Below are 48,629 nucleotides of genomic sequence, written 5' to 3'. Positions count from 1 at the left end.
CCTACTGTCTCGGCGGCTGGCGGTAGTCGTGGGGCAGCCTGTCGGATCGACAGCTGGTCGCTGGTAGCTCGCGAGCCGGACAACTCGCGGGCTCGCTGGCCGTCCTAATAGCTCGTTTGCCAGCTGTCCGGAGGCTCGTCAGCCGGGCGCGTCGTTTCGTCAGCGTTCGCGGTGCGCGGCAATGACATACAACGCTTCGGCGAGGGCGTCGGCGAATCCGTCCTGTTCATCACCGCCGCGCACCAGTGCGTGGAAAGTGGTGGTTCCGGAGAGGATTTCGAACAGGACGTCCGGGTTCGCACGCTCGGTCAGCTCGCCGCTGGTGAACGCGTGCTCGAGCAGTTCGGCGAAGGCCGCACGCACCGGTGCGCCGATCGCCAGCAACCTGCGGCGCGCCTCCTCGGTCTGTGAATCCGCCAGCAGTCCGGGCACCCCGGCGCGCGCGGCCGGACTCGCCGCACGGGCTAGAAAGATCCGCACCCAGACCCCCAGGTCCGTACGCAAATTACCGGTGGGCGCAGGCAGCGGATGCCCGCCCGGGCCATGCACCGCTTCCTCCAGCAACGCCTCCCGGCTGGGCCAACGCCGATAAATCGCGGGCGCACTCACCCCGGCCCGCCGCGCGATCGCCACCACCGTCGTCTGTTGATACCCCACCTCCGCCAGCAACCGCCGCGCCGCCCCCAGCACAGCGAGATCTTTGTCGGCATCCCGAGGCCGCCCCGGCCGAGCCCGCGCATCCGAGGTCACCCCCGAATAATAGGCCGTCACCGCGCTTCACCGGCGCATCGAGGTGGCTGCCGATACCGGTAGCCGATCGGGCTACCCGCGTGGGGTGAGAGCGTCCACGGTGGGCCTGCGGGATCTGTGTTCCCCAGTGCACTGCTTACTGCAAGACCGGCAGCGAAGCAGGCGAACGATTCTGCCCGAACTGGGTCAATGACACGCTGGGCTGATGGCATATCACCCTGCCCCTCGCCCAGCTGGATAGTCGAAGTCGCTGAGGCTCTACAGGATTACCTGCGCCAGGCGTCGGCTCTGCCCGCCGCTGCGGTGAGCCGACCTGACGCCACGACAGGCCGGTATGCCCAACCGCCGACCACGCCGGTGACCGGCCGCACGCCATGGACACTCATGACCGAGATCTCCGTGGTGTGCGCCGGTGAAACCGTTGTTCTGACCTTCGGATGGAAACTCGATCAAGATCCGGCACAGAGGTACGTACTACCGATGACGACCCTCGAGGCCGATGCCACCACTGGATCCGACGCTCTGATCACACGCTTGGACCTGTTCCTCGACACCAGCAACCGGCGACAGCACACACACGATATCGGTAACTACACCGCTGTAGTCGTGATGCCATCGCGAACCTGAGGGGCAAGCGGGAAGCATCACGACGACCACACCGAGACCGGCCGCTACCCGCTGACAGGCGAGCGCTCAGGGCTGTCAGCACTGGCGGAACGAGGAAATCGCCTCTCGAGAAATCTGAAAGATGGTCCGGATTGCGGAAGCAAGTCTTCCGCAATGGGGCGAAGAGTGGTTCTCATGACGAACACAGCGATTCATCCCTTCCGTATCGAGATCTCGCAGGGCGAGTTGGATGACCTGCGGGCTCGGTTGAGCAGTGCGCGGGTGCCGGCGGTGGTGCCGGGGACCGAGGGGGATTGGGGGCGGGGGATCGCGCCGAACTACCTCGCGGAGTTGGCGGCGTACTGGCGCGACGAATTCGATTGGCGGGCACAGGAAGCGAAGCTGAATGCGTTCGACCAGTTCACTACGGAGATCGACGGGCAGACGATTCATTTCATCCATGTGCGATCGGCGGTGGAAGGCGCGGTGCCGCTGTTGATCACGCACGGGTATCCCGGGTCGGTGGTGGAGTTCGTCGATCTGATCGGACCGTTGACCGATCCGGCGGCGTACGGCGGCGACCCGGCGGACGCGTTCCATGTGGTGATTCCGTCGCTGCCGGGGTTCGGCTTCTCCACGCCGCTGGCCTCGACGGGATGGGAGCTGGCCCGCACTACCGAGGCGTTCGCCGAGCTGATGACCCGGCTCGGGTACGAGAAGTTCGTGGCGCAGGGCGGCGACGTCGGCGCGGGCGTGACCTCGCGGCTGGCCGCGGTGTATCCGGAACGGTTGATCGCGACCCACGTGAACAGTGATCAGGGCACGCTCGGCCTGGTCGGCGAGCAGTTGCCGATCCCGGATGGGCTCAGCGCGGAGGAGTTCGCGGCGATCGAGCAGGCGCGGGCGAGCTGGGCCGAGCAGAAGGGGTACCTGGTGCTGCAATCCACGCAGCCGAACGCGATCGCGGCGGCATTGACCGATTCGCCGATCGCGCAGCTGGCGTGGATCGCGGAGAAGTTCCAGGCGTGGACTGATCCGGGGCGGCCCGCCGGTGCACGGATCGACCGGGATGTGCTGCTGACGAACATCAGCATCTACTGGTTCACCCGCAGTGGCGCTTCGGCTGCTCAATTTCTTTGGGAGACCGCACATTCGGGCATGGCGTGGGCGGCCCCCTCGGGTGTCCCGCAGGGGTGGGCGATCTTCAACACCAGTCCGCTGATGCGTCGGGTGATGAACCCCGGCGGCTATCTGGAGCATTTCACCGAGTACACCTCGGGCGGGCATTTCGCGGCCTTGGAGCAACCGAAGCTGTTCCTCGACGATGTCCGCGCCTTTTTTCGCAAGCATCGCGGCTGAACCGGTCGGCGGGGCGCGCGGGTGCGCCCCGCCCCGCGTACGTCGCAGCGCGTACGTGTGGGCGAGTCGCGGAGCGGATGTTCGGCTGTGCCCGGCGACCTACGGTTTCCCTATGACTTGGAATGAGCTGGGCGCGAGCAAGTTCGCGCTACTGACCACCTATAAGAAGGACGGGACGCCCGTCGGCACGCCGGTGTGGGTCGCCCCGGACGGCGATCGGATCGTGGTGTGGACGAACCCGAAAACGTGGAAGGTCAAGCGTATTCGGCGCAATCCTGAAGTAACGCTGCAAATCTCGGATGCGCGGGGGCGGCCGAAGGGTGACGAGGTGTTCACCGGCACCGCCACGATCCTCGACGCCAGCGGCGCCCAGCGGGTACGCGAGCTCGTCGCCCGCGAGTACGGTCTCGTCGGCACCCTGGTCATCAAGTTGCACAAGCTGTTTCGTGGAGCAGACGGTTCCGTCGGCCTGGTCGTCGCGCAGACCCCGTGATTGCCGGGTCGCGGCGGTGTCCTCACCCCGGCATCCCGCCGCCGCCGATTGGTCGACTCAGGCCGACTCGGCGAGACCCGCCGCCCGCCAGGTGTCCGCGAGGTCTTGCAGGGGCAGGTCCAGGACCATGCTCAAGGCGACTACGGTGCCGAAGGCGGGGGAGGGGAGGCGGCCGGTCTCGATCTTGCGCAGGGTTTCCGGTGAAATGCCTGCTGCCCGAGCGACTTCGGTGAGGTCGCGCGCCGCGCGCGCGGCGCGCAGGGCGGCGCCGAGGCGGCGGCCTGCGTCGATCTGAGCCGGAGTCAACGGGAGACGGACCATGGGAAGCAGGCTAGTGTCGGTATTTAAATACCGCAAGTCCCGTGCTGTGTGGTATTAAAATACCGTTCATGGTTGGTATTTTAATACCGAAAGGGAAGCTCATGGTGGAGCTGAAGACGCCGGACGAGATCGCCCGGATGCGCGTGACGGGGCAGTTCGTCGCCGAGGTGCTCGCGGAGTTGCGCGTGCTGGCCGAGATCGGGGTGAACCTGCTCGAGCTGGAGGCCCACGTGCGCGAGCGGATCCGGCGGCGCGGCGCACAGTCCTGCTACTGGGACTACGCGCCCTCGTTCGGGCGCGGTCCGTTCCGGAACACCGTCTGCCTGTCGGTGAACGACGCTGTGCTGCACGGCCTTCCGTTCGACTACCGGCTGCGTGACGGGGACGTGCTGACCATGGACCTCGCGGTCGGCATCGACGGCTGGGTGGCCGACGCGGCCACGACGATCGTGGTGGGCACCGCGGACGAGGCGGACCTGCGGTTGATTCGCGCCACCGAGGACGCGCTCGCCGCGGCGATCGCGGTCGCGCTGCCCGGCAAACACGTCGGTGACATCTCCGCCGCCATCTCCGCGGTCGCGCGCGACTACGGCTATCCGGTGAACACGGAATTCGGTGGTCACGGGCTCGGCCGCACCATGCACGAGGATCCGCACGTGGCCAATCAGGGACGCGCGGGTCGCGGCTATCGGTTGCGGCCCGGCCTGGTCATCGCCATCGAACCCTGGTTCGCCCGCACCACCGACCGCATCGTCACCGATCCCGACGGCTGGACGCTGCGCTCGGCCGACGGTTCGCGCACCGCCCACTCCGAACACACCGTCGCGATCACCGAGTCCGGTCCGCAGGTGCTCACCGCCGCGTAGTTCGCGAAAGGTGTTTGCATGGCGAGTGGCGCAGGGCCACTCGCCCGTCTGCGGCTACTCCGGCGCGCCGAGCCACTCTTCGAGGTCGTCGGCGATCTTCAGGTGGGTCGCGATTTCCGCGCGTTCGTCGGGGGACAGGTCGAGTGCCGCTATCTCCTTGCGTAGTTCGTCGGCGCGAGCCGGATCTTCCATGGCCACCGCCAATTCGGTGAGTTCGGCCAGGGCGTGGGCCTTGTCGAGGATCGACGCTGTCGCGCCGAAGCGGCGCAGGCCGGCTTCGAGGGTCTTGCGCGCCGCCTCGTCGTCTTCCTTGGAGAAGCGCAGGATTCGGGCATTGTCCAGAATCCTTTGCAGCCCTTGGAGTTCGCGCGAACCGCCGTACTCGAAATCGGGCTCGTCCCGTTGTAGGTAGGTGACACTGTTGCCGCCGGGGTCGGTGACGGTGAACCGGGTCTGCCCCGGCCGGAACCGGCTGATCCGGGGCACACCGCGCGCGGGCACCCGGCCGTAGTGCTCGCGCAGGGCGGTGCTGAAGGTCGCGTGCAGGTCGGTCACCTCGTCCACCCAGACCAGGCAGCCCATCTCGGCTTCGCCGACCTCCCGCTTGTCCTTCTTGTCGCGGTAGAAGTGCAGCTCGTAGCCGTTGCGTTGCACCGAGCAGTAGACGTACGGGGTGTGTTGCTCCCAGGTGACCTGGTAGCCGAGCGTTCGATAGAACTCGAGCGTCTCGGCGGAGTTGCCGCCCCACATCACTGGCACAGCCGCGTCGCCCATCAGGCCTCCAAGCTTTGGTAATCAATTTTGACTACCCCAGGTTAGGGCCGTTTAGCGGCGGAAGTCAAACTTGACTACTATGGGAAATTCCTATCTGAAGGAGGTTCGCCATGTCGGCCGTGCGCCTGTTGGTGCTGGGGGTGATGCGGTTGCGTCAGCCCACCTACGGCTACGCCGTGCGCCGCGAATTACTGTCCTGGCGCGCCGAAACGTGGACGAACGTGAAACCCGGCTCGATCTATCACGCGCTGAAGCAGCTGACGCAGGAAGGCAAGCTGAGCGCATTCGGCACCGAGGGCAGCAGTGAAGGTCCGGGTCGCACGCTGTTCCAGCTGACCGAGGCGGGCGAGGCGGAATTCCGCAAACTGATGGACGAGGCGCTGGTCAGCGTCGACATGGAGGAACTCGGCGCGGGTATCGCGTTCATGGACGCGCTGCCGCGGGCGCACGTGCTGGCGAAGCTGCGCGAACAGCGCCGCCGCAGCGAAGAGGTCCGCACCGGCCTGCTCGCCATGATCCCCGACTTTCCCACCCGCTACGAACAGCCGCACTCGACCGACCTGCTGGAACTGTGGAGCGGCGTGTTCGGCAACCTGGCGCAGTGGACCGACGGCCTGGTGGAGAGGATCGAGGCGGGCGAGTACCGAATGTCCGATTGAGCCTGATCGGATTACGCTGCACCTCATGACGAACACGCTGGGGGCTGTCGGCAAGGCCGAATACGTACTGCTGACCACGTACCGCAAGGACGGCACGCCCGTCGGCACCGCGGTGTGGGCGGTCGCCGACGGGGACAAACTCTATGTGTGGACGGTGACCGACAGCTGGAAAGTGAAGCGGCTCCGGCGTAATCCGGACGTCACCGTGCAGCCGTGCAACGTCGCGGGGAAAACGCGAGGTGAGATCGTCAAAGGCACCGGACGCGTCCTCGACCCCGAGGGCACCGAGCGCGTCCGCAAACTCCTGATGCGCAAGTACTGGTTGATGGGCCCGATCACCATCCTCGGCAGCAACCTGCGCCGCGGCAAGAAGGGCACCGTCGGGATCGAGATCACGTTCCCCTGAACCCGGCGGTGCCCTACGTCGCCTGACTCACCGAGGACATGTGGAAATCGGGAATGCGCAAGGGCGGCATCGCCGTTCGGGTGAACCAGTCCTTCCACTCGCGGGGGAGGGTGATTTCGGTCCTGCCTGCCTCGGTGACTCGGCGGAGCAGGTCGAGTGGACTCTCGTTGAAGCGGAAGTTGTTGACCGCGGCGGTGACCTCGCCGTTCTCGACGAGGTAGACGCCGTCCCGGGTGAGGCCGGTGAGCAGCAGGCTCGCCGGATCGACCTCGCGGATGTACCACAGGGTGGTGAGCAGCAGCCCACGCTCGGTGCGCGCGATCATCTCGTCGAGGGTCGTGGCGGAACCGCCGGTGAGCAGCAGGTTCCCGCCGGGAATGGTTGCGGTGGTGCCGAATTCGGCGGCGGTGGCACGCGGATAGACCAGCGACTCGATGACGCCGTCCCGGATCCAGTCCACCCGTTCGGCGCTCAACCCGTTGTCGAACACCGACATCGCCTGCGACGACGCGGAAGTCGCGACGAACGGCCGATACTCCAGCCCTGCCGCACTCGGATCGGAGTACAGCGTCAGCGGAATATCGGTGAGCCGCTCGCCGATTCGCGTACCGCCGGCGCGGGAGAACGCGGTGTGTCCCTCGTGTGCGCCGCGCCCCTCCATCTGCCAGTGCAGATAGATCATCATGTCCGCGACCGTCGACGGCGGCATCAGCGTCTCGTAGCGCCCAGCGGGCAGCTCGACCTTGCGTCCGGCCCAGTCCAGTCGGCGCGACAATTCGGCCAGCAGGCCGGGGACGTCGACATCGGTGAAATCCGCGGTGCCGACACCGGCCCAGGCGCTGGCGAGATCTGTTCCCGCACCACGCTTTCCGTTGATCTCCACCGAACCCGTCGGCTGGGTGAACCGGCGGCGCAACCCCGTCGAGGTGCCCAACCAGGTGGTGTGCACCGTGTGGTGCGCGAATCCGTACAACCGATCGCTGCCGTCGAAACCAGCCGAGAGGCCCCGCGCCAGGTCCGTGAACACCTCGATGCCGGTGCTGCCCGCCGGATCGGCCCAGCCCTCGGCCGGTCGGTCCGAATCCAGCAGCGGCATAGCGTCTTCTGCGGGTGCGGCGGCCCGGGCCGCCTCCTCGCTGCGACGCACCACCGCTTCGATCTCCGCCGGGTCGACACTCGTCGACCCGATGGTGCCGACCCGTGCGGCGCGCGGACCGTCGCGGAAGATCGAAATCACCGCCCAGTCACGGTAATTCGACGATCCGTTGGTGGTCATCGAATTACCGGCCCAGCGCAGCGACGCGTCGTGCGCGTCGGTGACGATCACCATGGCCTCGTCGGCGCGGGACAGGGCGAGCACACGCTCGACGACCTCGCCCGCGGCGATGATGGTCTGCTGGCTCACTGGCCCGCCTCCGTCCGGGTGTTGAGAATGTTGATGCCGCGCACCAGCACCGACGGGCAGCCGTGGCTGACCGCGGCGACCTGCCCGGGTTGGGCCTTGCCGCAGTTGAACGCGCCGCCGAGCCGCCAGGTGGACGGCCCGCCGACCGCCTCCATCGCGCCCCAGAAGTCGGTGGTGGTGGCCTGGTAGGCGACGTCGCGGAGCTGGCCGTCCAGCTTGCCGTCGCGAATGCGGAAGAACCGCTGACCGGTGAACTGGAAGTTGTAGCGTTGCATGTCGATCGACCACGACTTGTCGCCGACGATGTAGATGCCGTCGCGCACCCGGGAGATGAGTTCCTCGGTGCTGGTGTCATGGTCGGGATCGGGCTGCAACGAGACGTTGGCCATGCGCTGGATCGGTACGTGATGCGCCGAATCCGCGTAGGAGCAGCCGTTGGACCGGTCCAGACCGAGGCGCGGCGCGAACACGCGGTCCAGTTGGTAGCCGACGAGCACGCCGTCGCGCACCAGATCCCAGCGCTGCCCGGCCACGCCCTCGTCGTCGTAGCCGATGCTGGCCAGTCCGTGCGGCTCGGTGCGATCACCGGTGACGTGCATGATCGGGGTGCCGTATTGCAGGGTGCCGAGCTTGTCCGGAGTGGCGAACGAGGTTCCGGCGTAAGCGGATTCGTAGCCGATGGCGCGGTCGTACTCGGTGGCGTGGCCGATGGATTCGTGGATGGTCAGCCACAGATTGGTCGGGTCGATCACCAGATCGGTCGGGCCGGGGGTGACGGTCGGCGCCTTCACCTTCTCGGCGAGCCAGGACGGGATCCGGGCCAGTTCGTCCGACCAGTCCCAGGCGCCGTCGGCGCCCGTGACGTACTCCCAGCCGCGCCCCACCGGCGGCGCCAGCGTGCGCATGGTCTCGAACACGCCCGCCGCCGAATCGACCGTGGTCGCCTCGAACTGCGGATGCAGCCGGACGCGCTGCTGGGTGATCTTCGAGCCCGCGGTGTCGGTGTAGAAGGTCTGCTCTTTCACCTGCAACACGTACGCCGTGACGTGGTCGACGCCGTCGGCGCCGGACAGGCGTTCCGAATAGTCCTGCAGCAGTGCGACCTTCTCGGTGGTCGGCACGGTGAACGGGTCCACGTCGTAGGCGGAGACCCAGTGCACGTCGTCGTAGATCGGTTCGTCCGCGAGTTCGACCCGTTCGCGGTTCAACGCGCGCAGCGTCGTCGCGACCGTCACCGCGGTGCGCGCCACCTCGGCGGCGGTCGCGGGGGTCAGCGCGGCGTGCGAGGCGAAACCCCACGTGCCGTCGACGATCACGCGGACCGCGAAACCGAGTTCGATGTTGTCGGTGATCGCCTCGACGCGCCCGTCGCGCAGCCGGATCGTCTGCGTCACCAGCCGGTGCACACGCAGGTCGGCATGCTCGGCGCCCGCTGCGCGCGCCGCCCCCAACGCGGCGTCGGCGAGCGCGGTCAGCGGCAGATCGAGAAACTCTGCGTCCACATCCTTGGAAGTCGCGATGCTCACCCAGCCCAACCTAGTCCCTCCCGCCCCACCACACCCCACGCCACTCCGCGCAAACATGCGCCGACTGCAACCATGCATCACGCGCAGTCCGCATCTCTTGAAACCCTCACCCGCACAGCACGACCGGCTCCCACTCTGGCGAATGCCCCATCACCCCACCCGAGCCGTGTCGCCTGCGACGTCCGAGCTCAGGACCAGCAGCGCCGCAAATCCCCCGCGCTGTCTGTGGCGGCTGAGTTCGGGCTGTCTGAGCTCAGGGACCAGCAGCGCCGCAAATCCTTCTGCGCTGTCGCGACGGCTGAGCTCGGGCTGTTTGCGACGGCTGAACCCCCGCGCTGCCCGAGACTGTCGGGCCCGTACTGTCTGCGCCGAACCAGTCCGGAGCCATCCGCGACGGCCGACGTCGCGCTACCACTTGCGCCGGTCGGACCCTTTGCTGCCGGAGCAGCTACCGCGGTGTGCGGTTTCGCACGAGTCGGCACGGCGCAGAACCGACCGCAGTTCCTGCCATGGGCGTGCCACGGGCCGGCGTCGTGCGTTCGCGGCGAACCGGGGCACTCGCGCCGCGGCACCAGACGGACCGACGGCCGCCAAGCGTCCCCCGAACGTGGGCTCCCACTGGTCAATTGATCACGAGGAACTGGGGGCGGCGGTCTCTCGCCCGATGCCGCCCCCAGTTCCTCGTGATCGCTCGTCCAGCTCGGGCCCCGGTAGGGGCGCGGTCAAAGGTGCAGGGGCGCAATGTCAAAGGTGGGGGAGTCGGAACGGCACGCGCGAAACCCGCACATACCACGTCTGTCTCGCGAAATGCCGTACTGTGCCCGCGTGCCGCCATCCGCCCTCCGTGACCGCAAACGCGAACGTACCCGCCGTGCCCTGCTCGAGGCAGCCGTAGACCTTTTCGAGTCCAGAGGCTACGACGAGACGACGGTGGCCGACATCGCGGCGGCGGCCGAGGTGGGTACGCGCACCTTCTTCAACTACTTCGCCAGCAAGGAAGAACTGCTCTTCCCGGAGACCGACGAGCGGGTGCGGGCCGCGGTGGCCGCGATCGGCAGCCGCCGGCCAGGGGAGCGCCCCGTCGAGGTGTTACTCCGGGCGTTACGCGCGGCCGGTGACAATCCCGGCGAACATCTCGTCGACGATCTCAGTGCCCGGATCGCCGCGTTGCGCGCGCAGGTGTCGCGCACCGTGCCGTCGGTGAGCGGCCGGGCCGCGCACGCGCAGTTGGTGGCGCAGCGCGAGATCGCGCGACAGTTGCATGCCGCGTTCCCCGCTGAACTGGACGAGGTGGGGGCCGCCGCGCTGGTCGGCGCCGTCGTCGGCGCGGTGTCCGGCGCGCTCACGGTGTTGTTCCAGCAGCCGATCAACGGCGCGGACGACGGCGAGCGACTGCACCGCCAGATCCACGAGACCACCTCGCGGGTGCTGAAGCCCTGGCTCGCCTCGCAGGTCGAGCCCGTCGGCTGATCAGCCGAACTGCTGCCAGCCCAAGCGGATCACCATCGCGACCACTACCACGAGCAGCACGACGCGGACGAATTTCGCGCCGTTGCGCAACGCCATGTGCGAGCCGACGATCGCGCCCGCCACGTTGCCGACCGCCATGGCCGCGCCGAGCAGGAACAGGATGTGACCGGTGAGGCCGAAGAAGATCAGCGCGCCCACATTGGATCCGCAGTTGATCACCTTGGCCATCGCGGCGGCCCGCACGAACTCGGTGCCGAGCAGCGTTGCGAACGTGATGATGAGGAAGGTGCCGGTGCCGGGGCCGAGCAGGCCGTCGTAGCAGCCGATGAGTCCCGCGGCGAGCGCGATGGTGAGGATCACCTTGCGCCGCGTGGGCGCGTGCGTGGCGAGCGTGACCCCGATCGAAGGTCGCAGCGTGACGAATACCGCGACGCCGACCAGCACCACCATGACGATCGGAATGAACAGGTCGCGGTCGATCAATGAGACCGCGGCAGCACCGATTCCGGCGGTCACCGCCGCGAGCCCGGCCGCGGGCACGAGCACCCGCCACTGCATCGGCACCTTCCTGGCGAAGGTCAGCACCGACGCCGCGGTGCCCGCGACGGCGGCGAGCTTGTTCGTGCCGAGCGCGGTCTGCGGCGCGATGGTCGGCGCGACGAGAAACAACGTCGGCAGAATGATGAGCCCGCCGCCGCCGACCACCGCGTCCACCCAGCCCGCGGCCGTCGCCGCGGTGATCAACACCGCCCAATCACCGATCTGCACGGGGCAAGCCAACCAGGTGGTCTGATGCGGGCCAGTCAGCAGTCCAGTTCGTCGCACTCGGCGCGCGGGTGCGCCCCGGCGAACCCGCCCGGACCTAGGGTGGACGGGTGCGCCGGTTCAGCCTGTGGCTTCGCGGGAAGCCCATCGTCTCGGATTCGATATTGGCGGCTGTCCTTTTACTGCTCGAGATCCTCAGTGTCGGGAACTCGGCGCACAAGGTCGCCTTTCTCGCGGTCGGGGTCTTTCTGCCGCTGCCGATCGTGTTGCGCCGGGTGTATCCGCGCGCGATGGCGGCGATCGCGCTGGTGTCGTCGCTGGTCGCGACGGCGGTCGCCTATGTGGTCGGTGACGATGCCGATCACATCACGCTGTTCAGTCTCGGGATCATGCTGTACACGCTCGTCGCCTACGTGGGCAGGCGGGAGGGGCTGTGGTTCGGGCTCGGCGTGGTGCTCGATTCGGTGCTCTCGAATCTGGCGCTGGACAAGCCCGCGGGCGGCGAGGCCGTCTTCACCGTCATGTTCTTCGCGTTGTGCTGGACGCTCGCGGAGTTCATCGGCGCGCGGCACGCCTATGACACCGAGGTCGCGGCCCGGCTCGCGGTCGCGGACTACGACAAGGAACGCCGCGCGCACGACGCGGTGTCGGCCGAACGCACCCGCATCGCCCGCGAACTGCACGACGTGGTCGCGCACGCGGTGAGCGTGATCATCGTGCAGGCCGACGGGGCGAAGTACGCGCTGCGGCGCGACCCCGACGCCGCCGAGCAGGCGCTCACCACCATCGCGGGGACCGGGCGCGAGGCGCTGCGTGAACTGCGCCGGACCGTCGCGCTGCTGCGGACCGAACACGCGCCCGACCAACTGCCCCAGCACGGCACCGCCGGACTCGCCCGGGTGGTGGACATGATGCGCGGCGCCGGCCTCGCCGTGGAACTCGAATTGACCGGGGAACTCGACGATGTCGCGCCCGAGGTCAGCCTCGGCGTGCACCGCATCGTGCAGGAGTCGCTGACGAACACGCTGCGCCACGCCGGACCGCATCCCAAGGCGTGGGTGCGGGTGCGCCGCCGCGACACCGACGTGACGATCGACATCTCCGACACCGGGGGCGTTCCGTTGGACGAACCCGCGGTCCGGATCAAAGGCGGCGGAATGGGTTTGGTCGGAATGCGCGAACGCATCGCGGTGCTCGGCGGCACGCTGGAGACCGGTCGCGCCGCGGACGGTGCGTGGCGGGTGCAGGCCACCATCCCGCTCGCGCCCGGCTTGCCGGAATAGGTTGGCAGGCCGTCGGCGGGCCCGTGCACGTTAGATTAGGTGCGTGCCGATCACCGTTCTCGTTGTCGACGACCAGGAACTCATGCGCATGGGGTTGAAGATGGTCCTCGGCGCGCACCCCGACATCGAGGTGATCGGGGAGGCGGCCAACGGGGCGGCGGCGGTGAGCCGGGCCGCGGAGCTGGTCCCCGATGTGGTGCTGATGGATGTGCGGATGCCCGTGGTCGACGGCGTCACCGCGACCGCGCGGATCGTCGAGGCGGGGCACGGCTGCCGGGTGCTGGTGATGACCACCTTCGATCTCGACGAGCACGCGCTGGGCGCGCTGCGCGCGGGCGCGAGCGGCTTCCTGCTCAAGGACACCCCGCCGGAGGACCTGATCTCCGCGATCCGCAGCGTCGCCGCCGGTGACGCGGTGGTCTCGCCCAAGGTGACAAAGCGCCTGCTCGATCGGCTCATCGCCGAGGACCCCGCGCGGATGCGCGACCCGGGCGTGCTCGAGGTGCTCACCGCCCGCGAGCGCGAGGTGCTCGAACAGATCGCGGCGGGCCGGTCCAACGCCGAGATCGCCGAACAGCTGTATCTCTCCGAGGCCACCGTGAAGACGCACGTCGGCCGCGTGCTCACCAAACTCGGTCTGCGCGACCGCGTGCAAGCGGTGGTGCTCGCCTACGAGACCGGCCTGGTCCGGCCGGGTGGTTGATCCCCGTCGCCGTCGAGCTGGCGGGCGACCGGGTCGGACAGTTCACCCCGGCTGGGTGACCGACAAACGGCTACGCAGCATCGGCAGTCCGGGCCCGGTCAGATCGTCGCAGTAGGCGGTCCGGCCTGCCATCGCCATGACCAGTGCGGTGGTCGTCCCGCGCACTTCGGGACCGGTGCCGATCTCGAACGGGCCGTCGGTCGCCGTCATCCGCAGTCCTTCGATCGCGCTGTGGCCGGACACGGTGAAATCCCGGCTCGCGTAGAACCGGGCCACGGCGGTCACGGCCGCGAGCGCGGGCTCGCGCGGCAATCCGAGCGGGCGCCGGATGTCCTGCGCGTGCACCACCACCTCGCCGAGCCAGGCCGCCGTATCGCCGAAGGTCGCGATGGTGCTGGTGCCGACCGCGCGGAACCGGTCCAGCGTTTCGGCGGGTGTCGCGCCGCGATGCTCAGCCAGCCGCCGATCGTTGTGCAGCGCGAAATCGAAGCGGGCGCCCAATGCGCTGAGTACCCAGCGGATCCGGCCGACGCTCGCCGCCGCAGTCAGATGGGCGACCACTTCCTCGACTGTCCACCGCCCGCACAGTGACGGGCTCGCCCATTGCGCCTCGTCCAATCCGGCCAGATCCTGCGCCAGCGCCGCCCGCTCGGCATGCGTCATCGCCCAGATCTCGGCACGCGACAGTTCGTTCGCCATCCGACCTCCTTGTCCGGCGTTGCTCGCCGGTCCGTCGTTCCACTGCTACTGACGGCCTGCATGCGGTGAACTCATCGGCCCGCGCGGGTCTCATGGGACTCTCAGGCGGATCCGGGAGAAAAATTCAGGGGCCGGGCGTTGGATTGGGTAGATCGTCCGAAAGGAACGCCATGCCCGCCCTGGTATTCGTGCTCTATGTGATCACCGAGATCGCCGCCCTGGTCGCCGTCGGCCAATGGCTCGGCGTGATACCGGCCATTCTGCTGCTCATCGCCGGCTCGGCGGCGGGCATGCTGCTGGTCGGCTCGCAGGGGCGGCGGGTGTTCGAACAGTTCCGCCGCGTCGGCCGCGGCGAGATCGCGCCGGGGACCGCGGTCGCCGACGGTGCGCTGGTCGCCGCGGGCGGGTTCCTGATGTTCGTGCCCGGTCTGGTCACCTCGTTGATCGGCCTGTTCCTGCTGCTGCCGCCGACCCGATTCCTGGTGCGGCCGATGGCCGCCGCGTTCGCCGCGCGCCGGGTCGCCAAATTCCAGGCCGCCATGCCGTATCGGGGCGTGGTGATCGACGGCGGCGAAGTCATCGACGGCACCGTCGTGCACCAGTACTACGACGACGGACAGGGCAACGCGCGCCGCGCCATCACCAACCCCTAGCCACCCCGAATTGCCAAAGGGTGGTAGCGCCATTACCAACGAGTAGTAAAGACACGCCAGCCCGCTAGGGATCCCGCGGAAAAGGGGCTACGGTGACGCGATGGCCACCGAGCAACTCACCATCACGGTGAGCGACGAGCTGGCCGCCGCGGTGAAACGCGCGGCGGCGGCTGCGGGACAATCGATTTCCGGGTTTGCGGCCGCCGCGTTGCGGCTGGAGCTGATCGCCGTCGAGGCGGGTTGCCCGCCGTGCGCTCCCGGCAGCGCGCCCCCACGTTTCGCCGACGTGATGACGGTGCTGGCCAATGCCGAGGACGTGCGGCAGCCCGTACTGAACGGCTGACCCGAAAGCCCGAATCGGGCATACGGCAGACTGGGATCTCGTGAGTGAGCGTAGCGAGCGAACCAGTGACACAGCGTGCGTGTGCACGACGGAACCGAGCGTCAGCGAGGTGCGGTCGTGAATACCCAGTTGCTCGTCGGCGGTCGTATCTACAGCTCCAGTTCTCCGGACGCGACGGCGATGGCGGTGGCCGACGGCACCGTGGTGTGGCTCGGTGCGGAACAGCCCGGGCGGGCACTGCATCCGGACGCCGAGATCATCGATCTGGACGGCGCGTTCGTCGCACCGGCGTTCGTGGACCCGCACGTACACGTCACCGCGCTGGGACTGAAGCTCACCGGCTTGGACCTGTCGGTCGCCCGTTCGCTGGAGCACTGCCTGACCTTGCTGCGCGATTTCGCCGCGGCCCGGCCCGAGGGCGCGATCCTCGGTGACGGCTGGGACGAGACCACCTGGCCGGAGGGCAGGCCGCCCACGGTCGAGGAGATCGACAAGGCCGCCGGAGCCCGCCACGTCTACCTCTCCCGGGTGGACGCGCACTCGGCGGTGGTGTCGTCCGCGCTGCTGGACGCGCTGCCGCAGGTGCGCGCGGCCGACGGGTTCACCCGCGGCGAGCCGGTCCGGGCCGCGGCGCACCACCTGGTGCGGACCACGGTGCTCGCGGAACTCGATCGCGCGCAACGGGATCGGGCGCGGGCCGCGGCACTGGACCACGCGGCCGCGCACGGCATCGTCGCCGTGCACGAATGCGCGGGGCCGGAGATCTCCGGTCGCACCGACGTGCGTGAACTGCTCGAATTCCGGCACGGCGTCGAGGTGCGGGCGTACTGGGGTGAGGCGGTGCGCAGCGCCGAACAGGCGCGCGCACTGGTGGCCGAACTCGGCGTGCACGCGCTCGGCGGCGACCTGTTCGTCGACGGGTCCTTCGGTTCGCACACCGCCTGGCTGCGCGAGGACTACGCCGACCAGCCGGGCACCGGCCGATCCTATCTCGACGCCGAGGCCATCGCCGCGCACGTCCGCGCCTGCACCGAGGCGGGCATCCAAGCGGGCTTCCACGTGATCGGCGACGCCGCCATGGACGCGGTCATCGCCGGATTCGACCGTGTCGTAAGCGAATTCGGTGGTCCGGCGGTCGCGGCGCTCGGGCACCGGGTGGAGCACGCCGAGCTGCTGGACGCCGGGCAGATCGGCAAGCTCGCCGCGTGGGGCGTGCTCGCCAGCGTGCAACCGGGATTCGACGCGGCCTGGGGCGGCGCGGACGGCATGTACGCGGCTCGGCTCGGCGCGACCAGGGCCGCCGCGCTGAACCCGTTCGCCGCCATGGCCGCGGCCGGGATCGCGCTGGCCGTCGGTTCGGACGCACCGGTCACCCCGCTCGATCCTTGGTCGGCCGTGCGCGCCGCCGCTCACCACCGCACCCCCGGCCACGGTCTGTCCCCACGTGCCGCGTTCGCCGCCGCGACCCGTGGCGCCTGGCGCGCGGGCGGGGTCAGAGACGGGATCGCGGGCACCCTGGTGCCCGGCGCGCCCGCGTCCTACGCGGTCTGGGAAGCCGAGGAACTGGTCGTCGCCGCAGCCGCCGACTCGGTACAGCGCTGGTCCACCGACCCGCGCTCCCGCGTCCCCGGATTGCCGCCCCTGCAACCCGATTCGGTGTTGCCGAAGTGCCTGCGCACCGTGCACCGCGGCGAAACGATCTACGCCGCGTGAGGGTGGTGGCGCTCTCGCGGGTGTCCGGATCACGCGCGGCGACCGGGTTCGGTGTTGCTGACGTGCCTAGGCGTTGTGCGTCGGAAAACGATTTGTGTGGCGTGAGGTCTGCGGTGGATCACCGAGCGCGTGCCCGTAGTGCCGCCGCTACCACCGCGTTCGGCGTTGCCGAGATGCTCGCGCACTGTGTATCTCGGCGAAACGGATTACGTCGTGCGGGGTCGGCGGGGGATCAGCGAGGGCGCGCTGGGGTGCGCGGGAAGGTTACGCGGGGTGCGTGAGCGAACGATGGGTGTGCTGAGCCGGTTTCCGGTGTGGTCGCGGGCGGTGGCCTCGATCTGCGCTGGGCTGTTGATCTTCGGGAGCTTCCCGCCGCGGCCGTGGTGGTTCCTCGCGCCGCTCGGTCTCGCGCTGCTCACGCTGGTGGTGCGCGGCAGCGGGCGTCTTCGGGCCGGGTTCGGGTACGGATTCCTGGCCGGTCTGGCGTTTTTCGTGCCGCTGCTGCCGTGGACCGGGATCTACGTCGGGCCGGTACCGTGGTTGGCGCTGTCCACGGTGTGCGCCGTGTACATCGGCCTGTTCGGTTTGCTGGCGCGAATGGTGGGACGACTCCCGGGCTGGCCGCTATGGGTGGCGCTGGCGTGGGCGAGCGCCGAGTGGGCGCGTTCCAGTTTTCCGTTCGGCGGATTCCCCTGGGGCCGTTTGGCCTTCGGGCAAGCCGACGGCTGGTTCCTGCCCCTCGCCTCGCTCGGCGGCGCCCCCTTCGTCAGCTTCGCGGTGGCGCTGACCGGCGCGGGCGCAGCCGCTTTGGTCCTCCGGTTGCGCGCGATCTATGCCGATGCACAACCTGTCGCTGAGCCCCGCCCCGCCGACGACCATGTGGGCACGGTCGGCGAGCGGGAGGCCGTCGGCAGCTCGGCCACGACTGGTGAAAGCACGGTCGAGGCTGGGGGGAGCGCGGCCGTTGCGGGTGCGAGTGCGACCACTTCCGGCGATCCTATAGCCGGGGCCGACGGGAATGTTGCTGCGGCCGAACGCGATTCCGTGGGGCGTCGCGGTGCCGAGCCGTCGACGGGCGCCGTCGCGGCGGGCCGCGCCGACGCGGTGCGCGCTGCCGACGAGCCGCCGACCGGCTCGCTGACGGGCCGGGCACCGGAGCCGATAGCCGGACCCCGCCGGGCCGCGTGGCTCGGATGTGCCGCTGCCGCGGCAACTCTGGCTGTCCTGCCGTTGGCGGGGCTGCTGCTCGGGGCGACTCTGCCGGCGCCGGATCAGGGGGATCGGGTGATCACGGTGGCGGCGATTCAGGGGAGTGTGCCCCGGCTCGGGTTGGACTTCAATGCGCAGCGGCGGGCGGTGCTGGACAATCACGTGCGGCGCACCGAGGAGCTCGCGCAGGCGGTCGCGGCGGGGGCGGCGAAAAAGCCGGATGTGGTGATCTGGCCGGAGAATTCGTCCGATATCGATCCGCTGCGCAACGCGGACGCGGCGGCCCTGATCACCCGGGCTTCCGAGCGGATCGGCGCGCCGATCCTGGTGGGCGCGGTTCTGGTGAACGGTGATCGGACCACGACCAACTCGGTAATCGTGTGGAACGGCGCCGCGGGCCCGGGGGAGCGGCACGACAAGAAGATCATCCAGCCCTTCGGCGAGTACCTGCCGATGCGTTCGTTCTTCCGGCTGTTCTCCGAATATGCCGATCGCGCCGGATATTTCGTGCCCGGCCACGGCGACGGTGTGGTCCGCGCGGCCGGTATCGACATCGGCGTGGCGACCTGTTACGAGGTCGCCTTCGATCGCGCGTTCGAGGACGCGATGCGCGCGGGCGCGCAGCTGCTGACCGTGCCCACGAACAACGCGACCTTCGGCGACAGCGAGATGACCTATCAGCAGCTGGCCATGTCGCGGGTCCGGGCGGTCGAACACGGCAGGGCGCTGGTGGTCGCGGCGACCTCCGGCGTCAGCGCGATCATCGCGGCGGATGGCACTGTGCAGCAAGAGAGTCCGCAATTCGTGCCGGCCGCGCTGGTCGCCCAGCTACCGCTGCGCAGCAGCAACACCTTCGCTACTTCCGTTGGGCCGCTGCCGGAACGGGTGTTCGTCGCGCTGACGGCTGCCGCCGTCCTGGCCGTGTTGATCCGTCAACGTCGCGCCCGGCGTCCGGACGTGGCCGGGAAAAACGTGCCGCAGGTCACAGTGCGCGACTGAAAGTGGTTGTGGGGACTAACCGGACCTCCGGTATTTTCTGTGATTGCTGTAGCCGAACCGTGATGTAGCGAATTATTCGCACATACGCATTGTTGATGTTGTATTCGCTTGTCAGGATGGGTTTTTCCTGGGCTTTTGATGAGGCGAACTGGGCGAATTGTCGTGTTAGCCAAATGTTTGCTATGCAAGATCAACGGCGCTGACTAGCCTGCGATGTGAAACAAATCCGCCACGCTGGCAATCCGGCCGATCAGACGCTCCGAATCATAGGGCGTGGATCACTTTTCACAGTCGGCCTCGCGCGCCTTGCTGTGGTCTGTGTTCTGGAAGTTGCGTCGAACAGCGGCAGAACGGAGTGATTGATGAGTTCATTGGCCACGGACAGCGTCGACCAATGTTCATCGGGCGAATCCTCGGCACAGCCATTCGTCTTGTCGCCGGCTCAAACGGCGCTCTGGTACGCGCAGCGGATTCGGCCGGATGTGCCGCTGACGATCGCCCAGTATGTCGAGATCCACGGCGACCTGGATGTCGGCCGCCTGCTCTACGCGATCGAGCGATTCGGCGCGGAGTCCGAGGTCGGCAAGCTGCGCCTGGCGGAGATCGACGGAATCCCGCACCAGATAGTCGATCCCGCGCGCCGACCGGGGTGGGCCAGGGTCGATCTGCGCGGCGAGCCCGACCCGCACGCCGCTGCGCTGCGCTGGATGCACGAGTACACCGGCTCCCCGATCGATCTGGAGCGCGACCCGCTCACCGCGAATGTGGTGCTGCGCACCGGGGATTCGGATTACATCTGGTACTCGCGTGCCCATCACATCGTGATCGACGGCTATGGCGCGATGAACGCGCTCACCCGCACCGCCGAGATCTACACCGCCTTGGAGAATCGGACCGAGCCGGTGGTGTCGCGCGCCGCGCCGCTGGCCGAGATCTACGCCGACGAGGTCCGCTACCGTGAGACCAGCAGGTTCCGCGCCGACCGCGACTACTGGCTGGAACAGCTGGCCGGCGCCGGCGAGCCGATGAGCCTCGGCGGCAGCACCGTCACCGCGGCCACCCAGGACGCGGGCCGCCGCATCGCCGCGGGCGTGCTCGACGACCGTGCGCAGGCCGCGATGGACGCGGCCGTCACCACCTTCGGCACCGCCAACTCGGCGCTGTTCGTCGCCGCGCTCGGCGCGTATGTGCGTTCGGTGACCGGAAATCCGGATGTGGTGCTGAGCCTGCCGGTCTCCGCGCGCACCACCGTCTCGCTGCGCCGCTCGGCGGGCGTGGTGTCCAATGTGGTCCCGATCCGGTTGCGCTTCACCGCGGAAACCACCCTCGCCGATGTGGTCAAGGCGACCGAACTCCAGATCACCGGCGCGCTGCGGCACCAGCGCTACCGGCACGACGACATCCGCCGCGACTGCGGCTACTCGCGCGACTCGCGCGGCTTCTTCGGGCCGATGGTCAACATCATGCTGTTCCACGACGAGTTGACCTTCGGCAGCCTGGTCGGCTCGCTGAACGTGCTGGCCACCGGCCCGGTCGAGGACCTGTCGATAAATCTGTACAACGGTCGCGGCGGCCGTATCCACGTCGATTTCGAGGCCAACCCGCGGCTCTACGGCGAGGCCGAGGTGTCGGTGCACCACGACCGCTTCCTCGACTTCCTCACCCGATTCCTCAGTGCCGCACCGGAGACCCACGCCGAGGCGCTCACCGCGATCACCGCCGCTGAGCACGAGCGCGTCCTGCACGAGTGGAACGCGACCGAGGCGCCGCGGCAGCCGGGCACCCTCGCCGGGCTGTTCGCCGAGCGCGCGGCCGCCTGCCCCGACGCGATCGCGCTGGAATCCGGCGAGGACACTCCGGCCGCCGCGACGCTCACCTATCGCGAACTCGACGAGCGCGCCAATCGCCTGGCCCGCCTGCTCATCGAGCGCGGGGCCGGGCCGGAGACCGTGGTCGGCCTGTGCCTGCGCCGCAGCATCGATCTCGTGGTCGGCATGTACGCGATCGTCAAGACCGGCGCGGCTTACCTGCCGCTCGACCCGGAACATCCGGCCGATCGACTCGATCAGATCGTGCGGCAGGCGTCGCCGGTCTGTGTACTCACGGCCGCGCGCGACGAACTCGCGATGCCCGAATCGGCTGCCGCACTGGCCATCGACACCGTCGAGCTGTCCGGCTATCGCGGCGCGCCGATCACCGATGCCGAGCGCACCGCCGCCCTGCGCGCGGACCACCTCGCCTACGTGATCTTCACCTCCGGCTCCACCGGCAAGCCCAAGGGCGTCGGCGTGAGCCACGCCGCGATCGTGAACCGATTGCGCTGGATGCAGCACGAATACTCGCTCGACCGGACCGACGTGGTGCTGCAGAAGACGCCGGCCACCTTCGACGTCTCGGTGTGGGAGTTCTTCTGGCCCTTGCAGATCGGCGCGCGACTGGTCGTCGCGGCGCACGACGGGCACCGGGATCCGGCCTATCTGGCCCGGTTGATCGCCGAAAAGGGCATTACCACGGCGCATTTCGTGCCGTCCATGCTCTCGGTGTTCGTCACCGACACCGACGTGCGCGGCTGCACCGCGTTGCGCCAGGTGTTCTGCAGCGGCGAGGCATTGCCCGCGGCCACCGTCCGGGACTTCCACGCGGCGCTGCCCCGGCCCGCGTTGCACAACCTGTACGGCCCCACCGAGGCCGCCGTCGATGTCACCTACTGGCCCTGCCCGGCCGACCCGGCGACCGTGCCGATCGGCTCGCCGGTCTGGAACACCCAGACCTACGTGCTGGATTCGCGGCTGCGGCCGGTGCCGCCCGGCGTCGTCGGCGAGTTGTACCTGGCCGGTGTGCAATTGGCGCGCGGCTACCTCGGCCAGCCACGGCTCACCGCGGATCGCTTCGTGGCCAACCCGTTCGGCGCGGGTGTGCGCATGTACCGCACCGGTGACCTGGCCCGCTGGCAGCTCGGCACGGACCGGCCCGGCGTGCTGGAGTACATGGGGCGCAGCGACTTCCAGGTCAAGATCCGCGGCCTGCGGATCGAACTCGGCGAGATCGAGGCGGCGCTGCTCGACGACGCGCGGGTCGCCAGGGCGGTCTGCGTCGCCCACGCGGGGCGCAACGGCGACGAACTCGTCGCCTACGTGGTCGCGACCCCGGCCGCGGGACGGCTCGACACCGCCGCGCTGCTCACCGAACTGCGCCGTACGCTGCCCGGGTACATGGTGCCCTCGGCGCTGATGGAGCTCGACGAGCTGCCGCTCAGCGCCAACGGCAAGATCGACCGCAAGGCCCTGCCCGCCCCGGTCGGCGTGCGGGCCACCGGCCGGTCCACCGCGGAACCGCGTACCGAGGTGGAGCGGGTGCTCGCGCGGGTCTTCGCCGAGATGCTCGGCACCGAGGTCGGCGTCGAGGACAGCTTCTTCGACCTGGGCGGCAACTCGCTGGTGGCCGCGCGCGCGGTGGCCCGGATCAATGCCGCCCTCGGCACCGGCCTGACCATCCGCGACCTGTTCGAGGCCTCGACGATCGCCGCGCTCACCCAGCGCTTCGCCACCCACCCCGCCGATGTGTCCTCGCCGAAACTCGTTGCGGCGCAGCGCCCCGAGCGGATTCCGCTGTCACTGGCACAGCAGCGGCTGTGGATCCTCAACCGCTTCGCCGAACACGCGGCCGCCTACAACATGCCGCTGGCGGTCCGCATCGACGGCGCGCTCGATGTCGAGGCGTTGCGCGCCGGCCTGGTCGACGTGATCGAACGGCACGAGAGCCTGCGCACCACGTTCCCGGAGTCGGGCGAGGGACCGGTGCAGCTGATCCATCCGGCCGCGGAGATCCCGCTCACCCTGGACCCGATCGACGCCGCGGGCGCCGACGTGGCGGAGCTGGCCACCGAGTTCGCCGGGTACGGCTTCGATCTGCGCAGTCAGGCCCCGATCCGGGTGGCGCTCTACCACACCGGGCCGGACCAGTGGGTGTTCCTGGTCGTGTTGCACCACATCTGCGGTGACGGTTGGTCGATCGCGCCGCTGGCCCGGGATCTGATGAGCGCGGTCGCGGCGCGCGGCGCCGGCGCCGCGCCGCAGTGGGCGCCGCTGCCGGTGCAGTACGCCGACTTCGCGCTGTGGCAGCGGGAACTGCTCGGCAACGAATCCGATCCGGCGAGCGCGCTGAGCGGCCAGCTGACGCATTGGCGTTCGGCGTTGGCGGGCCTGCCCGACCAGCTCGACCTGCCGCTGGACCGCCCGCGCCCGTTGCGCCGGTCGACCACCGGGGGCCGCGTCGATTTCACGATTTCCCCCGAGATTCGCCGTGCCGCAAGTGAACTGGCCGCCGCCCGCGGCGTCAGCATGTTCATGGTGCTGCACGCCGCGCTGGCCACCCTGCTGTCGCGGCTGTGCGCGAGCACCGATATCGCGATCGGCACGCCGATCGCGGGCCGCTCCGATCCCGCGCTGGACGAGCTGGTCGGCATGTTCGTCAACACGCTGGTGCTGCGCACCGAGATCGATCCGGCCGCGGGCTTCGACCGCATGCTCGACGTGGTGCGCGAGACCGATCTCAATGCCTTCGCCAACGCCGACGTGCCGTTCGAGCGACTGGTCGAGGTGGTCAACCCCGAGCGCTCGGCCGCGCGGCACCCGCTGTTCCAGGTGATGCTGTCCTACGACCGGGATCCCGATCTGCGCATCGAGCTGCCCGGCGTGCGGGCCGAGGTGTTGCCGATCGTCTCCGATATCGCGAAGTTCGATCTGCAGCTGGTGGTGCACGACGACGTCACCGACGGGCCGCTCACCGCCGAATTCGGTTACGCCACCGACATTTTCGACCGAGCCACGGTGGAATCGTTCGCCCGCCGTTTCGTCGCCGTGCTGAATGCCGTCGTCGCCGCGCCGAGCATGCCGATCGGCGATCTGAGCATTCTGGACAGGCGCGAGATCGCCAATCTGGTGCCGATCGCGGGCGCGCCCGCCGAACCGTTCACCACGCTGGCCCGGTTACTCACCGATACGGCCGAGCGGGTGCCGGACGCGGTCGCCGTGCGCTACCTCGGCGTCGACACCACCTACCGGGAACTCGACGAGTCCTCGAACCAGTTGGCGCGCGTGCTGATCGAGCACGGCGCCGGCCCGGAGGTGGTCGTCGCGATCGCGCTGCCGCGCGGCCTGGACGCGATCACCGCGGTGTGGGCGGTCGCGAAAACCGGTGCGGCGTATGTGCCGATCGATCCGAGCTACCCGGGCGAGCGGATCGCGCACATGATCGGCGATTCCGGGGCCATCCTCGGTCTGACCGACGCCGCCTGCCTGGCGGCCATGCCGGAGTGGCCCGCGCCGCGCGGCAAGCACCGCAAGAACTACGTCGACTGGCTGGTGCTGGGCTCGGCCGAACTGGCCGCGGAAGCGGTGGACTGCTCGACCGCCCCCATCACCGACGCGGACCGGCATCATTCGCTGTGCACGGTGCATCCGGCCTACCTGATCTACACCTCCGGGTCGACCGGCAAGCCGAAGGCGGTGGTGGTCACCCACGCCGGCCTCGCTTCGCTCGCGAACGAGCAGACGCACCTGTTCGGCGTCACGGATTCGGCGCGGACGCTGCACTTCTCGTCCCCGAGCTTCGACGCGTCGGTGCTGGAGCTGCTGCTCGGTTTCGCCGCGGGCGCGACCATCGTCGTGGCGCCCGCCGGTATGTACGGCGGCGCCGAGCTGGCCACCCTGTTGCGCACCGAGCGGGTCACCCACGCGTTCGTCACCCCGGCCGCGCTGGCCACCGTGCCGACCGACGGGCTGGACGAGCTGGAAGCGGTCATCGTCGGCGGCGAGGCGTGCTCGGAGGAACTGGTCGAGACCTGGTCGGCCGAGCACCGCATGCACAACATGTACGGCCCGTCGGAGGCGACCGTCGCCGCCACCGCGACCGGGCCGATGGTGCCGGGCCGCCCGGTGCCGCTCGGCCTGCCGATCCGCGGTATGCGCCTGTTCGTGCTCGACGGACGGCTGCACCCGGTGCCGCCGGGCACCCCCGGTGAGCTGTACCTGTCCGGTCCCGGTCTGGCGCGCGGCTACCACGGTCGTTACGGCCTTACCGCGCAACGGTTCCTGGCCAACCCGCACGGTCGCCGCGGCGAGCGGATGTACCGCACAGGTGACCTCGTCGTGGTCGAGACCGGCGGTCAGGTGCGCTTCCTCGGGCGCGCCGACGACCAGATCAAGATCCGCGGCTTCCGGATCGAGCTGCGCGAGATCGACCACGTGCTGCGCGCGCACCCCGGCGTGAACTTCGCGCTCACCGTCGTGCACACCGACGAGCACGGCCAGCCGCGGCTGGCGTCATACGTGACCGTGGACCAGCCGGTGGCGGCCGCCGATCTCACCGAGACCGCCCGGCAGCGCCTGCCCGGCTACATGGTGCCCGCCTCGGTCACCGTGCTGGACGAACTCCCGGTCACCCCGGCGGGCAAGCTGGACCGAAAAGCGTTGCCGGAGCCGGTCTTCACGACCGGCGGCAGCTCGCGGGCGCCGGCCACCGAACTGGAGTCGCGGGTCGCGGGCGTGTTCGGCGAGATCCTCGGCCGTCCCGTCACCGGAGCCGAGGACAGCTTCTTCGATGTCGGCGGCAACTCGCTGCTGGCCACCCGGCTCGCCGCCGCGCTGCACGCGGAGTTCGGCGTGGACCTGCCGGTGCGGGCGATCTTCGAGGCGCCCACCGTCGCGGGGGTCGCCGAGCGGCTCACGCAAGCGCCCCGGACGCAGCGGTTGGCGCTGGCTGTGCAGACCACGCGTCCGGGACGCATTCCATTGTCGCTGCCCCAGCAGCGACTGTGGTTCCTCAATCGATATTCTCCCGAATCGAGCGCATATAACATCGCTTTCGTTATCCGGATCGCGGGCGATCTCGATGTGGCGGCGCTGCGCGCGGCGCTCACCGATCTGGTGGAGCGGCACGAGGTGCTGCGCACCGTGTTCCCGGAGGACAGCGCGGGCGCCCAGCAGGTGGTGCTGCCGACCGCGCGGGCGCTGCCCGCGATCGAGGCGATCGACACCGACGAGGCGGGCGCGACGGCCGCGCTCGGCGCGCTCGCACATCGCGGCTTCGACCTGATCCGCGATACGCCGCTGCGAATGACGCTGCTGCGCACCGGTTCCGAGCACTACCTGCTCGGCATCGTGGTGCATCACATCGCCGCGGACGGCTGGTCGCTCGGCCCGCTGACCCGCGATCTGGCCGCCGCGTACGTGGCGCGGCACGAGGGCGCGGCCCCGGCCTGGACCCCACTTCCGGTGCAGTACGCGGACTTCGGGCTGTGGCAGCGCGCCTGCCTCGGCGACGAGGGCGAGCCCGGCAGCCTCGCGGCCGAGCAATTGGCCTACTGGCGCAGCGCTCTCGCCGATCTGCCCGCGGAACTGCCGCTGCCCTACGACCGGCCGCGGCCCGCGGAGCCGACCCAGCACGCGGGCACCGTGCCGTTCACGGTGCCGGACCCGGTGCAGCGCGCCCTCGCCGAGCTCGCCAAAGAACAGGGCGTCAGCATGTTCATGGTGCTGCGCTCGGCGCTGGCCGTGCTGCTGCGCAGCGTGACCGGCGGGCGCGACATCGTGATCGGCACCCCGGTGGCCGGCCGGACCGACACCAAGCTCGACGAGCTGGTCGGCATGTTCGTCAACACCCTGGTGCTGCGTTCCGACGTGGACCCGGACCGTCCGTTCGCCGGTCTGCTGCGCGCCGACCGGGATACCGAGCTGGCCGCGATGGCGCACGCCGACATCCCGTTCGAGCGGGTGGTGGAAGAGCTGGGCTCGGGCACGACCCGGGGCAGGCATCCGCTGTTCCAGGTGGCGCTGACCGTGCAGGACGGCCCGGTGCCGACGCTGGAACTGCCCGGCCTCGAGCTGCGGGCCGAGGAACTCGACATCGCGCTGGCCAAGTTCGATCTGGAACTGCGGGTGGCCCACATCGGCTGCGACGCCGGGCCGGGCGAACCCGGGCGCGCGTTCGAATTCGTCTACGCCGCAGAACTGTTCGACGAGGCGACCATCCACACCCTCGCCGACCGGTTCCTCCGGGTGCTGGCCGCGGTGACGGCCGATCCGCGAGTGCTGGTGCGCGACATCGACACCCGCACCGAACGGGAACGCCGCCTGCTCGCCCCGGCGACCGGCGGGCCGACCACGCCGCAGTGCACGCTCGCCGCGTACTTCACCGCGACCGCGCACATGCATCCGCATCGCACCGCGGTGCGTTCGGGCGCGACCACGCTCACCTACGCCGAACTCGACAAGCGCTCGAATCGGTTGGCCCGTGCGCTGATCGCGCGGGATATCGGCATCGGCGATCGGGTGGCCCTCGGCCTCACCCGCTCGGTCGAGTCGGTGCTCACGGTGCTCGCGGTGGTGAAGACCGGCGCCGCGTTCGTGCCGGTCGACCCGAACTATCCGGCGGACCGGGTGCGGCACATGCTCGCCGACGCGGGCTGCTGGGTCGGCGTCACCATCGGCGCGCACGCCGAGCGGTTGCGCGCGGCCGGTGCGGACGGCCCGGCGACGGACTGGCTGCTGCTCGACGACCCGGCCGTGCGCGCCGAACTGGAAACCCACGACGACGCACTGGTCGACGATCTCGACCGCATGTGCACCATCGAGGCGGCCGACCTGGCCTACCTGATCTACACCTCCGGCTCCACCGGAAAACCCAAGGGCGTCGCGGTCACCCATGCCGGGCTGTCCAATTTCGCGGACGAACTCCGCGATCGGATGCGGGTCGACCGTGAGTCGCGGACACTGCATTTCGCCTCGCCGAGCTTCGACGCGGCGGTGCTGGATCTGCTGCTCGCGGTCGGCTCCGGTGCCGCCATGGTGCTCTGCCCGCCCGACGTGTACGGCGGTGACGAGCTGGCCGCGCTGCTGGAACGGGAGCGGATCACGCACACCTTCATGACTCCGGCCGCGCTGGCCACCATCGATCACGAGCGGTGGCCGCTGCCGCACCTGCGCGCGCTGATGGTCGGCGGCGAGGCGTGCGCCCCGGATCTGGTGGCCCGGTGGGCGCCGGGACGGACCATGCTCAACGGGTACGGCCCCACCGAGACCACGATCGTCGCCACCATCGCGACGCTCACCGCGGAGCAGCCGGTCACCATCGGCACCCTGGTGCGCGGGGCGCGGGCGCTGGTGCTCGACGAGCGGCTGCGCCCGGTGCCGACGGGCGTGCCCGGCGATCTGTACCTCGGCGGGCACGGTGTCGCACGCGGCTACTTCGACCGATTCGGGCTCACCGCACTGCGTTTCGTGGCCGACCCGTTCGGCCCGGCCGGGGCGCGGCTGTACCGCACCGGCGACGTGGTGCGCTGGAACGACGCCGGTGAACTGTGCTATCTGGGGCGTAGCGACCACCAGGTGAAGGTGCGCGGCTTCCGGATCGAGCTCGGCGAGATCACCGCCGCGCTCGGCGAGCACCCCGCCGTGCGGTTCGCGCACACCGAGGTCAGGCAGATCGCGGGCGCCGACCGGATCGTGGCGTTCGTGCAGCCGGCCGACGAGCACACCGGGGTGGACGTGGAGGCGGTGCGGGCCCGGCTGGGCGCGCAGTTGCCGACGCATATGGTGCCCGCCAGCATCACTGTGCTGGAACGGATTCCACTCACCCCGGTGGGCAAGCTGGACAGCGCCGCGCTGCCCGAGCCGCAACTGGCCGTCGCCGCGGCCACCCGCGAACCGTCGACCCCGTCGGAGCGACTGGTCGCGCGGGTGATGGGGGAGCTGGTCGGTGTCGAGGCGGTGCGCGCGGACGACAGCTTCTTCGATATCGGCGGAAACTCGCTGCTGGCAACGCAACTCGTCGCGCGGCTGGCCGCGGCCAGCAACACCAGGCTGGAGGTGCGCACCGTCTTCGCCGCGCCCCGGGTCGCCGAACTCGCCGCACATCTGGATTCGGGACCGGCCGGGGCGCGCCCGCGTCCGGCGCTGGTGCGACAGGCCCGCCCGGACCGGATTCCGCTCTCGGCGGCGCAGCGCAGGCTGTGGTTCCTCAACCGGTTCAACGGAATCGGCGAGACGGCCACCGACGGCGCGGACCTGTCCGCGGGCGCGTACAACGTGCCGGTGGTGCTGCGGATGAACGGCAAGCTGAACGTCGACGCGCTGGTCGTCGCGCTGCATGCGGTGCAGGACCGGCACGAGACGTTGCGGACGGTGTTCCCGGAAGTCGGCGGCGAACCGACGCAGCAGGTGCTCGATCTGGTCACCGCGGCGATCACCCTGTTCGTCGCCACGGTGCGCCCGGACGAAGTGGACGACGCGGTACGGCGTTTCGCCGCACCGGGATTCGATCTCGCGGGCGTGGTGCCGATGCGAGCCGCGCTGATCTCGGTGTCCCCGGAGGGCGACCGCGGCGTGCGGAATCCGGCCGAGGTGTCCGACGAGCACGTGCTCGTGCTCGTGGTGCACCACATCGCGATGGACGGGCAGTCGCTCGCGCCGCTGGCGCTCGACGTGGCCACCGCCTACCGGGCCGCCTGCGCGGGCCGGTCGCCGGAATGGGACGAGCTCGCGGTGCAGTACGTGGATTACACGCTGTGGCAACAGGACACGCTCGGCACCGAGGACGATCCGGACTCGGTGATCCGCAAGCAGCTCGACTACTGGCGCCACCAGCTCGACGGCGTCCCCGAATTGCTCACCCTGCCCGCCGACCGGCGCCGCCCGCCGGTGCCGTCCTACCGCGGTGGGCTGGTCGAATGCGAGATCGACGCGCACACCCATCGGGCCCTGCACCGGGTCGCGACGAGCAACAACGTCAGCATGTTCATGGTGCTGCACGCCGCGCTCGCGGTTCTGCTGCACCGGATGTCGGCGACCGACGACATCACCGTCGGCACACCGATCGCGGGACGTGGGCATCCCGCGCTGGACCGGCTGATCGGCATGTTCGTCAACACGCTGGTGCTGCGCACCCGGATCGATCCGGACGCCCGGTTCACCGATCTGCTGCACACCGTGCGCGACGTCGACCTGGACGCGTTCGCGCACGCCGACCTGCCGTTCGAACGCCTCGTCGAGGTGCTGAATCCGGCGCGGTCCCAGGCACATCACCCGATGTTCCAGGTGATGCTCTCGGTGCAGAACCATCCGGTGGGCGGGCTGGAACTGCCCGGCCTGCGGATCGAGGCGGCCGATGTGGACACCGGTATCGCCAAGTTCGATCTGCAGTTCACGCTCACCGAATCGCAGACCCCGGAACGGGATCCGGCGGGCATCACGCTGTCGGTCAACTACGCGAGCGATCTGTTCGACGAGCAGACCGCGCTGCGGCTGGGCCACCGCCTGGCGCGCTTGCTCGCCGCGGTCGCGGCGAATCCGACCACCGCGGTGGGCGATCTGGAGCTGCTCGATCCCGCCGAGTGGGCCGGCCTGGCCCCGGTGCGCGGCGCGGAGCCGGACCGTCCGGTCACCTTCCCCGAGGTGTTCGCGGCGGCCGCCGCGGTGGATCGTGCCGCGATCGCCCTGCGCGCCGACGGCACCCAGATCAGCTACGACGCGCTGGACCGCTGGACCAACCGGCTCGCCCGGGTGCTGATGCGCCGCGGGGTCGGCCCGGAAACGCTGGTGGCGCTGGGAATTCCGCGTTCGGTCGAGTCGGTGGCCACGGTGCTCGCGGTGGCCAAGGCCGGCGCCGCGTTCGTGCCGGTAGACCCGAACTATCCGGCGCAGCGGATCGCGCACATGCTCTCGGATTCCGGTGCGGCACTGGGCATCACGCTCGGAGCGCACCGCGACGAGCTGCCCGGTGAGGTGGAGTGGATCGTGCTGGACGATCCGATCTTCCGTGGGCTGGTGCTGGATTCGCCCGACGGGCCGATCGCCGCGGCGGAGCGCATCGCGCCGCTGCGGATGGACAACCCGGCGTACGTGATCTACACCTCCGGTTCCACCGGCACGCCCAAGGGCGTGGTGGTCACCCACGGCGGCCTGTCCAATTTCGCGGCGGAGACCGCGCAGCGCTTCGACGTCCGTCCGGGTTGCCGGGTGCTGCACTTCGCCACGCCGAGCTTCGACGCGGCGATGCTCGATCTGCTGCTCGCCCTCGGCGGGGCGGCCACGCTGGTGATCACGCCGGCCGGGGTGGTCGGTGGCGAGGATCTGGCGCGGGTGTTCATCGACGAGGCGATCACGCACGCGTTCATCACCACCTCGGCGCTCGGCACGGTGGACCCCGCCGGCGTCACCGCGCTGCGGCATGTGCTGGTCGGTGGGGAGGCCCTGCCGCCGGATCTGGTGACCCGGTGGGCGCCGAATCGCAATCTGTACAACGTGTACGGGCCCACCGAGACGACCATCGTCACGGTGATCTCGCAGCCGATGACGCCGGGCGGCCCGATCACCATCGGCGGTCCGATCCGCGGCGTGAGCGCGACCATCCTGGACGGTCGTCTGCATCCGGCCCCGGTCGGGGTCACCGGCGAACTGCACCTCGCCGGTTCGGCGCTGGCGCGCGGTTACCTCAATCGCCCCGGCCTGACGGCGCAGAAGTTCGTGGCGAACCCGTTCGGCAAGCCGGGGGAGCGGATGTATCGCACCGGCGACCTGGTGCGCTGGTGGACCGGCCACGGTTCGCCGGCGGCGGGGCGCGACCGCGGCGGCAGCCGGGAGATCGAATACGTCGGCCGCACCGACCATCAGGTCAAGATCCGCGGCTTCCGCATCGAACTCGGCGAGATCGACGCGGCGCTGGCGAAGCACGGCGGCGTGGAGTTCGCCACCACCATCGGGCATCGCACCCCCGCGGGAAGTACGGCACTGGTGTCGTATGTCAAGGCGCGCAACGGTATCGCGCTCACCACCGCGGAGCTCACCGAGCATGTGGCGGGACTGGTGCCGAATTACATGGTGCCGCAATCGATCATGTTGCTCGACCGGGTGCCGCTCAGCCCGGTCGGCAAGCTGGATCGAAAAGCCCTGCCGGAACCGGTGTTCTCGGCGGCCGACGGCTATCGCGCGCCCGCGACGCCAACCGAGGTCGCCCTGTGCGCGGCCTTCGCGGCGGTGCTCGGCGTCGAGACCGTCGGCGCCGACGACGGCTTCTTCGAGCTCGGCGGCAACTCGCTGCTGGCCACGAAAGTCGTGGCGCAGGTGCGGGCCAACGGCCTGGACCTGCCGGTGCAGGCGATGTTCGGCGAGGCGACCCCGGCCGCCATCGCCGCCCGGCTCGACGGATCGGGCGCGGGCATCGTCGCGGCGCTGGGGCCGGTGCTGCCCATCCGGCCCAACGGCAAGGCGGCGCCGCTGTTCTGCGTCCATCCCGCGATCGGGTTGGCCTGGTGCTACTCGGGCCTGCTCGCGCACCTCGCGCCGGACCGTCCGGTGTACGGGCTGCAGGCCCCGCACGTCGCGGGCGAGGACGGGTTCGCCTCGATCGCCGAGGCCGCGCAACAGTATGTGGCACATATCAAGTCGATCCAGCCGACCGGCCCCTATCACCTGCTCGGCTGGTCGCTCGGCGGCCTGATCGCGCACGAGGTGGCGGTGCAACTGCAAGAAGCGGGTGACGAGGTGGCGCTGCTGTCCATGATGGACAGCTACCGGCTCTCCGACGCCTGGCTCGAGCACGCGATCCCGAGCGTGGCCGAGATCATCGAGGAGTTCGGCAGCGACCAGCTCGACGCGCCGCTGGACCCGGCGATGAACCTGCGCGACGCGGCAGAGCTGCTGCGTGCGCGTCCGGGGCCGTTCGCGGCGCTCACCGTCGAGCACCTCGAACGGCTCTACGCCGGCTACACCAACGGCACCCTGCTCGCGCACGGCTTCCGGCCCCGGGTCTTCGACGGCGATCTGCTGTTCTTCACCGCCGCCGCGGACGAGATCAACCGGGCCGATCCGGAACGTACTGCGGCGGCTTGGCAGCCGTTCGTCACCGGCGCTATCCGCGATCACGAACTGCCGTGCCGGCATTCGGCGATGACCGCGCCCGAATCGCTCGCCGCGATCGGACAGGTGCTGCGCGGCGCACTGGACGGAGCCGCGGCACTGCTGCCCGCCGGTGCGCAACCAGCGAAGAACGGTGTGCGGCGAGCCAAGAGCGGCGCACGAAAGGAGAAGCAGAGGTGAACGGGCAATACCCGGCCACGCGCCAGTCGATACGCCCGGAACGACCGGTCGTGCCCGCGCCGGGACCGGCCGCGGGCGGGGACTGCGAGGTGGACGGGCTCGACCTGTCCATGCTCCGGCCGTTCCGGGCGGTCGCCCGGCCCGCACGGCGCAAGCGGTGCGCGTCCGCCGTGGCCGGTCGATCGACTTCGACGACGGGGGAGGCGGCACAATGAGTTTGGCGGTGGAAGTACTCGGCCTGGTCAAGCACTACGGGCGGATTCGAGTGCTGGACAACATCGATCTGCAGATACCGAGCGGCACCGTGATGGGTCTGCTCGGTCCCAACGGCGCGGGCAAGACCACCACGGTGCGCATCGTGACCACCCTGCTGCGCCCGGACGCCGGAACGGTCCGGGTGGCCGGTGTCGACGTGCTGCGCAATCCGGGCGCGGCGCGGCGGCGGATCGGCTTGTCCGGGCAGTACGCCGCGGTCGACGCGAACCTGTCCGGGTTCGAGAACCTGCGCATGGTGGCCCGGCTCTACGGGATGTCGCCGCGGCAGGCCAGTACCCGGGCGACCGACCTGCTGGACGCGTTCGGGCTCGAGCACGCCGCCGACCGCAGGGCGGGCACCTACTCCGGCGGTATGGCACGCCGGCTCGACCTGGCCGGAGCGCTGGTGGCCAAGCCCGCGGTGGTGGTGCTCGACGAGCCGACCACCGGACTCGACCCGCGCGGCAGGCTCGACATGTGGCGCGTCATCGGCGAACTCGTCGACGACGGCACCACCGTGCTGCTCACCACGCAGTACCTGGAGGAGGCCGATCTGCTCGCCGATCGGATCACCGTCATCGATCGCGGGCGGGTGATCGCGCGCGGCTCGGCCGACGAGCTGAAGACCTCCATCGGCGGTGACCGGCTCACCGTCACGCTGGCCCCCGGCCAGGACGTGCAGCCCGCGCTGTCGGTGCTCGCCCAGGTGGGCATCGGCGAACCGAGCCACGAGGCGGGCACCGACGAGGCCTCGATCGTGGTCGGCGACGGTTCGCGCACCATGGTCGAGGCGCTGCGCAGGCTCGACGACGCGGGCGTCTGCGTGGTGGACGCCACCGTGCACCGGCCGAGCCTGGACGACGTATTCCTTTCTCTCACCGGCAAATCGGCCCGCCCCGCGGCCGGCCGGAAGTCCGAAACCGATGACGTACAAGAGGAGATCCTGTCGTGACGGCGGTCCTGGAAAGTCCGAAAGTGCAGGCGGCGCAGGTCGATTCGGGGCCACGGCTGCGAATCTTCCGAGACAGCGCGATCGTCGCCTACCGGAACCTGCTGACCATTCTGCGGGTGCCGACGCTGCTGGTGACCGCCACCATCCAGCCGCTGATGTTCGTGTTCCTGTTCGCCTACATCTTCGGCGCCTCGCTGGGCGGCAGCCAGTACCGGGAATTCCTGCTCGCCGGAATCTTCACCCAGACAGTCGCTTTCAACGCGGCGTTCACCACCGTCGGGCTCGCGGGCGACCTGCAGAAGGGCATCATCGACCGGATGCGCACCCTGCCCATGTCCCGGCTGGCCGTGCTGATGGGTCGCACGCTGTCGGACCTGGTGGTCAATATCCTCAGCGTCGCGGTCATGGTGGGCTGCGGCTATCTGGTGGGTTGGCGGATCAACGGCGGCATCGCCGACGCCGCGCTCGCGTTCGGCATCATCCTGCTCTTCGCCTTCGCCATGTCCTGGGTCGGCGCGCTCACCGGCCTGATCTCACCGACCGTGGAGGTGGCGCAGAGTGCCGGGCTGATCTGGATGTTCCCGCTCTCGTTCATCTCCTCGGCCTTCATTTCGGCGGAAACGCTCCCGGGTCCGCTGCGCACCATCGCCGAGTGGAACCCCATCACCGCGGTCTCGGCCGCGGGGCGCAAACTCTTCGACAACGACGCCCCGCCGTCGTTCGCACCGCCCACCGGTTGGGCCGCTGACCACTGCGTGGGGTATGCCATCGCGTGCTCGCTCGTCATCCTCGCGGTGGCCATGCCACTGGCATTGCTGCGCTACCGCAAGGTCGCCAGCCACTAAGCGCCCGAATCCCGACGAGGCTCCGCCTCCCAGGTTGCTCGCATCCTGGGAGTGCGGAGCCTCTGGCGTTTCCGGCCGAAAGCCGGAACGAATCCGCAGGCTGCGGGCGCGACCCTTGCATCTGCACTACTGCCGATCGGAATGTTCTGGGCGAATGCCACTAGCTGACTGTCTGGCACGGATGGTGTGCTCATCGTCGACGAAGCGGTCGATGATACCCGGCTGCCCGCGTCGCGTCCTTCGAATGGAACGAAAGGAGCCGGTCAGTGGCTATGGATGCCTTTGTTCGCCGGAGATACCCGGTACGTGCAGCCTTGCGCTGGTCGGTGCTGGTAGGAGTCGTGACGGCCGCGGCGAGTCTGGCCGTGCCGGTGGGTGTCGCGGCGGCGGACGATTCTGTCCCAGTCAGCAGCGCGGCCGATCGTCAAGAGGAAGTCCTCGCGGTGCGCGACGGCGTGATCGTGTCGCAGGTCAGCTATTTCCTGCCGTTACCTGCGGGGACCGCCGCGCATCCCGCGGTCTGCGATCGCACCGGATATCTGCGCTACCGGGCCGTCGGTAGCCCGGAGCATTCCGCCGACGCCGACAAGGTGATCGTGCAGCAACCCGGCGCGAACGGCGGCGCGGTGAACTCCGACAGCGTCGCCGCGAACACCGTCGTCGCCGCGCGCGCGAACGGTCAGAACGTCGAGTTCTGGGCCCTGGCGCGGCGCAGCCAGTGCCTCGACGAATCGTTCGGGTTCGATTACGCGCTGCGCTCGGGCAACTACCTCGACGCGGTCGACTACTACTTCAACCACAAGCCGCTCGACGGCCAGGTGTTCCCGGGCTTCAAGGATTCGCCGCAACTCGCGGTGCTCGATGCCATGGGCATGGAGCGGTTCATCCGCGATCAGTACGAGATGATGCTGTCGGAGATCCCGGAGCAGGCGAGCCGGCAGCAGAAATACGTGTGCACCGGCATCTCGCTCGGCGGGCTGGTCCAAGGGTTCTTCGCGGACTGGGACTTCGACGGCAATCCGGCCACCACCAACGACGCCGGATACCAGCAGTGCGCCGCGTTCGCCGCGCAGGACACGATGATCACCTCGGATCCGGTCGCGATCCAGAACACGCCGTTGCTGCACGACATCACCAACGCGATCGTCGGCCCGACCAACGATGTGGTGAAGGCTGTCGCGAATATCGGCGTGCTGCCCCGTTCGCTCGTCTCGGCCCCCATCATCGGCGGCCGGACGTTCATGATTCTCCGCTTGGCCGGTCTCGCCGCTTATCTGGAGCCGGATGCGGAAAGCCGGCTCATGGCGCATCTGCCGCACGATCTCGATCTCGATTTCACGCTCGACTACCTGTTCTCCGGATCGCCGGTGTCCTTCGCCACCAACGGCGCGGACGGCTCCGGCACCATCCGGGACTTCCGGTTCACCAACACCGCACTGCTCGGCGAGTTGATCGACAACAACTCGGCCAACTTCGCGCTGTGGGAGCAGGGGGTCGGGGCCATCGCGGGCGGGCCGGTGGCGGAGAAGACGTTCCCGGTGCCCGGTTCGGTCACCCAGGTGCCGCTGCTCGGCGGCTTCCTGCGCGTGATCGCGGGTCCGCAGCCGCGGGTGCGGCCCACCGATCCGAACGTGCTCTACACCTGGCGCAACTACGACAACGTGCAAGGGGTGCCCTACACCTCGCCCAACCACGAGTCCTCCGATATTCGCGACGCCGCAAGGCAACTCGCTACCGGCTCGCCGTACGCGTACTGGGAGACCTACTTTCCCGCGCGGCTGTACATCGATATCGGAGCGGGATATGGCGGCGCTCGTAGCGGCGACATGACGAACCTGCGCTACCGCAACGCGGCCCGCACCAAGCCGAGCTATATCGCCTATGCGGGTGACGGTTTCGTGCAGCAGGGCGTCGGCATCGTCGTGCCGCCACCGCCGACCGCGCAGGTGGTCACGCTGCCCGGGTACAGCCACGTCGACACGATCGGCGCGGCCCGCGTGCAGAACAACGGCAAAGCCGACGCCAGCGCGCAGACTCTGGCCGACTTCGTCAAAACCCTTGGCTGACAACATTTCACCGAAAGCGGAGTCATGAAGCTCACCAGTCGTATCAGAGTGTCGCTGTCTGTCGGCATGCCGCTGGCGGTCACGGCGGTACTGCTCGTCGTCGGCCTGCCCGTTCCGTCTTCCGTTGCCGCTCCGTCGGTTTCGCGGGGCGCCGACAGCGCCGAGGTCACCCCGTTCACCGATCCCGGCCTCGGCGACGATGTCGAGGCCACCTATGTGCGACTGCACTATCCGAGCCCATACTCCACGATGGCCCATCCCGAGGCGTGTGACTGGATCTCGTTCGTGCGCTACCGGTCCAAGAAGGGGCCGGAGCGGTCGTCGGACGCCGACGCACTGCTCAGCGTGCAGCCGGGTACCTTCTCCGGCGCGGCGAACAACAATCCGCAAGGCCCGCAGGTCGTGCGCAAGGCCGCGGCGAACGGCAAGTCCGTGGAATACATTTCGCTGGATCGACGAGCCAACTGCGCCGAGGACCGCACCGGGTGGGTCGCGGCCGAGCAGGCCGGGGACTACCACGTCGCGGCCGACTATTACTTCCACGGCAAGCCGATCGACGGCAAGACCTACCGATACCAGACCTCGCAGGATCTGAACTACCTCGGCGAATACGGACTGGCGCTGACCATGGACGACTGGCGCGCGGTCATCGAATACCTGCTGCCGGATCCGGCCGACCGGCACAAGATGGCCTGTGGCGGGCACTCTTTGGGCGCCTTCCTCACCGGCCCGATGATGGCATGGGACTTCGATCAGAATCCGGCCACCACCGAGGACGCGGGCTACAGCCTGTGTGGTCGCGGCATCGTCCCCGAAGACGGATTCGCCATGACCGACCCGGCGGGCTTCGCCGGGGCGCCGCCGCTGGACGCGTTCTTCTCCGCGGTGGGCGGCGCCGTCCGCAACGGTGTCGACCTGCTGCTGAAGAACGGTCTGGGGACCGCGCAGTGGCCGGTGACCGCGGCCAGCGAGATCATGAACGTCTACTACCTCGCGGGCATGGCGGCGGACCAGAAGCCGGACGAGGAAAGCGATCTGAAGAATCTGGTGCCCGTCGATCTGCGCACCGAGCCCTGGCTGCGGCTCATGTACGGCAAGGACTATCTGGATCTGTTCACCGGCAACAACCTGCCGCGCGACTTCCGGCTCACCAACCGGGCCGCGCTGGGAATGCTGTTCGACCAGAACTCGGCGGAGTACGTCATGCAGGCCGGGCTCGGCTATTACGACTGCCCGACCGTCGGCAAGACATACCCGCTGCCCAACGGGCTCGCTTCGGTGCCGATTCTCGGACCGAACCTGTTCGTCATTCCGCTGCGGGTCGGGTACGGGCAGAACTACACCCCGGCCGACCACAACCAGCTGTGCGGCTGGAAGAACTACGACCAGGTGCCCGAATCCACCATCGACGGCATCGATCCGGTGCACGGCCAGCCGACCGATCGAGATCACGAAGTCACCGACATCGCGGAGTTCGCGCGGGCGATGAATCCGGGACGGCAGCCCACGGACTTCTTCGAGGAGTACACGCCGCTGCGCATCATCACCGACACGGTGTTCGCGCTCGGCATCGGACGCGACGGTGAACTGCGTCAGTTGCAGAACCGTACCGGCGGCGTCTTGAACTTCCTGCTGCACGGCGATCGTTGGCAGAGCACGCCGGCGGGGCGGCGCAATCTGACGCTGCTCTCGGGTGATTCGCCGCTGCAGAACGCGGGTTGGGGCGGCATCCTGCCCGCCAACGCCAAGATCATTCCCGGCTATCGGCATTACGACGTGATGACCGCCGCGGAAAAGCAGAACAACGGGATGCCCGAGATGGCAAGCAGTCTGATCGCGAACTTCCTGACCCAGTAGTGATCTGAAAACCGCAGCGGCTCCGCACCTTTCGCCTGGCCTGGGAAAGGTGCGGAGCCGTTGCGGTGCGGTGCCGCCGCACTCGAGGGTGGGATTGCTGACACGATGGGGGGGATGAATGAACAGGGGCGCCCGGTTCTGTACGCGATAGTGACAGGGTCGTCGGTGGCGCGGGATGTGGGGACGCTGGTGGATCTGGCGCAGGTGGACGGCTGGGAAGTCTGCGTGATCGCGTCGCCGGACGGGTTGCGGTTCATCGACGCCGATGGGCTCGCGGCGCGGACCGGACACGTGGTGCGCAGTCAGTACAAGGAGCCCGAGGCGCCGGACGCGCTGCCGCCGGCCGACGGGCTGATCGTCGCGCCGATCACGGCGAACTCGCTGGCCAAGTGGTCCGCCGGGATCTCGGACACGCTGCCGCTCGGCCTGCTGGTGGAGGCGGTCGGCCTGCGCCTGCCCGTGGTCGCGGTGCCCTTCGCCAACCGTGCGTTGATCAGCTTTCCGCCGATCGGGGAGGCGATCCGGAAGCTGTCGGAATGGGGTGTGACGGTGCTGGCCGAGGATCCACCGCACGAACCGGCCACCGGTGCCCAGGCCGCCGCCGGATTCCCGTGGGCCGGTGCCTGGCAGTCCCTGTTGCAGCACCCCTGGCGACCGCGTCCCGCGTGATCAGCGGGACATGGTGGCGGCGGCACAAGGGTTTCGCCGCCACCATGTCTCGTTGCTCACGAAGGGGTCCGGACCGGCTCTTTCGCCGCCGCGGCGGCGAATCGCTCGGCGAGAGCGCTTATCGCGGTCAAAGCGAGGGTGATCACGACGCCGCCGAGGATGGCGCTGCTCGGCGCGGTGTGCGCGAGAACCAGCGCGGACACGGTGGCGGCGAGCCCGTAGCCGATGCCGCCCACCGCGTACATCACCGAATAGGCGGCGGCGTGCAGGTGCGGGGGCAGCTGCGCGCGCAGTGCGAGATTGCGGGCGACGATCACCGCCGCCTGGAACAGTCCCGCCGCGGCGAGCGCGACCGCTATCCCGAGGCCGGGTGTAATCGCCACCAGTGCAACGCAACCCGCGGTGACGACGAGCAGCATCAACGCCTGCACCCGAACCGTTCCCGGCCACTCGCGCAGGCCGTAACAGAACGCGCCCACCGCACCGGTGACGGCGAACGCGGTGAGCATCGGCCCGGCCCAGCGCACTTCGATACCCCGGAACTCCAGCAGCGCGGGCAATACCAGCTCGGCCGTGGCCAGCAACGACATCGCCGCGGCACTGGTCAGATAGATCGGCCAACCGGATAGCACTGTGCGCCAACTACCTTCGGTCTGCTCCACCGTGGCCGCGGCCTGTCCGGGCAGCAGGAAGATGAGCACAGCCGCGGCGGCGGCGCCGATCGCCGCGAGTGTCAGCGGCGCCGCAGGGAACAAACCCGTGGCCAGCGACACCACCAGCGCCGGCGCGGCGGCCCAGATCACCTGGGTGAGCATCGCTTCGACGCCGAGCGCGCGGGGCACGTCCGGCGGCGTCACCAGCCCGATCAGCATCGAGCGCATCCCACCGGGCGAACCGGCGGGGCCGAACCCCGCGAGGAAGGCCAGTCCGATCAGCAGTGGTGCGGGAGCTGAACCGCTCGACGCCAGACCGGCGAACGCGGCGGCGCCGACGGCGAAACCGGCGGCCAGCTGTGGTCGGATCTGGTGTTGACGCAACCACATTCCCTGCACTGCCGCGCCGATGACCTCACCGAGGACGTACCCGGCGGACAGGACCGCGCCGAGCGCGTATCCGCCGGGGGTCGACCTGACGAGGAACACCAGGCCCAGCGGCGCCATCGCGATCGGCAGCTTTCCGGCGAGCGACACGATCGACCACGCGAGTATTTCGCGGGTGGCGAGTCGCCGATAGCTCATCCCTCGCCTCCGCCCCGCCTCCGGCATTGATCTTCGGATCAACCAGCCGACGGGCTCAGGTATTTCCCTGCGGTGCCCCGGCTTTCGCGGCGCAGCCGACCTATCCGCGCAACCACGCTGCCCACTGGTGCGTGCAACAGCGTGTCCAACCGGCCGATGAGGGAGAGCAAGGTGAAAGCGTCACTCCTCGTGGGGAAGATGTGACCCTCGGCGGGAAAAGCCTTGACCGACAGTGCCTCCCCACCGGAACTACGCGCCTGCCAAGTGAACTGGCGGTCGGAGCGATGCGCCGCGCGGACCGACCGCACGAGTTCCGTGCCGAGTTCGTGCTGCACTTCGGGAGTCTGCTGGTGCGCCGTGGCAAGACACCCCTTCGATCCGCAGCCCGGCCCCGGAATGCGAAAAGCCGCCCGCATCGTGCGATGCGGACGGCCTCTGCGGTGTCGCTTACACCCGGCGGCGGGTCTTGAGCAGGTCGAGACGCTCCTTGAGGAGTTCCTCGAGCTCTTCCTTGCTGCGGCGTTCCAGCAGCATGTCCCAGTGGGTGCGCGGCGGCTTGACCTTCTTGGTCTCGACCGTGGTGCCTTCGATCAGGATGCCCTCCTGACCGTTGCGGCAGAGCCAGGTCGGCGGGATCTCGGCGTCGTCGGCGAAGGGGACGTCGAACTCTTCCCCGTTGTCGGTGCGGTACCGGGCGATCCGACGCGGCGCCAGGTCGTGGTCGCGGTCGGTCTCGTAGCTCACCGCTCCGAGCCGACTGCCCCGGAGTACGCGATCTGCCATGGTGTGCCTCTCCCTGTGTGCTCGAGTCTTGTTGCTGCGACCGGGTCCGGACGAACGTTCTCGTGCTCGACCTCAGGTACAGCGTACGGGCCTGCGCCGATAGTTCCCGTCGCGGCCGCGGAACCGTTCCATTGTAGTCGCACCGGCGCGGGGGCCGCGCCACGCCCGCGGTCGGCGGGTTCGGCGAGGGTCGCTGACCGGTCCGCGCCCGCCGAACCGTTAAGGTTCTGCGTCATGTCGCGCCGCTTGCTGTCCTGCCTGACTTCTCGATAGGGGGGTGTGTTCAATCTCTGATCGTCGTCACTCTCGTCAACTGTCCTGCCTGTGGTGCGGGCGAGAGATCGTGGAGTCGGAGGCCGGCCGTCGTCGCCGGTACTGCCGGCAGTCGTGTCGTCAGCGGGCCTACGAGCATCGCAACAGCCTGAAGGGCACCGGGATTCCCGACGATTCCGTGGTGCTCAGCGCCCAGGAGGCCACCGATCTGGCCGATCGCTGGTTCGCCGCCCGGTGCGCCGCCGAAGACGTCGCCATCGCCATCGACGAGGGCGCCTCGCACGAGGAGCTGGCCACCCTCGGCAAAGCCCTGGTCGAACTGGCCCGCGACGCTGAACGGCTGCGCTGAGCGCGACAGCGGCCCTGGGCGGCGCACCTCACGGAGTATGCCGATGGCGCAGATAGATTCCGCCGAGGAGTAGGCCGACGCCCGCCACCACACCGCCGAACGCCAGCAGCGTGGTGGCGTCCGGGTGGGCCAGCGACTGGGCACGCATCGCCTGGGCGAACACGATGGCGAGCAGCCCGGTGTAGCCGAGGCCGAGGACGCCGATCACCGCGGCGCGGGTGCGTTCGGCCCGCAGCCACCGGTAGCGGGGCGCCAACCAGGCCAGCACGAGCACCGCGAGCAGCAGCACCTGGATGCCGTGCAGCCCGACGAAGTGCGGGACGCGCAGGTCGCCTCCGATCGTGCTCCAGTGCGTGATCGGCATGCCGGGGGCCGCGTCGCGCGGGGACAGGTCACGCAGCGCCGGATCGATGACGGTATGGCCCGCGATCAATTCGACGACCTCGCCGTCCGCGTCACGCACCAGCTGCTTGCCGGTAAAACCCATCAGGTACCCCATGGCCATGCCGGCCACGGCGAAAAGCAGTCCGAAACGGATCGCGTTCGCGGTCGGCCGGTCGACCAGCCGTTGCCAGCACAGGATCAGCGCGATCAGCAGGTTCGCCAGGAACAGGCCGGGCACACCGGACATGAAGATCTGCTGGCCGATCTGGTTGACCGGGTCGGCATCGACATTGTTGAAGTGGCTGAACGTGCCGCGCGCGCCTTGCACCGCGATAAAACCCACGTCGAGCACGCCGGTGATCGCGAACACCGTGCCCAGCCACCAGGTCGCGCGACTTCCCTTGTGCGGCAACGACAGCAGGAACGCGAGGGTGGCGCTGTAGAGGGTGAAGGCGAAGCCGAACTTGAACGGCTTGAGCCAGACCGATTCGCCGAGCAACTGCCGGTCGTCGACCAGCATGCCGATTGCGGAGACGACGGCGAGGGCGGCCATGAAGGCGACCGACACCATGAGCGGACGATGCAGGTGGGCGGCGGTCCGGACGAGCCCGGCGGCGCCCGGGTGCGGCCGGTTCGTCGGCGTCGGTGCGCCGGGCCCGGCGGCCAGATCTGTGGTAGCCATGCACCGACGGTAGGAAGCGGGACCCGTGGAAGACGTCCCGCCGCAGCGCTATTCGCGTCTAGTACCCGAGGTGTCGCGTCTAGTACCAGGGTACTGAGCACGGAGGCGGTTCGGCCGCGAGCGCGTCGACGGTGACGCGATCGCGGCCGAACCGCTCCGGGTTTCGCCAGCCCCTCATCGACTCGCGAAGGGGTGGGACTACGGGGTGTTGCGCAGGATGTCGATGCCGCGGCTCGCGAGCCAGGGCAGCGGGTCGATCGGCTCGCCGCCCGCGGTGTGGATCTCGTAGTGCAGGTGCGGGCCGGTGGAGAAGCCGCGGTTGCCGACGGTGGCGATGATGTCGCCCGCGCGAACCTGCTGGCCGACGGTGGCCAGGATGTCGTTCACGTGGCCGTAGATGCCGATGGTGCCGTCGTCCTGCTGCACCCGCACCCACATGCCGAAGCCGCTGGCCGGTCCGGCCTCGATCACCACGCCGTCGGTGACCGCGGCGATCGGCGTGCCGATCGCGTCGGCCAGGTCGAGGCCCGCGTGCAACGCGCCCCAGCGCATGCCGAAGGTGGAGGTGAGAATGCCCGCGATGGGGCGAACGGTCTTGGGTCGCGCGGCCTCCACGGCCAGGCGGTGCTGCTCCCAGACGACGCTCTCCGGGACGGTCTGCGGCATCTGGGCTTCGCGCGGGGTGAACGCGGTGAACGCGGTTTGGGTGGCCACCTCGGTGTCGGCGGCGGCGCGGGCGCCGGCGGTCAGGTGGCCGGAGCCGGTCTGCTCGGCGGCGGCGAGCACCCCGAGCGAGGCGCTGACGACGGCGGACACGGCCACCGCGCGGGTGGCGGCGCGGCGGCGCCGGGTCCGGGTCGCGCCCCGACGTGAAGATAACGGAACGGTCACGGGCATGAGATGAACGTACGGGAGGTGAACAGCGACTCCGCAATCCTGTGGCAACCGTCACAGGGGTGCGAAAGCCCAGTTCGCTGGTCACGAATGGGTAACGAGGCGGCGCGCCTCGCGTGCTCACCTTGGGGAATTCCGTAATGCGCCGAGTTGACCGTGCGGTCGCCAGTTGATCACACTGTTTAAGTGGCGACTAATGGAGTTCGTGCGCTCGAGGCGTTGTCCGACCCGACTCGGCGGGCCATCTTCGAGGCATTACCGCAGGCCCCGCGCTCGGTCGGCGAACTCGCCGCAGTCACCGGCGTGACCAGCTCGGCGGTCTCCCAGCACCTGCGTGTCCTGCGCGAGGCGCGCCTGGTGCTGATGCGCCCCGAGGGCACCCGCCGGCTCTACTCCCTGGACCCCCGCGGTCTCAGCGACGCCCGCGACTACCTCGACCAGTTCTGGCCCAGCGCCCTCGCCGCCTACTCCGCCGCCCTCCAAACCGCCCGCGCCAACCCTTGAGTAACCAAACCTGTTCCGCCGCAATCCTTCTGCGCAGGGGCTCAGCCGACGCGGCGGAAAGGGGTGCGACGGGACTGTTGGGTGCCGGTGCCGGGCCAGTTGCGCTTGCTGAGTTGTTTGTCGACGGCGGCGACGACCTCGGTGACGCCGATGTGGAGCAGGCCGGCGTCGGGGGTGTCGGCGTAGGGGTCGCCGAGTTGCCCGGCCCAGAGCACGGCGTGGCGGTTCAGCAGGTGCGGCGGGGGCCCGGCCCAGCGCGGCGGCGTGGGGCCGAAGAGCAGGACGGTGCGGGTGCCGAACGCGGTGGCCAAGTGCGCGACCCCGGTGTCGCCGCAGACCACCAGGCTCGCCTCCGCGACGGTGGCGGCCAGTTCGGTCAGGTTTTGTTCCCCGGCGAGTACCCGGCCGATCGGTAGTCCGGCGCGCGCGGCGATGTTCAGCGCGATCTCCCGCTCGTATTCGTCGCCGGTGAGCACCACCTCCCGGCCCAGCACCAGCAGGTGCCGGACGACGGCGGCGAACCGGTCGGGCGGCCAGCGCCGGGCGGGCGCGCCCGCGCCGACGTGTACCACCACGCAGTCCCGGTGGCTGGTGGTGGAGACCGGCGGCACCAGTCCGAGGTTGCGCCGGTCGGCGACGATCTCGTCGGATTCCAGCAGGTGGCACCAGCGGTCCACGTGATGCATGTCCGGCTGCCACTCGGGGCCGGACAATTCCGGGAACGCCGGATTGCGATAGCTCAGGATGCGCCCCGGCTCGGTCTTCTCCAGCGCCACAATGCTTTCGGTGCTCGGCCCGTGCAGGTTCACGGCCAGCTGCGGTCCGGGCGCGTCCCAGCGCAGGGCGCCCGCGTCGGCGGTGGGCACCATCGCGTCGACAGAGGCGATCAGGTCGACGATGGGCTTGAGGCGAGGCGGCGCGGCGAGCACGATGCGGTCGTGTGGCCTGGCACGACGCAGCGCACGAAGCGCCGGGACCGCGGTGAGTAGATCACCGAGCCCACGTGCCTGCAGCACGAGTACAACCGCCACCCTCTTCTCCTAGCCACCCGGGACCCACGAAAACGTGACCCGCATCCGTTTCACCCCAGGAGAGCGCACCCGACGAGAGCCATTGAGAGATAACTACCCGAGCTCCAGCGGCGATAAACCCCGGCGCGCCAGGCGTTACTTATCGCACCCGGTGCTGAGGACAACTAACCTCGTGACATGACCTCCCGGCTCAACCCGTACCTCAGTTTCGGCGACACGGCCCGCGCAGCTCTGGAGTTCTACCGCGACGTGTTCGGCGGCACCCTGACCATCAGCACCTTCGGCGAATTCAGCGACCAACAGGCGCCCGGTGCCGAGCTGGTCATGCACGGCGTCCTGGAGACCCCGAGCGGGTTCACCCTGATGGCCGCCGATACCCCGCCCGGCATGGAATACAAACCGGGCAGCAGCATTTCGATCAGCCTCAGCGGTTCCGACGCCGCGGAGTTGCGCGGCTACTGGGATCGGCTCGCCGCCGCGGGCACGGTATCGGTGCCGCTGGAGAAGCAGATGTGGGGCGACGAGTTCGGCATGTGCCAGGACCGGTTCGGCACCGGCTGGATGGTCAATATCGTCGCCGACGCGGACGGCCCCGGCGCGCCCGGCGGAAACGGCGGGTAATTCGCGGTAGCGCGACGCTGCGGGTTCGGTGAGCAAATGTCCAGGGAACCCGGGTAGCAGGGCCTAACATCTGATCATGACGACAAACAGCGTGCTCGAGGGTCCTCTGCAGTCTCTTGCCCGCAGTGCGTGGCAAACAATTCTGGTCACCGGCATCCTCTCGGTGATCCTCGGCGTGATCATTCTCGTGTGGCCCGGCGTCACCCTGCTCGCCGCGGGTGTGCTGTTCGGCATCTACCTGGTGGTCAGCGGCTTCCTGCAGCTGATGGCCGCCTTCGGCGCGCCGACCGGCACCGGGGATGCGGGTGCTGGCCTTCATCAGCGGCGTGCTGTCCATCGCGATCGGCGTGTTCTGCTTCCGGGACGAGCTGACTTCGATTCTGCTGCTTGCCATCTGGATCGGGATCGGCTGGTTGTTCCGGGGCGTCGCGGCGGTGATGATCGCGCTGTCCGAGCCGGACGTGCCGGGCCGCTGGTTGACCGTGTTCTTCGGCGTGCTCACCGTGATCGCGGGCATCGTGCTGATCGCGTGGCCGCTGTCGTCGGTGGCCACGCTGGCCGTCGTGGTCGGCGTGTGGTTGATCGTGCTCGGCGTGATGGAAATGATCACGGCGTTCGGAGTTCGCAAGGACGCCAAGCGGCTTCAGCACTCCGGAATCTGAATTCTCGCTGTCGCGGCCGCCGTGTCCCGCTGGGCACGGCGGCCGCACCGCGTTCACCTGCACTCTTTCCGCCGGGACCGTGCTCGTGTCAGAATGCAGGCGCAATAGACACCGAGGTCGGCATCGGGGTTGGTCGACATCGAAATGAACTGGAGGCACGAATGTTTCGTACTGCTGGGTTTGTCGGTGCGATCGCCCTCGCGGGTGCGGTCGGTTTTCTGGCACCGGGCACGGCGCAGGCCGCGACCGGCACGGTGACCATCAACAACACCGCGCACGACAACCCGGTCGGCTGCATCAAGGCCGAGGACAACTTCTACACGACGCTGCAGATCTCCGTCGGCAACGCTACCGACCGGGCGATCAAGGCGTACGCGAGCGGCGACTGCTCGGGAGCGTCCTTCGGTGAGGTGCCGCCGGCGACGATCGGCTACCTGCCCAAGGGCGGCAGCGTCTTCGTCGATTAAAACGGCTCGGTCCGCTGCCTGCCGCGGCCGGCAGCGGACCCCCGCCTCATGATTCGAACAGCGACTGCCCGATGTACCCGCCCGGCGCGGCAACCCCCGGCGGAATGACGAACACCGCCGAACCCACCGGCGTCGTCCACACATTGAGCGCGTCGAACTGCGCGAGCCGCTGCTGCACCGGTAGGAACTGGGCGTCCACGTCGCGCTGGTACGCGGCGAACAGCAGGCCCGAGTTCGAGATCTGACCGGCCGCCGGGGCGTCGTCGTAGTTGTAGCCGCGGCGCAGGAAACGTTCCCCGTCGTGAGTGTGATGCGCGCGGGCGATATGCGAGGACGGCGGGATGACCGGGATGCCGTTCGCGTCGACCGCGGCGAAATCCGGTTCGTCGAATTCCTCGGTGCCGGTGAGCGGAGCCCCGGTGTCGACCCTCCGGCCGACGGTGAGTTCCCTGCCCTCCTGGTCGATCTCATCCCAGGTGTCCAGCGTCATCGCGATCCGCCGCAGCACCAGCGAGGTGCCGCCCGCCAGCCAGGGCTGCCCGGCGCCGTCGTCCCAGACCAGCCGATCGAAATCGGCAGTGCCCGGCGCGATGTTCACCGTGCCGTCCACCTGGCCCATCAGGTTGCGCGGGGTCCGGCCGGGGGCGGCGTCCCGGAATCCGCGCTGCACCCAGCGCACCCGCACCAGCGACGCGACACTGCGGCACAGCACGCGCACCGCGTGCGACACGGTCGTTGCCTCGTCCGCGCACACCTGCAACAGCAGATCGCCGTCGCTCCACGCCGGATCGAGGCGGTCGATGGCGAACGGCGGCAACGGACGCAGCCAGGTCGGTCGGCGCTGCGGCACGCTCGCGAACACCGCCGGGCCCAGCCCGATGGTGACGGTGAGCCGGGACGGACGTTGCGCGAGTTCGGGTTCGGTGTCGGCCAAGGCCGGGCGGCCCTGGGTGAGGCGGGCGGCGTCACCGGTCCAGATCTTCAGGATGCCGATGATGTCGT

39 protein-coding genes and 1 pseudogene are annotated in these 48,629 nt (G+C 69.3%); 26 read left to right on the top strand and 14 right to left on the bottom strand.

Annotation, left to right across the window (positions count from 1 at the left end; genetic code table 11):
* Positions 1 to 159 precede the first annotated feature (159 nt).
* Positions 160 to 750: a TetR/AcrR family transcriptional regulator gene (locus NBRGI_RS17570; RefSeq protein ID WP_029897655.1), complete on the bottom strand. Its 591-nt coding sequence runs from the start codon at positions 748 to 750 to the stop codon at positions 160 to 162.
* A 384-nt stretch (positions 751 to 1,134) separates the two neighbouring features.
* On the opposite strand from NBRGI_RS17570, the gene NBRGI_RS17565 reads away from it, so the two are divergent.
* The 3 genes from NBRGI_RS17565 (at position 1,135) to NBRGI_RS17555 (ending at position 3,208) form a co-directional block, all read left to right on the top strand.
* Positions 1,135 to 1,377: a hypothetical protein gene (locus NBRGI_RS17565; protein WP_029897654.1), complete on the top strand. Its 243-nt coding sequence runs from the start codon at positions 1,135 to 1,137 to the stop codon at positions 1,375 to 1,377.
* Positions 1,378 to 1,551: 174 nt separating this feature from the next.
* A complete protein-coding gene (locus NBRGI_RS17560; protein ID WP_029897652.1) occupies positions 1,552 to 2,715 on the top strand; it encodes an epoxide hydrolase family protein in 1,164 nt (387 codons plus the stop codon).
* 112 nt (positions 2,716 to 2,827) lie between these two features.
* Positions 2,828 to 3,208, top strand: a complete 381-nt coding sequence (locus tag NBRGI_RS17555) for a PPOX class F420-dependent oxidoreductase (RefSeq protein WP_029897650.1) — start codon at positions 2,828 to 2,830, stop codon at positions 3,206 to 3,208.
* Between the two features lie 57 nt (positions 3,209 to 3,265).
* On the opposite strand, the gene NBRGI_RS17550 is transcribed toward NBRGI_RS17555, so the two are convergent.
* Positions 3,266 to 3,529 carry a helix-turn-helix transcriptional regulator gene (locus tag NBRGI_RS17550; protein WP_029897649.1) on the bottom strand — a complete coding sequence of 88 codons (264 nt, stop codon included), beginning with the start codon at positions 3,527 to 3,529 and terminating at the stop codon, positions 3,266 to 3,268.
* Positions 3,530 to 3,630: 101 nt separating this feature from the next.
* Between NBRGI_RS17550 and map the strand changes: the two genes are divergently transcribed.
* A complete protein-coding gene (gene map, locus NBRGI_RS17545; protein ID WP_029897647.1) occupies positions 3,631 to 4,395 on the top strand; it encodes a type I methionyl aminopeptidase in 765 nt (254 codons plus the stop codon).
* Between the two features lie 54 nt (positions 4,396 to 4,449).
* Here map and NBRGI_RS17540 read toward each other — a convergent pair whose 3' ends face one another.
* Positions 4,450 to 5,169 carry a hypothetical protein gene (locus NBRGI_RS17540; RefSeq protein WP_029897645.1) on the bottom strand — a complete coding sequence of 240 codons (720 nt, stop codon included), beginning with the start codon at positions 5,167 to 5,169 and terminating at the stop codon, positions 4,450 to 4,452.
* A 110-nt stretch (positions 5,170 to 5,279) separates the two neighbouring features.
* Here NBRGI_RS17540 and NBRGI_RS17535 point away from each other — a divergent pair, with 110 nt between their 5' ends.
* On the top strand, positions 5,280 to 5,828 hold the full coding sequence (locus tag NBRGI_RS17535; protein WP_029897643.1) for a PadR family transcriptional regulator: 549 nt from the start codon (positions 5,280 to 5,282) through the stop codon (positions 5,826 to 5,828).
* A 25-nt stretch (positions 5,829 to 5,853) separates the two neighbouring features.
* Entirely contained in the window at positions 5,854 to 6,234 is a 381-nt protein-coding gene (locus NBRGI_RS17530) for a PPOX class F420-dependent oxidoreductase (protein ID WP_029897641.1), read from the top strand.
* Positions 6,235 to 6,247: 13 nt separating this feature from the next.
* Here NBRGI_RS17530 and NBRGI_RS17525 read toward each other — a convergent pair whose 3' ends face one another.
* Together NBRGI_RS17525 and NBRGI_RS17520 are read right to left on the bottom strand one after the other, a co-directional pair.
* Entirely contained in the window at positions 6,248 to 7,624 is a 1,377-nt protein-coding gene (locus tag NBRGI_RS17525; protein WP_029897639.1) for a metallopeptidase TldD-related protein, read from the bottom strand.
* A gap of 11 nt (positions 7,625 to 7,635) precedes the next feature.
* Positions 7,636 to 9,165: a TldD/PmbA family protein gene (locus NBRGI_RS17520; protein ID WP_029897637.1), complete on the bottom strand. Its 1,530-nt coding sequence runs from the start codon at positions 9,163 to 9,165 to the stop codon at positions 7,636 to 7,638.
* An 825-nt stretch (positions 9,166 to 9,990) separates the two neighbouring features.
* Here NBRGI_RS17520 and NBRGI_RS17515 point away from each other — a divergent pair.
* Positions 9,991 to 10,635, top strand: coding sequence for a TetR/AcrR family transcriptional regulator (locus NBRGI_RS17515; protein ID WP_235210997.1), 645 nt, complete (start codon positions 9,991 to 9,993; stop codon positions 10,633 to 10,635).
* Here NBRGI_RS17515 and NBRGI_RS17510 read toward each other — a convergent pair whose 3' ends face one another.
* The gene (locus NBRGI_RS17510; RefSeq protein ID WP_029897633.1) at positions 10,636 to 11,403 is read right to left on the bottom strand and encodes a TSUP family transporter; all 768 of its coding nucleotides are present in this window, start codon (positions 11,401 to 11,403) and stop codon (positions 10,636 to 10,638) included.
* Positions 11,404 to 11,510: 107 nt separating this feature from the next.
* Here NBRGI_RS17510 and NBRGI_RS17505 point away from each other — a divergent pair, with 107 nt between their 5' ends.
* Both NBRGI_RS17505 and NBRGI_RS17500 read left to right on the top strand, forming a co-directional pair.
* Complete coding sequence (locus NBRGI_RS17505) at positions 11,511 to 12,683, top strand: sensor histidine kinase (RefSeq protein WP_029897632.1); 1,173 nt, start codon at positions 11,511 to 11,513, stop codon at positions 12,681 to 12,683.
* A gap of 43 nt (positions 12,684 to 12,726) precedes the next feature.
* Positions 12,727 to 13,386 carry a response regulator gene (locus NBRGI_RS17500; protein ID WP_014986103.1) on the top strand — a complete coding sequence of 220 codons (660 nt, stop codon included), beginning with the start codon at positions 12,727 to 12,729 and terminating at the stop codon, positions 13,384 to 13,386.
* Positions 13,387 to 13,428: 42 nt separating this feature from the next.
* On the opposite strand, the gene NBRGI_RS17495 is transcribed toward NBRGI_RS17500, so the two are convergent.
* Positions 13,429 to 14,085, bottom strand: a complete 657-nt coding sequence (locus NBRGI_RS17495) for a maleylpyruvate isomerase family mycothiol-dependent enzyme (protein WP_029897629.1) — start codon at positions 14,083 to 14,085, stop codon at positions 13,429 to 13,431.
* Positions 14,086 to 14,255: 170 nt separating this feature from the next.
* On the opposite strand from NBRGI_RS17495, the gene NBRGI_RS17490 reads away from it, so the two are divergent.
* From NBRGI_RS17490 to NBRGI_RS17445, 11 genes are all read left to right on the top strand, one after another.
* Complete coding sequence (locus NBRGI_RS17490) at positions 14,256 to 14,738, top strand: FxsA family protein (RefSeq protein ID WP_014986101.1); 483 nt, start codon at positions 14,256 to 14,258, stop codon at positions 14,736 to 14,738.
* Positions 14,739 to 14,838: 100 nt separating this feature from the next.
* Positions 14,839 to 15,081, top strand: coding sequence for a ribbon-helix-helix protein, CopG family (locus tag NBRGI_RS17485; protein ID WP_029897627.1), 243 nt, complete (start codon positions 14,839 to 14,841; stop codon positions 15,079 to 15,081).
* A 117-nt stretch (positions 15,082 to 15,198) separates the two neighbouring features.
* Entirely contained in the window at positions 15,199 to 16,794 is a 1,596-nt protein-coding gene (locus tag NBRGI_RS17480) for an amidohydrolase (protein ID WP_029897626.1), read from the top strand.
* A gap of 288 nt (positions 16,795 to 17,082) precedes the next feature.
* Entirely contained in the window at positions 17,083 to 19,002 is a 1,920-nt protein-coding gene (lnt, locus tag NBRGI_RS49135) for an apolipoprotein N-acyltransferase (protein ID WP_036559599.1), read from the top strand.
* A 362-nt stretch (positions 19,003 to 19,364) separates the two neighbouring features.
* Positions 19,365 to 33,095, top strand: coding sequence for a non-ribosomal peptide synthetase (locus NBRGI_RS17470; RefSeq protein ID WP_081878121.1), 13,731 nt, complete (start codon positions 19,365 to 19,367; stop codon positions 33,093 to 33,095).
* Entirely contained in the window at positions 33,092 to 33,310 is a 219-nt protein-coding gene (locus tag NBRGI_RS47515; protein WP_148310857.1) for a hypothetical protein, read from the top strand. Before NBRGI_RS17470 ends, NBRGI_RS47515 begins: the two co-directional genes overlap by 4 nt.
* Positions 33,307 to 34,302, top strand: coding sequence for a daunorubicin resistance protein DrrA family ABC transporter ATP-binding protein (locus NBRGI_RS17465; RefSeq protein WP_029897620.1), 996 nt, complete (start codon positions 33,307 to 33,309; stop codon positions 34,300 to 34,302). Before NBRGI_RS47515 ends, NBRGI_RS17465 begins: the two co-directional genes overlap by 4 nt.
* Positions 34,303 to 34,364: 62 nt before the next feature.
* A complete protein-coding gene (locus tag NBRGI_RS17460) occupies positions 34,365 to 35,147 on the top strand; it encodes an ABC transporter permease (protein WP_029897619.1) in 783 nt (260 codons plus the stop codon).
* A 341-nt stretch (positions 35,148 to 35,488) separates the two neighbouring features.
* A complete protein-coding gene (locus NBRGI_RS17455; RefSeq protein WP_029897617.1) occupies positions 35,489 to 37,213 on the top strand; it encodes a hypothetical protein in 1,725 nt (574 codons plus the stop codon).
* Between the two features lie 24 nt (positions 37,214 to 37,237).
* Entirely contained in the window at positions 37,238 to 39,070 is a 1,833-nt protein-coding gene (locus tag NBRGI_RS17450; protein WP_029897615.1) for a hypothetical protein, read from the top strand.
* A gap of 114 nt (positions 39,071 to 39,184) precedes the next feature.
* A complete protein-coding gene (locus NBRGI_RS17445; RefSeq protein WP_036559597.1) occupies positions 39,185 to 39,739 on the top strand; it encodes a flavoprotein in 555 nt (184 codons plus the stop codon).
* Positions 39,740 to 39,795: 56 nt separating this feature from the next.
* Here the strand turns inward: NBRGI_RS17445 and NBRGI_RS17440 are convergent, their stop codons facing one another.
* The 3 genes from NBRGI_RS17440 to NBRGI_RS17430 all read right to left on the bottom strand — a co-directional run bounded on the left by NBRGI_RS17440 (position 39,796) and on the right by NBRGI_RS17430 (position 41,760).
* Positions 39,796 to 40,977, bottom strand: a complete 1,182-nt coding sequence (locus tag NBRGI_RS17440) for a hypothetical protein (protein WP_029897611.1) — start codon at positions 40,975 to 40,977, stop codon at positions 39,796 to 39,798.
* A gap of 38 nt (positions 40,978 to 41,015) precedes the next feature.
* Positions 41,016 to 41,312 (bottom strand): hypothetical protein, encoded by a 297-nt coding sequence (locus NBRGI_RS17435; protein ID WP_029897610.1) that lies wholly within the window; start codon positions 41,310 to 41,312, stop codon positions 41,016 to 41,018.
* A gap of 112 nt (positions 41,313 to 41,424) precedes the next feature.
* Complete coding sequence (locus NBRGI_RS17430; protein WP_014986090.1) at positions 41,425 to 41,760, bottom strand: RNA polymerase-binding protein RbpA; 336 nt, start codon at positions 41,758 to 41,760, stop codon at positions 41,425 to 41,427.
* 286 nt (positions 41,761 to 42,046) lie between these two features.
* Here NBRGI_RS17430 and NBRGI_RS17425 point away from each other — a divergent pair, with 286 nt between their 5' ends.
* Positions 42,047 to 42,382: a hypothetical protein gene (locus tag NBRGI_RS17425; protein WP_081869103.1), complete on the top strand. Its 336-nt coding sequence runs from the start codon at positions 42,047 to 42,049 to the stop codon at positions 42,380 to 42,382.
* 28 nt (positions 42,383 to 42,410) lie between these two features.
* Here the strand turns inward: NBRGI_RS17425 and NBRGI_RS17420 are convergent, their stop codons facing one another.
* Together NBRGI_RS17420 and NBRGI_RS17415 are read right to left on the bottom strand one after the other, a co-directional pair.
* Positions 42,411 to 43,448: a hypothetical protein gene (locus tag NBRGI_RS17420; RefSeq protein WP_029897605.1), complete on the bottom strand. Its 1,038-nt coding sequence runs from the start codon at positions 43,446 to 43,448 to the stop codon at positions 42,411 to 42,413.
* Between the two features lie 198 nt (positions 43,449 to 43,646).
* A complete protein-coding gene (locus tag NBRGI_RS17415; RefSeq protein ID WP_029897603.1) occupies positions 43,647 to 44,345 on the bottom strand; it encodes a M23 family metallopeptidase in 699 nt (232 codons plus the stop codon).
* A 183-nt stretch (positions 44,346 to 44,528) separates the two neighbouring features.
* Here NBRGI_RS17415 and NBRGI_RS17410 point away from each other — a divergent pair, with 183 nt between their 5' ends.
* Positions 44,529 to 44,846 (top strand): ArsR/SmtB family transcription factor, encoded by a 318-nt coding sequence (locus NBRGI_RS17410; protein WP_029897601.1) that lies wholly within the window; start codon positions 44,529 to 44,531, stop codon positions 44,844 to 44,846.
* 41 nt (positions 44,847 to 44,887) lie between these two features.
* Here NBRGI_RS17410 and NBRGI_RS17405 read toward each other — a convergent pair whose 3' ends face one another.
* A complete protein-coding gene (locus tag NBRGI_RS17405) occupies positions 44,888 to 45,877 on the bottom strand; it encodes a glycosyltransferase family 9 protein (RefSeq protein ID WP_029897599.1) in 990 nt (329 codons plus the stop codon).
* Positions 45,878 to 46,054: 177 nt separating this feature from the next.
* On the opposite strand from NBRGI_RS17405, the gene NBRGI_RS17400 reads away from it, so the two are divergent.
* The 4 genes and pseudogenes from NBRGI_RS17400 to NBRGI_RS17390 all read left to right on the top strand — a co-directional run bounded on the left by NBRGI_RS17400 (position 46,055) and on the right by NBRGI_RS17390 (position 47,627).
* Positions 46,055 to 46,498 (top strand): VOC family protein, encoded by a 444-nt coding sequence (locus NBRGI_RS17400; RefSeq protein WP_029897597.1) that lies wholly within the window; start codon positions 46,055 to 46,057, stop codon positions 46,496 to 46,498.
* A gap of 76 nt (positions 46,499 to 46,574) precedes the next feature.
* A pseudogene (locus tag NBRGI_RS49925) lies at positions 46,575 to 46,736 on the top strand (HdeD family acid-resistance protein); the annotation flags it as partial.
* Positions 46,737 to 46,803: 67 nt separating this feature from the next.
* Positions 46,804 to 47,160, top strand: coding sequence for an HdeD family acid-resistance protein (locus NBRGI_RS49920; protein WP_370627780.1), 357 nt, complete (start codon positions 46,804 to 46,806; stop codon positions 47,158 to 47,160).
* A gap of 161 nt (positions 47,161 to 47,321) precedes the next feature.
* Entirely contained in the window at positions 47,322 to 47,627 is a 306-nt protein-coding gene (locus NBRGI_RS17390) for a hypothetical protein (protein ID WP_029897595.1), read from the top strand.
* A gap of 46 nt (positions 47,628 to 47,673) precedes the next feature.
* On the opposite strand, the gene NBRGI_RS17385 is transcribed toward NBRGI_RS17390, so the two are convergent.
* A partial coding sequence (locus tag NBRGI_RS17385; RefSeq protein ID WP_029897593.1) for a Dyp-type peroxidase occupies positions 47,674 to 48,629 on the bottom strand: 956 nt, incomplete at its 5' end.

Origin of the sequence: Nocardia brasiliensis IFM 10847 (assembly GCF_000710915.1) — a bacterium.
Classification (GTDB): Bacteria; Actinomycetota; Actinomycetes; order Mycobacteriales; family Mycobacteriaceae; genus Nocardia; species Nocardia brasiliensis_A.
Note: the sequence above shows the minus strand (reverse complement) of the source record. Positions and strands in the feature narration are given on the sequence as shown.

What these genes read in the sequence shown, in the direction of transcription:
- NBRGI_RS17555 (WP_029897650.1), top strand. Translation starts at nt 2,828, where the DNA reads ATGACTTGGAATGAGCTGGGCGCGAGCAAGTTCGCGCTACTGACCACC.
- NBRGI_RS17490 (WP_014986101.1), top strand. Translation starts at nt 14,256, where the DNA reads ATGCCCGCCCTGGTATTCGTGCTCTATGTGATCACCGAGATCGCCGCC.
- NBRGI_RS17400 (WP_029897597.1), top strand. Translation starts at nt 46,055, where the DNA reads ATGACCTCCCGGCTCAACCCGTACCTCAGTTTCGGCGACACGGCCCGC.
- lnt (WP_036559599.1), top strand. Translation starts at nt 17,083, where the DNA reads ATGGGTGTGCTGAGCCGGTTTCCGGTGTGGTCGCGGGCGGTGGCCTCG.
- map (WP_029897647.1), top strand. Translation starts at nt 3,631, where the DNA reads ATGGTGGAGCTGAAGACGCCGGACGAGATCGCCCGGATGCGCGTGACG.
- NBRGI_RS17540 (WP_029897645.1), bottom strand. Translation starts at nt 5,169, where the DNA reads ATGGGCGACGCGGCTGTGCCAGTGATGTGGGGCGGCAACTCCGCCGAG.
- NBRGI_RS17415 (WP_029897603.1), bottom strand. Translation starts at nt 44,345, where the DNA reads ATGCCCGTGACCGTTCCGTTATCTTCACGTCGGGGCGCGACCCGGACC.
- NBRGI_RS17445 (WP_036559597.1), top strand. Translation starts at nt 39,185, where the DNA reads ATGAATGAACAGGGGCGCCCGGTTCTGTACGCGATAGTGACAGGGTCG.
- NBRGI_RS17430 (WP_014986090.1), bottom strand. Translation starts at nt 41,760, where the DNA reads ATGGCAGATCGCGTACTCCGGGGCAGTCGGCTCGGAGCGGTGAGCTAC.
- NBRGI_RS17465 (WP_029897620.1), top strand. Translation starts at nt 33,307, where the DNA reads ATGAGTTTGGCGGTGGAAGTACTCGGCCTGGTCAAGCACTACGGGCGG.
- NBRGI_RS17450 (WP_029897615.1), top strand. Translation starts at nt 37,238, where the DNA reads ATGAAGCTCACCAGTCGTATCAGAGTGTCGCTGTCTGTCGGCATGCCG.
- NBRGI_RS17560 (WP_029897652.1), top strand. Translation starts at nt 1,552, where the DNA reads ATGACGAACACAGCGATTCATCCCTTCCGTATCGAGATCTCGCAGGGC.
- NBRGI_RS17470 (WP_081878121.1), top strand. Translation starts at nt 19,365, where the DNA reads ATGAGTTCATTGGCCACGGACAGCGTCGACCAATGTTCATCGGGCGAA.
- NBRGI_RS17485 (WP_029897627.1), top strand. Translation starts at nt 14,839, where the DNA reads ATGGCCACCGAGCAACTCACCATCACGGTGAGCGACGAGCTGGCCGCC.
- NBRGI_RS17440 (WP_029897611.1), bottom strand. Translation starts at nt 40,977, where the DNA reads ATGAGCTATCGGCGACTCGCCACCCGCGAAATACTCGCGTGGTCGATC.
- NBRGI_RS17530 (WP_029897641.1), top strand. Translation starts at nt 5,854, where the DNA reads ATGACGAACACGCTGGGGGCTGTCGGCAAGGCCGAATACGTACTGCTG.
- NBRGI_RS17565 (WP_029897654.1), top strand. Translation starts at nt 1,135, where the DNA reads ATGACCGAGATCTCCGTGGTGTGCGCCGGTGAAACCGTTGTTCTGACC.
- NBRGI_RS17390 (WP_029897595.1), top strand. Translation starts at nt 47,322, where the DNA reads ATGTTTCGTACTGCTGGGTTTGTCGGTGCGATCGCCCTCGCGGGTGCG.
- NBRGI_RS17535 (WP_029897643.1), top strand. Translation starts at nt 5,280, where the DNA reads ATGTCGGCCGTGCGCCTGTTGGTGCTGGGGGTGATGCGGTTGCGTCAG.
- NBRGI_RS17550 (WP_029897649.1), bottom strand. Translation starts at nt 3,529, where the DNA reads ATGGTCCGTCTCCCGTTGACTCCGGCTCAGATCGACGCAGGCCGCCGC.
- NBRGI_RS17420 (WP_029897605.1), bottom strand. Translation starts at nt 43,448, where the DNA reads ATGGCTACCACAGATCTGGCCGCCGGGCCCGGCGCACCGACGCCGACG.
- NBRGI_RS17495 (WP_029897629.1), bottom strand. Translation starts at nt 14,085, where the DNA reads ATGGCGAACGAACTGTCGCGTGCCGAGATCTGGGCGATGACGCATGCC.